Consider the following 57,671-nt stretch of genomic DNA (forward strand, 5'->3'; position numbering starts at 1 on the left):
CTTTGCAATCCCCCACTCTGCACAATAACTGATATGCAACTGCATCTCATCATTCAGCAACGCATTCATGGTGGCCGCAGCCTGACGCATATCATCCAGATTATCGCTCTTGAAAACGGCCAGTGCATAGGCGCGACCAAAGTTAATCAAAAAAAGATAATCCTGAATGAGGTAATGTCTAAAAGCATCTTCAGGTAAAGTGCCTTCGCCCATCCCCTGAACAAAGGGGTGATAAACATATGACGTCCAATCGTCAGGACACTCTGCTTTTAGATCTTCATAGAAAGACATGGTTTGGCGATTTCGATTGTTAGGTTTCAAACAAGAAAAAAGCGGTTTGAGGACCAAACCGCCAGATAGATATACCTACTTAGAGTGCGTCTGGTAGCTTAACCTTAAGGCCATCCAACTCTTCACTGATAATCAACTGACATCCCAAACGCGATGTCTCTGTCAGATTAAACGCAAGATCAAGCATATCTTCTTCGTCTTCGGATACTTCTTCCAGCTTGCCATACCAACTGGGGTCAATGACGACATGACAGGTTGCACATGCCAATGATCCTTCGCAAGCACCTTCAATATCAATATCATTACGTTGAGCAATTTCGAGAACGGAAAGCCCCAGTGGTGCATCCACTTCTTTTTCAGTTCCGTCATTTTCGACAAAAGTCATTTTTGGCATCAGCCAATTCTCCTAACATAACCTCGACCAAAAATTATTTGACCGATGAGCCATCACCTTAATACGGCAATTGCGGCGCCTTCCGAATATTTCAGCCTATATACGCTGCTTGTGGATAAAATGTGAAGCAGTTTTCATCTAGCCTCTATGATTTTTCCCATTTTGGCGACGGCATTACTCTCAAGAAAACGACATCTATATATATTTGCAGTGCCTTACTTTGATAAAACTCTCACTTTTTTTACGGTAGAAGCCAGAATATCAGCCGCCTCATCTACCTCTTCTTCTGTCGTGAAACGGCCAAAGCCGATGCGTAACGAAGCCAAGGCCTGATCATCATTATGCCCCAATGCTTTCAAGACATAAGATGGATCCAGATCAGCGGATGTGCAAGCCGACCCCATAGACAGCGCCAATTTAGGTGCTGCTTTCATAACATCAGCCCCGGATACGCCTTCGAAAGTTACATTAAGATTGCCGGGTATACGTTGATCTTCATTACCATTAAATCTCAAGCCATCTACCTTGGCTTCAAGAGCATCTTTAAACCGCGTACTCAACGAAGACAGGCGATCATATTCCGTAAACAAAGCTTCGTTTGCATATTGAGCCGCAGCCCCCAGACCGACACAAAGCGGCGTTGCCAACGTCCCTGAACGAAAACCTCGTTCTTGCCCACCGCCATCCATCAAGGGCTCTAAGCGTACTCGCGGACGTCTGCGCACATAAAGTGCGCCGATACCTTTTGGGCCATAAATTTTGTGACCGGAAATGCTCATCAGATCAATCTGCATCCGGTTCACATCTAGCGGGATTTTCCCAATTGCCTGTGCCGCGTCGCTATGGAACTTAGCCCCAACCTCTTTGCAGATTTCACCAATCCGGGTGAGGTTCTGAATAACACCGATCTCGTTATTTACCGCCATCAACGAAACAAGGGCCGTTTTTTCAGAGACGGTATCTTCCAACTGGTCCAGATCAATTAGACCGCCAGCATCAACAGGTAGCCGCACGACATCAAAGCCCTCACGCTCCAGACGCGCAACAGATTCCAGAACACACTTATGCTCTGTGACTGCCGTCACAACCTGATCACGTGGCGTTCCTTTGGGATTATCCCGAATAAAACGCGCCGTGCCTTTAATAGCCAGATTATTTGATTCCGTTGCACCGGACGTAAAGACAATTTCCCGCGGATCAGCCCCAATCGCATCTGCAATCTGTTCTCTGGCTTTATCAACAACCTCTTCAGCTTCCCAGCCATAGGCATGATCGACCGAATGTGGATTGCCAAAGCTCTCGGTGAAATAGGGCATCATGTCCTTCACAACCCGGGGGTCAGTTGGGGTTGTGGCCTGATAATCGAGATAGATCGGCTTTTCTGATCGGTTGGCTTTTAACTGTGGCATTGGTCTCGAACTATTGGTTTCGTGCATAAACAGAATAAAACATACAGCGACATTTTTCTTGTCAATTGAGAGTATTATTAATCGGAGCGCTCCCCTTTGCGTTTAAACAGCGCAATCCAGGCATCCGCAAACTGTTCCAGATCGGTGTCAGCGCTGGCCCAGCCCGTAGAAATACGGATCGCTTCGCCAGCCGTTTTTTCATCCGCCCCCATAGCCTGAAGCACATGAGATGTCTGGACCTTGCCTGAAGAACAGGCAGAACCGGACGAAACCGCATACCCTTCCAGATCCAGCACCATAAGCTGTGTGTCAGATGGTACTCCGGGCATTGTTATGGTTGTCGTATTTGGCACTCGTGCCACCTCAGCCCCAAAAACACGTGCCCTCGGGGCAGCAGCCAGCATTTTTTGTTCCATCGCATCGCGTAAATATGATTTTTCCTGAATTTCCGCCAAACCTTCACGAGATAATTGAGCCGCGACACCGAAGCCAGAAATCCCCGGTACATTTTCTGTACCGCCCCGACGACGGCGTTCCTGACCACCGCCAAGTTGTTGGGATTTTACCTCTAGCCCCTTACCAAGAATAAGAGCACCAACGCCTTGAGGTCCCCCCATCTTGTGTGAAGATATCGTCGTAAAATCGATATTCAGATCTTCACAATTAATGTCTGTCTTTCCTGCCGCCTGAACAGCGTCGCAATGAACCAGAGCTCCCTTCTCATGCGCAAGAGATACGATCTCTTTCACGGGTTGCAGAACACCCGTTTCATTGTTCGCCATCATCACCGAAACCAACGTGTTTTCAGGATCAACAGCTAACAATTCTTCAAGTGCATTCAAATCAATTCGACCATGCTGATCCACTGGAACCCTGATGGCATCTTCATGCACCTGCAAAACTGAATCATGTTCGATGGAAGAAATCAGAACGCGGGATTTTTCCGCCCCTCGTAACGCCAGATTATTGGCTTCGGTTCCACCAGACGTAAAAACGATCCGGGCAGGCTTTGTCCCCATAAGTGCTGCAATCTCGGCACGGGCATCTTCGACCAATCGACGTGCAGACCGACCATAGGCGTGAATAGAGGATGGATTACCCGTTTGTTTCATCGCTGCCATAACGGCGTCTATGGCTTCGGGGCGAACCGGTGCAGTTGCATTATAATCCAGATAAATCGGGCTGATCATAAAAGGGGATCACATTCTTAATAAGTAAACCGGGTTTCAAGCTATCTTGGATTTATACCATCAGCATCGAATAAACCCGTTAATTTCGCGATGTACAGACCCGGTTACAGGGTCACAACAATTTTACTGGGCAGCAACGCCATCATTTGGCTCAGGTGACATAAACATGTCCGATCCCGGGTCAACACGACGTTCGATTACATCAGCAATTGATACATCATGAAGGTAACGATAGATATGATTGGAAAGCCCTTGCCACAAATCATGTGTCACACACCTGCTTTTATCACTGCGACAGCCATGAGGTGACATCGGATTACAAACCGTTGCCTTTATAGGCTCTTCCACGGCTTTAAAGATCTCGGCAATATCAGTATCTTTTGCCTCTTTTGCCAAACGATAGCCCCCACCAGGGCCGCGAATGGACATTACCAGTTTCTCGCGCCGAAGCTTTGCGAACAACTGTTCGAGATAAGAAAGCGAGATTTCCTGTCGGTCCGCTATCTCTGCAAGGGACACAGGGCGCTCATTGGCATAAAGAGCCAGATCAACCATTGCCATAACGGCATAACGACCTTTTGTGCTCAGTTTCACGGCCTTACTCTCCTAACTTTATGAATGGTTTTGCTTCGCATCCGATAATATCTCTTTGATATTGATGCTACCATTCTCTTTACGAAGGAGTTTTATCTCCGACGTCATCATTTTTGTCATTCTCAGCCGACTTTGTCAGCAGATTTTTTTGATAATCGTCCTGACCTTCCAGCGCATTAAGCCTACTACGCAAAGACTGGACTTCATTCAACAGACCTTCCAGTGTTTTTGCCACAGGATCAGGAAGATCACCAGTAGGTGTTCCATAGGCAACAAAAGGTTGGTTCTCTACAACAGGTGATGTGGGTTCGGACTGTTCAGCACCTGCATTAGTAGCCTTACCCTGCGTATTCACAACTTTCCCCGGAATACCAACCACCGTTGCACACTTTGGAACATCTTTGGTCACCACAGCATTGGCACCAATACGTGCGCATTTGGATACCGTAATGGGCCCCAAAACCTGTGCGCCAGATCCAACGATCACACCGCATTCCAGTGTCGGATGTCTTTTTGTGCCCCGCTGACTATCAGAATCGACACTAGGGGCAACACCACCCAAAGTCACGCCATGATAAAGCGTCACATTGTCGCCAATGAGAGATGTCTCACCAATAACAACACCCATGCCATGATCAATAAAAAAGCCTTTACCAATTGTCGCGCCGGGATGAATTTCGATCCCGGTTATAACCCGCCCGATGTGGGACAGGCTACGCGCCAGCAAGCGCCAGTTACTGCGCCAGAGCTTGTTCGACAGACGATGGAGAGTGACGGCCTGAAAACCGGGATAACACAAAACCACTTCCATACGTGATCGCGCAGCCGGATCACGGGACATAGTTGCATCAATTTCGGCCTTAATTCTGTCGAACATGGGTTCGTTTCCTTGTGAACCTTTTTACTTTAATTGAAAAAGGTATTTGGCTCAGGGCAAGCACTGGCTTATATACAATGCATTGAAAACACATTGCACATTGTCTGCGATATAATTATCAAGATCGTCAGGGTCAAGTGTAACTATAGTGTTTAGACCAACCACCTCGGCTTATGGGCTTATGTTTTGGTCAGTCTAAACAGGTGCACGGCTGAAATAAAGCCTCGAAATTCGACGAAGGGGAACTGTGACTGCATGCCTGATATTATTTTGAACGGTCCGGAAGGACGTCTCGAAGGACGCTATTTTCACAATCCAACACCAAACGCGCCCATTGCCTTGATGCTTCACCCGCATCCACAGCACGGCGGTACAATGAACAACAAAATCGTATACACGATGTTCAATTCTTTCAAGGCACAGGGATTTTCTGTTCTGCGCTTTAACTTCCGTGGCGTTGGCCGTTCACAGGGAACTTTCGACGAAGGCGAAGGCGAACTGTCAGATGCAGCATCCGCACTGGACTGGCTGCAATCTGTCAATGCCAATGCAAGCCAGTGCTGGGTTTCCGGCTTCTCTTTTGGGGCTTGGATCAGCATGCAGCTTTTGATGCGTCGCCCGGAAATTGATGGCTTTATCTCTATTGCCCCGCCGGCAAATATGTTTGACTTCAGCTTTCTGGCTCCTTGCCCGTCATCCGGTCTGATTGTTCAGGGTGAACGCGATGACGTCGTCCCAGAATCTGCCACAGCCAAACTGGTTGATAAGCTAAACGCCCAAAAGGGCATCGCTATAGACTACCGCGTTGAGCCAACCGCCGGACACTATTTCGAAAACGAAATGGAAATCATCGACAGTCATATTCAAGACTATGTCAGCCAGCGTTTGGTTGCCCCGGTTGAAGAATAAGGGCTGAAGAAGAATAAGCGCTTGATATACTCTTCTTCGCGAAGACACAAAAAGGCCGCTGAGAGATTTGCTCTTTCAGCGGCCTTTATTTAAAGAAAACCTTCTCTTTAAGCGGCGTGTAACACACCACCGAGACAAGGTTCGGGAACCTTCGTCGTTGTCGGTAATGACAGCGGTAACTGCAACTGGCTGCGCTTGGCAAGGAAAGCAAAAGCTTGTGCTTCCAGAGCATCACCGTCCCATCCAACACTTTCCACAGGATCAACTGTAACGCCCAAGGCCGACCGTAATTCTTCCATCAGAACGGGGTTATGTCGTCCGCCACCAGTTACAACCCAGCGTTCAGCGATTTTAGGCAGGAAGCTAACAACCTTTGCATTCACCGCTGCCGTGAAAGCCGTCAGGGTCGCAGCTCCATCTTCTGGATTAAGGCTCTGAACTGCATCCATAGTAAAATCATATCGATCCAGTGATTTTGGTGGGGCCTGATCCAAAAAGCGATTATCGAGCATCGCATCTAACGCCGTTGCATTGACCTCTCCTTTGGCCGCGATTGCCCCGCCTTCGTCCATTGATTGGCCAAAATGCTTTTGGACCCAATCATCAATCAAACCGTTTCCAGGGCCAGTGTCACAGGCCAGCACAGTACCATCCGGGTCAAGGTAGGTAATATTGGAAACTCCACCCACATTGAGAACGACAAGCGGTTTTTCCAAATCCTGCGCTAAAGCCTGATGATAAAGCGGGGCAAAGGGAGCTCCTTCACCCCCGGCAGCCACATCGGCTTTACGAAAATCATTCACTACGGGGATACCGCAAAGGCTGGCGAGTAGGTCACCATCACCAATCTGAATTGTGATGCGTCGGGATGGATCATGAAAGGTCGTCTGTCCGTGAAAACCGATAAGCTCCACATCAGTAGGCGCTAGATTAGCTTTGTCCAATAACACGGTCACAGCCTCGTGGTGCCAACGGGTCATCTGCTCTTCGACGTCCCGGACATTCTTCCCCTCGCCCATGACATTTTGAAGTAAAGAACGCTGTTCTAGGGTATAGCTATAGCTTAGCGTAGCCCCGGTTTCAGTCACGCGGTGTCCATCGCTCTTAATAAGGGCAGCATCAATACCATCCATGGACGTTCCACTCATCAACCCTAGAAGCCACTTATCTGCACCCATTTGCCTCACCTTGTCTTTCAAATCTAATGGACCGTCAGCCCATTGTTTATACTCCCCTTGTCTCAGGGGCCATTGTTTCAGGGAAATGATTGTGGTAAATCCCAGCGGCTACGGCAAGAGGCACGTTGTCTCTAGCCACAATTTATATGACCTTTTTCGAAACAAGCGAGAGTTACAATGACTGCGCCACAAAAAACCGATTTCCGTTCAGAATTCCTTCGTGAACTGAGCGCACGCGGTTATATCCATCAATGTACGGATATGGACGCCCTGGATTCAAAACTCGAAAAAGGTCCTGTAGCAGCCTATATCGGCTTTGACTGCACAGCAGATTCTCTGCATGTCGGCAGTCTTGTTCAGATTATGTTGCTACGTTGGCTCCAGAAGACTGGCCATAAGCCAATCGTTCTGATGGGCGGCGGCACCAGTAAAGTCGGTGATCCGTCCTTTAAGGATGAAGCACGCAAGCTGATTACCGAAGAAGAAATCCAGCATAATATGGATGGCATCAAAAAGGTCTTTTCAAAATACCTGACCTTTGGTGACGGCCCGACTGATGCGGTTATGGTCAACAATGCTGATTGGCTCGACAATATTAACTACCTTGAGTTCCTGCGCGATTACGGCGTTCACTTTTCGGTTAATCGGATGTTGAGTTTTGATTCTGTCAAACTGCGACTGGATCGCGAACAATCACTATCGTTCCTCGAATTCAACTACATGATCTTGCAAGCCTATGATTTCATGGAACTTAACAAGCGTCGGGACTGTTTGCTACAAATGGGCGGATCAGATCAATGGGGCAATATTGTTAATGGTGTGGATTTAACCCGCCGCATCAGCCAGAACGAAGTTTATGGCCTGACCTCTCCGCTATTGACGACATCTTCCGGCGTCAAGATGGGTAAAACCGTTGGCGGTGCAGTATGGCTGAACGAAGAACGTCTGTCTGTTTATGATTTCTGGCAGTACTGGCGGAATACAGAAGATGCCGATGTGGGCCGTTTCCTGCGTCTTTTCACTGAACTGTCCGAAGCGGAAATTCAAAAGCTGGAAGCCATGCAGGGTGCAGATATCAACGAAGCAAAGAAGGTACTTGCGACAGAAGCAACGCGCCTGTGCCACGGTCTTGAAGCTGCTGAAGCGGCCGCTGAAACAGCACGTAAAGCCTTTGAAGAGCGCAGTATGAGCGCCGATCTGCCAAGCCATGAAATTGTAAAATCTCGATTGGAAGAAGGTATTCCGGCTTTCTTGCTATTTAAAGAAATTGGTTTGGCAAACAGTAATAGCGAAGCACGTAAGCTGATCAAAGGTGGTGGCGGCCGTCTGAATGATATCCAGATCAAAGATGACAGTCTTTCAATCAGTCTGTCCGACCTGAATGACGAAGGATCAATCAAAATCTCTGCAGGCAAGAAAAGGCATATTCTGGTAAAGCCAGCTTAAATACAATTCCTACTTACAGAATTAATAACTAATAATATCAAAGGGCTGCTAGTTTAGCAGCCCTTTGATTGTGAGTATAAAGAAATTTGTACACCATGCCCATGGGCAGGTTATTTTTCTGGCTTCGTTTCATCCAGAGGTTCTTCTTTCTTCTCTGGCTTCTTTTCTGTCGTTGGTGTCGCATTACCAAAGATATTCCGTAAAAAGCCGGGCGCCAGACCCGAGAGCGGATTGATAGAAACTTCTGGCTCTTCCAGATCGCCCTTCAAACTATAGTTAAAGGCAACAATCCCCTGCCCGTCACCCCCGGTCAAAATGTCTCCCAGGATCGGAATACCACCAATAATACGGTTAATAGTATAGGCAGGCACGATCGTACCATTCAGCGCAACAAGCTTTCTGTTCGTATCAACTTCACCCTTGGCCGTCAGACCAATCGAAGACGAATAGAGTTTAATCAGATCACTGCGCAGTAAACCGTTTTGAAGTGTGAAATCACCTTTGAGTTCATTAAAAGCAATACCTTCGGTGGTCAACGTTGTGACTGGCCCAGTCAAAGACGCAAAGGCCAGCATTTTTGCAAGCGTCGGCGCCTTAACCATTCGCAAACCACGCGCCTCAATATTTCCTTTTAACAGGCTTTCGCTGCGATAATTCTCGGCAATACCTGCAACCTGAAGCGAACCGCCCTGAACAGTATCCTGAACATCAAGTGCCCGTAACATCGCACCAAAATCATTTGCCGTAACGTTCAGCCCTTGGCGTCCATCTTCAAGCGGTTGATAGGTCATAGAGAAAGTGCGTTTGACGTTTTCAGTTTCCGGATTGGCTTTTGCCCCCTCTGCATACCAGAGATCTTTTGGTATTTCCCCCGAAAACTGCATACGTTTCCAGCCTTCGGGTTCCTTATCAAGCCACAGCGACGCATTGCGGAAGAAGCGATCTTCGGCCATGTATATCGCATCAAGATTTTCTGCAATTACACTAATGGGCGCTGTCTGTTTTTCCTCTTCATCAACATTGGCGTCCTTGATCTCAATCTCATCGCTCTCTGACTTAAGCGGATCGGCCTTGATATCTTCTTCCTTGCTATCATCACCGATAAACCACTCAGCATCCAAAACACCACCACCAATAACAATCGACGGTTTATCCGATGACAGATCAGCCTGAACATCCGTTAGCAAAGAGTTGCCCAGCTGAAATTGATCGAGATCAGCCTTCGAAATTTGACCATTAACAAGTGACAGTTCCCCCTCGGCAGCAAAATCATTTGCTTCAAGATTAAAACTGTCAATGTGTTGGGCTTCGCCATTATTCAACGAAACAATGGCTTGTATCTGCCCGGGATCGCCCGGTTGTTTGAAGTAATTCAAATCTTCAATTTTCAACAGAGCATCCTGTAAATTAGCAGCGATCTGAACAACGCCAGTATCATCAACCTTGTTTTCCAGTGCCAAAGAAAGAGAAACCGGACCATCCAGATAATCAGAAACAGGAATACCCAGCTTTGACAGACCATCTGGTTCAATACGCGGAATATCAGCTTTCAGGTTTGTTCTGATCGTAACTTCACTGCCAAATTGCTCTTTCCAATCCACGGTCAAGGGAATATCAGCCAGTAAAAGCGGCCCAGTAACGTGCATTCCTTCTCTGGTAACATTGAGCTGCAAATCACCATCTGTTGCATCATGCCCGTTATATATCTTGCCGATCCGTGCCTCTTTGATTTCAGCCGAGGCGTCTATAGACATGTCTTTGAACTTGAGGTCTTTTAACAGCAAAAACGCAAAATCAACGGCGACAGCGGCCTTACCGCTCGTCTCTTCCGGCTTGATACCGAGTTCATCAATGAGGCGCAGGTTCTCGCTATTCAGAATGGACAATGCCGTGTTTACAGGTCCTTCAACCGCGGTTTGAATGGCAATATGCTCTTCTTCGATATCCAGCCCGGTTATTTCAATGGTTGAAGGCAGCACAGACATGTCTTCCAGCTTGCCACCTTCTGTAAACAAAGAAAGTCCATCAGCACGTACTTTTGCTGTACCGGCAACATCTTTCACAGGTGGCAAGGGGCGAAGATAGTGAACATCAAGACCGCGGTATTTCATGCTACCGTCCAAAGACACCAGCTTGGCCTGTTCAAAATCACCAGCGGGAATATCCAAAACCGCTTTGACCACTGCTTCTTCGGCAATGCCCGTTTTAATATTATCTGTAACCCATTCCCGCGCATCCGTTGCCATGGGTTCCGGCCAATAGAGGGCCAGGTCATCAACGGGAACTTCAACAGCTTTTACGCCGGCGAGAACCTGCATATCCCCATCCAACCCGGAAACAGAACCCGCAACAGAAAGTTGCGGCCCCTTTTCGCCTTCCGGACCAAAATTAATGGCGGCATTATCCACCGTCAGCTTCTGATTGCTCCGGCTATAGCTTCCTTTCAGGAAAAGACCCTGAACAGGAAGCTTAGGCACTTTTAGATCCGGGATTTCTATTGTCCCACTACCGCCAGAGACTTCAAATCGACTTCGCCCAAATTCGCCCAGAACATTCACAGAGGTCGCAACAGAGGCCGCGAGTGGGATTTCAAAAGTTTCCAATACTGACAAAGCGGGGTCCAACTGTGCCAGTGTCGGTGGATTTATCCCGGTAAGTTGAAAGGCCAAGTCAACGACCTGTAATTCGCTATCATAGACAAAGGCACCGTTTAGGATTGCCTCTTCATCTGCGATATCAACGGTTAAATCAATATCCCCCTGCAAACCGAGTTTATCACGACGAATACTGATATCGGCATAGGGAACATCAAAAACCATCCCCAGCTTGCGATCATCAATCTGCATTTTTGCGCCAACAATTTGCAGTTGGTTAAAATAGGCAAGCGGGTGTCCGGCTTCGCGCTCGGCCATAAGATTGTCAAGAATTTCCGGCAGAGCCTCGCCGAAGCTTTGACCATTTTCATCGTCACCGCTTTCCAAGGCATCATCTATTTCAAAATGGCCATCTTCCGCCCGAACAAGCTTTAATTCCGGGCCAATAATATCGACACCGGTTGGAACAACGCTTCCGCGTACCAATGCACCTGCATCAAGATCCACCCCCATCAAGGGAATAGCTGCGATAACGCGATCTGTACCATCAAGAAGACGTACATTTGCAACCTGGATGGCAATGGCACGTTCTTTGGGTAGCCAAACAAGAACCGTCGTATCCACATCCAGCTGTATTTCTCGGTCAGGATCGGCAAAAGCCTCTTCCACATAGGGCGTCAGAAAATCAAGTTGAACGGGACCAGAAGAAAGACGCCAGATGGCAATACCAGCCAACACGGCAGACAGCACTAGCAGTGCTGCAATAACTTCCAGAATAACCACAGATGTTTTACGAATCATACGTCGAAAGAGCTCCGCACAAGCACAATAGTTGTCAGGCGATTAGAATAGGGCATATATTTACGAACGGTTACTTTTGACCATTTTCTACAGCCTTTGCACTGTACTCGAAACAAGCTAGCGGCGCTCATGATACTCTCATTTTCCTATTCCGAAGAAACATTACCCAAAATATCCAGCTCCAACAGGGCCGAACTCGGCTTCTCTAATTGGAACGAACGTATCGAGCGTATCGAAAATTCTGATTTAAAGCAGGATCTTATCCATTTCCAAGAGATTCCGAAAGTGAAATCGCTGCTTGCAGCCGTCTTCTCAAACAGCCCTTATCTTTCCGATTGCCTTTTGGGGGATATGGAATTCCTCTGCCAACTTTTAAAGCAGGGACCTGAAAAAAGTCTGACAACAATCCATCATCACCTTTTACAGGACGTCGCAATTTCGACGGATCGTCAAGGAGTTATGCGTGAACTCCGCCGGGCAAAAAAAAGAGCCTCACTTGCCATTGGATTTGCTGACATCACAGGTCAATGGACAGATCGCCGTGTTGTCGAAGAACTCACGGGCTTTGCCTCAACGGCTATATCAACAGCGATCTCTCATCTGTTACTTGAATTGCAAAAACGTGGGCAAATTGAATTAAAAAACCCTGAAATTCCAGAAGAAGATTGTGGCTATGTTGTCATGGCCATGGGGAAACTCGGTGCCTGGGAATTGAACTACTCTTCAGATATCGATCTTATCATTCTCTATGATCCTGAAAAAATCACCTACCTGCATGATCGTGGCGTACAGGAAGGCATGGTCAGACTGACACGGGATCTTGTCCGTTGTCTGGATGACAGAACAAGAGACGGTTATGTCTTTCGAACCGACCTTCGTCTTAGACCAGACCCCAGCGCCACCCCTCTTGCTCTCTCCTTCAATGCAGCAATGACCTATTATGAGACCACAGGCCTGAATTGGGAACGCTGCGCCATGATCAAAGCCAACCCCATTGCCGGGGATGACGAATTGGGTCAGCGTTTTATCAACGAAATCAAACCTTTTGTCTGGCGCAAGCATCTTGACTTTGCAGCTATCAACGATATTCACGGCATAAAGCGTCAGATCTATGCTCACAAAGGCGGTAGCAAAATTGCCATCAAAGGTCACAACATCAAGCTCGGTCGAGGGGGCATTCGTGAAATAGAGTTTTTCGCGCAAACCCAGCAGCTCATTTGGGGGGGACGTAATCAGGATTTGCGTAGCAATTCTACGATCTTTGCACTGGAACAGCTCCACAAAGCGCACCTGATATCTCCAAAGGCCCTTCACGATATGACTGAAGCGTACTGGTTTTTGCGTCGCGTCGAAAACAGATTGCAAATGGTAGATGACCAGCAGACGCAGTTTTTACCAGATACCGACGAAGGCCTTGCGGATATTGCAGCTTTCCTTGGTTACGATCATGTTGATGAGTTCAGCGAAGAGTTATCAAGCCATCTACATGCCGTTGAAAATCACTACGCGGCTCTTTTTGAAGAAGAACATACGCAACCGAGCACCACAAAGAACCTTGTTTTCACAGGGCATGAAGCAGCACCCGAACTTGTTGAAGAGCTGGAAAAAATAGGCTTTCAGGATGGCACCCGTGTTTTCCAAATCATAACAAAATGGAAACAGGGAAAGTATCGCGCTGTGCGGTCTGATCGTTCTCGCCGACTAATCAGCGAGATCGTCCCCGTCTTGCTCGAAGCATTCAGCAAATCCACCACGCCAGACACTGCCTTAAATAAATTTGACGATTTCCTCTCCGGCCTCCCAACAGGTGTGCAGCTATTTTCTATGTTGCAAACCAACCCTAATCTGCTGGATCTGTTGGCAGAGATCATGGGGTCTGCCCCAGCCTTGGCTGACCGTCTGAGCCAATCCCCCGGATTATTGGAAGCGGTTTTAAGTGATGATTTTTTCACCGCTTTGCCGGAACTGGATACTTTACAGGACCAACTAGAGCACATTCTTGAAGAGGCCAGAGACTTTCAGGATGTACTGGATGATACCAGACGATGGGCGAACGACCAGAAATTCCGTATCGGTCTGCAAATTCTGAGAACTACCTGTTCGATTGAACGTTCCAGCAAAGACCTTTCCAATGTTGCAGAGAGCAGTATCACCTCTTTGCTTCCTCATGTTCAAGACGAGTTGAAAAAAAGGCACGGTGAAATTTCTGAAAGTAATTTTGCTATTCTGGCGATGGGAAAGCTTGGGTCACAGGAAATGACCGTCACATCGGATCTCGATCTGATCAGCCTTTACGATATAAAGGAAACTGACGTTCATTCGGATGGCCCCCGACCACTAGATCCAACACAATATTTTGCCCGATTAACCCAGCGTTTCACCAATGCCTTGAACGTCATGACACCCGAAGGACGTCTCTACGAAATTGATATGCGCTTGCGCCCTTCCGGGGGATCAGGTCCCTTGGCTTTATCCCTTCAGGCTTTTGAAAAATATCAACGCAATGAAGCCTGGACTTGGGAACACATGGCTTTAACGCGCGCCAGAGCCATCGGGGACAATCAGGAATTTTGTAACCAGATCAACAGTGTTATTAAATCAGTGCTCTGCATAGAACGGGATCCACAGAGGCTTGTTGCTGATATCGCTGACATGAGACAACGCATTGCCCGGGAAAAACCAGCGCAAAGTAAATGGGATATCAAACTGATTGATGGTGGGCTAATAGATCTGGAATTTTTAAGCCAGTATTTGCAACTCAGACATGGGCACTCTGATCCATCAATCCTGCATTCAAATACAAAACAAGCCTTCAAAAATCTGGGAAATGCCGGACTTATTTCATCGGCTGATACATCTGATCTATGTGATGCTTTTGACCTGTTCCATCAATTACAAAATCTCTTTCGCTTAACGATCGGCGAAGCTCTTAACGAAGACCAAACCTCATCCGAAGTTTTAATCCGCTTAGCAAAAGCTTGTAATGAGACAGGATTCCCAGAATTAAAAGAACGATATTTCCAAACAAAAAATCACGTATCTAGAATTTATAAGCAATTCATAACAAAAGAATTACTTAGTTAAAATACTTCTACAGACAAAGATAACTGATTACTTTTAAATTTCAAAGTTAACATAATAGTAATATAAACCCAACATACTCCGCATACTTTAGTATGTAAAAATTCATTTTGGAGTGTGTTACAGTGACTGATACCCTACTTAGCCCCCCTATGAAAAAGAAAACTTTCTTAGGGGATATTGCCATATCATGGCGTATCAGCTTCCTGATCCTTTTAGGCCTTTTCACCCTGTTAGCTACCGAAGTTATTTCAGAGGTTGGCAGCAGCCATCTTGCTGTAAGTGTTGAAAAAGAAAAATCCTTTGCTGAAATAGAACGTGTCGTTTTAAAAGCCGATGCTGGCGCTCTTATGCTCCGCAGACGCGAGAAAGATTTTCTGATCCGTAAAGACATGAAATACTGGTTAAAGTACCAAGAAGACCATGCAAAAACGATATCTTTACTCCAAAATATCAAAGTTATTCCCGACGCTGTACCTGCAATAGGCAGCATCGACGCAATCATTGCCAAGCTCGAAGAACATAAAATCCAGTTCAAAAAAGCTGTCGATATTACCAATGAGCTTGGGTTGAATGAGAAAGAAGGTCTTCAAGGCAGCTTGCGTAAAGCAGTTCATGAAGTAGAAGTAAAACTAAAGGAAGCAAAACAAGACGACCTGATGGTCAAGATGCTCATGATGAGACGTCATGAAAAAGACTTTATGCTCCGCGGTGCAGATAAATACCTCACCCGCATAGAAACGCGTCGGTCAGAATTTGATCCTCTCCTCGCGAATTCTTCCGTTGATGTCAAAGATCAAACCCTTATTTCCTCTTTGATGGACACTTACCAGTCTGAAATGAAATCCTTTGGTTTGAAATCAATTGCTCTTGTGCCTGAAGTAAAGAGATTAAGCGCAATCTATAAGGAAATGGCGGAACCTCTGGCAGCACTGCACGAATTTTCCATCAATGGATTAGGAAATGCCAAATCAGAAGCTTTGATCGCGACAGAAACAACAGAACAGGTCCTTAGAATTACATCTATAATTGCCGGACTAACACTTTTACTTCTTGGCGTTTTAATTATGCGCTCTTTAACCCGCCCAATTCGCACCCTTACAGACGCCACTTCAAGCCTAGCTGCCGGCAACATGGATGTTGATGTCCCAGCAGTTGATAACAAAGATGAAGTCGGTTCAATGGCTCGGGCTCTCCTGATTTTCAAAGAGAATCTAATCGAAGCTGAAAAGCAACGCATTGAACAAAAAGAGTCCGAAGAGAAACTGAACCAACAGCGCCTGAGCGAAAGGCTTGGGATGGCAAATAAATTTGAAGCCAAAGTCGGATCTATTGTACAAACAGTATCTTCTGCTGCGGACAGTATGAAAACTAATGCCGAACATATGAACCAAAGCTCGGCAAAGACAACCGAGATGGCTGGGACTGTTGCAAGTGCAGCTGAACTTGCCTCATCAAATGTACAAACAGTGGCAACTGCCGCTGAAGAGTTATCAAATTCAATTTCAAAAATCTCCCAACAGGTGACACAATCGTCACAAGTGGCAAGCAGTGCTGTGAATGAAGCAGAAAAAACCACAGAACAGGTCAGGGGTCTTGCAGATGCCGCCGATAAAATCGGTGAAGTTATCAACTTAATTTCAGATATTGCCGAACAGACCAATTTGCTAGCTCTGAATGCGACCATTGAAGCAGCTCGAGCAGGGGAAGCTGGTAAAGGCTTTGCGGTTGTTGCATCTGAAGTCAAAAACCTTGCAAACCAGACAGCAACCGCTACAGAGCAAATATCAACTCAGATCTCAGGCATTCAATCTGCCACCCACGAAGCAGTCGGTGCGATTGGCAGTATATCTGGTACCATCGGACAAATTAACGAGATTGCAACAGCCATTTCAACTGCTGTAGAAGAGCAAAGCGCCGCAACCGGTGAAATTTCCAGTAATGTTCAACAAGCCCATACTGGCACCCAGAATGTTACATCCAACATTGGCGGTGTAACCGAAACGGCGAACAGTAACAGCCAAAGTGCGGCACAGTTCCTCACATCATCAAATGAACTGTCAAAACAGGCTGAACTCTTAAATGAAGAAGTAGAGTTATTTTTGGACGATATTCGGAAAGCCTGATCTCAGAAGTGCTGTGGCTATAATTACTAAAGATCTATAGCACTTACTTACATTTCATGTTTACGAGGAAGTAAGAACATATTTCTTTTGAGATAATCATCCTCGTTTATCACCAATTCTTGCTTCTAGAGATCTTGCATAATAGAACGTCTATAGAACTTTCAATAAGGACGTAAACTTATGACACTCGAAGTTGGTGATATTGCCCCGGATTTTACCGCACCTATCCAGGGTGACGGAGAACTGTCTCTTGGATCTCTTAAGGGGCAAGCTGTTGTACTTTATTTTTATCCAAAAGATTCCACGCCGGGCTGTACCACAGAGGCATGTGATTTTCGGGATGCACAACCGGATTTCACCAAACTTAATGCCAAAGTCATTGGCGTTTCAAAAGACAGTGTAAAGCGTCATGACAATTTCATTGCCAAGAATACGCTCAACTTTGATCTTGTAGCTGACTTGGACGGGAAGATTTGCGAAGCTTACGGCGTTTGGGTTCTAAAGAAGCTTTATGGTCGGGAATACATGGGTATTGAACGCGCAACTTTTTTGATTAATGCCCAAGGGGCCGTGCAGAAAATCTGGCGCAAAGTAAAAGTAAAGAACCACGTCGCTGACGTAAAAGCTGCTCTGGAAGAGCTGAGCTAATGGACCGCGATATTTCCCTCAAAAGAAGATACGGGCGTAAATAGATCGCCCATATCTTTTGGGGGAGAAAATTATGGATTACTTTAAAACACTATCTGGAGAGAACCCGCACCAAGAAGCCATTTTACGATAGGCCGCAGAAAACCCGCTCAGGGAACCAACGTACAAGTCACCACCGGAATAGTCATCCAACAAGACCACTTTATCCCCCTTGGCAAACCCGCGTAAAATATCCAGTTCCTGCCCGTTTCCACTGACATTCGCATAGGGTATTCCCTCATTATCGATACCGGTATAAGCCGTAGCTTCATAACTCCGGCTTGTATCAGCTCTATTAATTATCCATAAAACAGCCTGATTTTGTTGTAATTGCGTTGGATACCCCCGGGCCGTGGCTTCTTGATATTCCACATAAGGCATCGCATAAGGCGGTAAAGCATCACCGTCGGATATAGAAACAGTAATAGAATCATCTCCGTCCCCACCGGTACGGATCGAACAAATGGTTCTCAGTTCCCCATCTTCAGTGACAAATGTTTCCGCGTTTGCCTGCCAATCTTTGTATTGCTCATACAAAAAGCCTTCCTTGGTCGGGCGCTCATCTTTATAAGTAACAGAAGTTGCCTTTACGCTGATATCGGAATTGCCAACACCCTCTGCATTATCAGGCATCAAAGCAGGCATTGCATCAATAATTGCTTCAAATAACTTATGACTTAACAGCCCTTCAGCGGCGACAGGCATCGTCAGACTTGAAGCCCAAACAGGTAAACTCAATAAGACAGCAAGCCTTCTCAAAAACCTTATCATAAAAACTATCTCCCGTTAGAGCCGTCTAATAATTGCAAGCAGAGTGATACAAGTCTCTTACGATAGGGTTAAAACAGTGCCATCCCCTTCCCCAAATAATCAGCTCCGTTACCGTTGCAATAAATGAGAACATTGATTTACATTCACGTTCGTTTATATCAGAGAAATGATTTCCTGTATGGCAAAAGTAAATTCACCAGCGTCATCCTTTTGACATAATGGTTGTGCTAACTTGCGCCGTCGGTAAGCTTGCACGACTTTACCTGATACGCTGCTGTAGCAAAGACAATGTTCAAAGAATTAAAGAGAATTTACAAAACATTCAAAGCTGGGAAAAAGCTTAATAATAAACATGATTCCGACCATCTGGACGCGCCAGCATCTCCTTTGTCGTTGCCTGAAAAAAATAATCCGTCTGAAACACCAAAGCAGCAAGATAACAATCAAGAGAGAGACATTCATTCGCCACCAGCTATAGAGCAGGACAACGCTGCTCTTGCGGCAAATCATTTTTCCCGTGCCGCCAAAGAAAAAAACGAAAAGCCTGCAACTTTCTTCAAACGCTTATACAATGCCCTATATTTGGAAGCTCTTTTTCTGGTCCTGGTTCAAATGAATGCTGCAAATGCAGAAAATAAAGAACTAGGCCTTTCTTCCGATGCACTTTCATCCACAGCTGATACCAGCACTTCGAATGAGACACTTCTCTCGTCCACCCATGTATACTGGTCTCAGGAAACTGTTGCTTTAAATTCACTGACCTTAAAGATTGATGACTTCGTGGATGCCCAAAGCAATTTGGCGATGACATCAGAACTACAATCAGAAGACATACGGTTAGATCGTCTGTTGGAAGATGTCGCAACTCACAGTAATTTCAGCACGATCAAATTTAAAGAGCTGGATAAATCCCAAACTGTCAGCTTGCAAGAATTCAGTCAGGAAAACGAATTCGACATTATTGAAGAAGACAACCATATTCTTATTGAACTGGATGACGATGCACTTCTTTTTGCCACCGATGAGCTCGCTGTTTTTGGTGGAAACGGCTTCAACTTCTTTATTATGACCAACGAAGCCTTAAATATATTTGAAAACAATACATCAAATAATAGCTGGGAAAGCCTTCGTCCGGGTCAGGAGTACTTCATACTCAAAAAAGAAGATGTTCTGGAAGAAGATGTCGAGATTGTCTCTATCGAAGAAGAAGTATCTTTTGATGATGACAGTCAGGCTACAGAGATCATTACCGTGCATTATTTTATGTTTCAGGAAACGATCATCGGCATGTCCTTTGATTTACCTCCTGATTTTTATGAAAAACACGGCGACATTGATTTGGCTGCCCTTTTCGCCTAAACACAGAGAATAATCCCACTTCATACACCTTCTTCTTGCAGGCACCAAATGGCAAAAACACCTTCCACCCTGTCAGAAGCAGCCCGCATCGCACTGACCACTGCCAATTCCATAGAGAAAGCTGAACTCAGCAGGACCTTTGCCAAGGCATGGCAACAGGGCGAGATTAAAAGCGTGGGTACAGCAGAAATCCCGAAAGAACCTGCCCGAGAAAATAACCCCGTACTCGTCCCCCCCAGAGAAGTACCACGTAGAAAAATCACCCCGGAAGTCGAAGGACGGATCGCTCTTCTCCATGCGCTCACCCATATTGAACTTCATGCGATAAATCTTTGCTGGGATATCATCGTTCGCTTTGCCGCAACTGAAATGCCCAAAGGCTTCTATGACGATTGGGTTTCAGTTGCCGATGATGAAGCACGTCACCATTTGCTGCTCTGTGAAAGATTGGCGCAACTGGGTTCTCACTACGGGGCTCTACCTGCTCATGCAGGTTTGTGGCAAGGCGCAGAGGTCACAGAACATAATCTCAAAGCGCGGTTAGCGGTTGTTCCCATGGTGCTTGAAGCCCGTGGTATTGATGTAACACCGGGTATGATCGACAAACTCAAACTTGCCAAAGATTATGAAAGCGCGGAACGCCTACAAATCATATATGATGATGAGATTACACATGTTGCCAAGGGAAAGCGCTGGTTCGAGTACCTTTGTAAACAAGACAACGAAGATCCTGTGGAAAGCTGGCAAAACATTATCCTGACGCTTTTCAAAGGCAGGGTAAAATCACCCTTTAATGTTGATGGGCGTAATCAGGCGGATTTCCCGATCGATTTTTACGGTCCGATTGCTGATCTATAAAATAAACCTATTACTCTCTTAAACACAAAATCAGCGACCATCACCACATTATAGTTGCAGCCCACTTCAATTTAACTGTAAATAATAGGTATTAGGGCAATCCTGATCAAACTGGCTGCCCCTTGATAAGCTATTATTTCCTGCGCATTCCGATATCTCCTTCTCGCGCAAATCAGAATTTTTGACTTTTTATTAGAACTCAAAGGATCTCCTTGTGAGCAATACTTCCCAGCACCAAAAAAATTTCTTCCTCTTCGGATCGCTCCCGCTTTTATTCGTTAAAACAGCCACACCGATTATTCTGGTCATGCTGGTAAATGGTCTTTTCACACTTGTTGATGCCTATTTTCTTGGTGAATTTGTCGGTGCTGATGCCTTGACCGCTGTAACAATGATGTTCCCTGTCTTCATGCTCATTGTTGCGCTATCAACCTGGGTATCCGGAGGCTTTTCTTCGGTACTGGCCCGACTGCTTGGAGCCAGAGAATTCGGCAAAGCCAGCACAGCCTTCACCAGCGCCTTTGTCCTTTCCGGTGTCGTCTGCTTACTTCTGATCGCTATTTTCAGCTTTGGCGGCAATCAGATGATCAACTGGGTCACCAAGGAGTCCGAGACACTAAGCGCAATGGGATACACCTATATCTCTATCCTTGTTTATGGCTCTCCCCTCATTTTCTCCCTGACCATCAGTGTTGACGCGCTTAGATGCGAAGGTAAGCTCGGCTACATGACCTTTATCTCGGTTCTTTCGACCTTGTTAAATGTCGTGTTTAACTATCTGCTTATTGTCCAGTTAGACATGGGCGTCGCAGGCTCTGCCTACGGTACCCTGCTTGCGCAAACACTTTCATTAATCGCCGTCATTATTTATCGCTACAACACATCCTCGGCCATTTCCCTTATCTCATCGTCAGTAGAGAGAATTACATCCTTTTGGCGCGATTTTCTGGCTCTGGGGGCACCGCAAAGTCTTTCCTATCTCGGAATTTCTTTATCTTCCGGGGCAGTCTTTTATTCGCTTCAGAAATGGGGTGGTAGCAACTACGAGGCCACCGTTACAGCCTATGGCATAACAACGCGCATACTGACCTTTAGCTTCCTGCCGTTACTTGGACTGAACCTGGGCTTTCAGACCATTGCCGGTAACAACCAGGGCGCGCAAATTTTCCCGCGCGTTAACAACAGCCTGAAGATAGCGGCTCTCGCTGCTTTTATTTATTGTCTATCCCTACAGCTGATTTTTCACTTTATGGCTGATACCTTGGGATCAATCTTTGTTGACGACCCGAAAATCATCTCGGAAACAGCACGTATACTTCCTCTGATCACCTTTCTTTATTTCGCATTTGGCCCCAGTTTGATTTTATCCGGGTTCTTCCAAGCAATTGGAGATGCAAAAAGATCTGCCCTGATCAGTTTGACAAGAACTTACGTCTTCTCCATCCCCTTAACATTTATCCTACCTTTGTATTTTGGTGAGGTCGGGATCTGGTATGTCGGACCTCTAACCGAGCTTTTGATGATTGTCCTTACCCTGTTCATCCTGTCTCACAACGCAAACAGAACAGGGTACAAGCTGGGGTTATTCAAAACAGACCCGACAACCCCATGAGTTGAATTTTAGATTTAATCACTATTTAATCACACAGGGGGAACGCAATTATTTGCGTTCCCCCTGTCAGTTCTGTTAGTTTTTGTTTTCTTATTAAACCACAAGCTCGTTATTCCAAGTTTATGAAAAACAGAGCTTTGGTCTATAAAGTTTGTTTCTATAAGAGGACGAGAATTGCCTGCGCCGGAATCCTTATTAACAGACTTCGATCTCGATTCAGCTGAACTTCTAGAAGCTATTTTTGCCGCGTCTGGTACCTACTTTGTGATTACCGATCCAGCAACAGGACTGATCCATGCCATAAGCGACGCCTGGCTCAAGATTCTGCTATATAAAAGAGAAGAAGTTGTCGGCCATACGTCGCTGGAACTCAACATCTGGTTAAGCCCTGAAAAACGGGCTGATATGATCCAACGGATAAAGACCGACAAAGTGGTTAACCGTTTCCACACCTGCCTCCGAGGCAAAGATGGGTCTCTTCATGATTTTTCGATGACAATTCAATCAATTGTTCTCAAAAAGAAAAATTACCTTTTGTTTTGTGGGTATGACATCACAGAAGAGATAAAGGTTAAAAATTCAGCCGTATCTTCCCGAAAAATGCTGGTCGATGCCCTAGAGGCCATGAGTGAAGGATTTGTGCTCTACGATCCCGATGGACGATTGGTCATATGTAATAACAAGTTTAAACAGTTCTATGGCTATAGCGATGACGAAGCAAAACCGGGCGTTGTCGGCTATGAACTCGGCAAGCTCGATATCGAACGGGGAACAGTCCTTGTTCTCGACGGTGATAGCCAAAACTACATAAACCGACGTCAGGATCTGGCAAAAGGCCCACCAAAAGCAACCATTGTGCAGCTAAAAGATCGCCGATATCTTCTTCTCAGTGATCGCGTGACCGAAGACGGTTATACCGTCAGCATACAAAAAGACATCACCGATATAAAAGAAGCAGAGTTTGCCCTCATGCGGGCAAGAGACGAAGCTCATATTGCCAATAATACCAAGTCGGAATTTCTGGCGCATATGAGCCACGAACTGCGCACGCCGCTAAATTCCATCCTTGGTTTTACACAGGTTATGCGGGATGAATTGCTCGGGGATCTCGGGCACCCCAGATATCGGGAATACATCAACGACGTCCATCATTCTGGTGAACACCTTCTCAACCTAATCAACGATGTGTTGGATATATCCAAAGTCGAAGCCGGAAAGTTTGAGTTGAATGAAGATGTTCTGGATCTGAAAGATACCATTTCGGCCTGTATGCAAATTATACGCGGGCGCCCGGATGCTGCCGCCCTGGATATAGAAGTAAAAACATCAAAAGAGCGGGTCTATTTTCAAGGCGATGAACGGATCATGCGCCAGATTATCCTGAACCTGCTTTCAAATGCTGTGAAGTTCACCCCGACAGACGGCAAAGTTCTTCTCGAACTCAAAAAGAACAGCGATAACAGCATTCGCCTGACAATTAGCGATACGGGATGTGGCATTGAAAAAGATGATATCCCCGTTGTCCTTGCCCCATTTGGTCAGGCCCGCATCAACGCCCGCACAGCACATGAGGGAACAGGACTGGGACTATCCCTCAGCAAGATGCTGACAGAACTTCATGACGGCACTCTGGATCTGAGAAGTAAAGTGAATAACGGCACAAAGGTGTCGTTGGATTTCCCGGCAACAAGATACGTTGATCCCGCATCAATCTAGCCACGACATTGTCTATACTTTTTAAGTCCTGACTTTAAATAGCCCGACATAAAAGCCGATCTTGAACAGTACAGCTTTGTTTTATCTTGGAGGCTATCTATTTGAGAATAATAAAATTTCCAAATTGCGTATACGTTAAGGGATACTTAACTTATTGTGCACTATGTTCTTGATTGAACGTGAATGTTCTTTTGATACCCTATAAACTTAACAAGGCCCGTTGAACCTCCGAAACGGGCCTTTTTTTTATGCCAAAGCGTAAAAATTACAGCGTTTCTTTCTCATTATCACCGTGCCAAAAACACGATCAGTTTAAAAAGAAAACACTCCCTATTTTTCAAACATTCAAGAAAAAACCTAGGGTAAATGGCAAAGCGGCATATATAGTCCTCGTAGCAATAATTTTTGCACCAATTTTATGGATACCTGCGTTGCCAGTTTCAGATATTGTTCTCACCATTGCCGCGTTATTGATTGTCATTGCCTGCACCCAACCACTCGCCCGAAGGACAGGTCTCCCCTTCACTGTGGTATTGGGTTTTGTCGGCGTCATCATCGCGTCCGGTGCAAGCTGGCTTCTCCATACCCGGCTGACAGATCAGTTTAACGAAGCGGCGGCACTTGTCGTAAACATTCCCGTTTCATCTGCAACCTTTTTGGATGTCCTGCTGCCGATACTGCTCTTTCAAGGTGCCATAACCATTGACGTCAGGCGACTGGCTAAAGACACCGTCCCCGTTATATTTCTGGCCGTCCTGGGCGTTTTTGTTGCGATTGCATTAATTGGTGGTGCCGTATCATTGGTATCCACTGCCCCCCTTGTTGTTTGCCTTCTGTTTGGGGCCATTGTTGCCACCACCGATCCCAGTGCTGTCATTAGCCTGTTTAGGGATCTGGGCGCACCCGAACGCCTGACTCGCTTGGTCGAAGGCGAAAGCCTGCTCAATGATGCTACGGCCATTGCCGCCTTTGGCGCTTTTCTAACCCTTATTATCTCTGGTGGTGGTTACGAGCCCGGGCTTATCCTCCAACAATTGGGGTCAGCCTTTCTTGGCGGTATCATTACGGGGATTATCTGTGGACGCTTGGCAATTTCACTGATTTCATGGTTAGGTTCTTTCCGTTCCGCCCAGTTGACCATCACTGTTGCCTTCCCCTTTGTCATCTACATTCTCGCCAAAAACTATATTCAAATCTCTGGCGTTGTTGCTGTGGTGACAAGCGGTTTGGTCTTCAGTGCCATGGCACGGCCACGCTTTGAACCCGAAACCTTTAAGTTCTTTCAGGAAACGCTGGAACAACTCGCCTGGTGGGCAGGCGGCCTGGTCTTTATTCTCGCAGCCCTGGTTGTACCGGACTTGCTGTCTGACTTCGCCTTGTCGGACATTCTGATTATTCTAACCGCTGTCATTGCCGCTTTACTGGCAAGGGCCGTTATTCTGTTCGGCATTTTCCCCGTATTAACCGCCTTAAAGATTACCCAACGCGTTGATACCCCAACAAAGATTGTTATTGTCTGGGGCGGGTTACGCGGCGCTGTCACACTGGCACTTGCCCTGGCCGTCACAGAAAATCCGCTGATCGATAATGAAACCCAACGCTTTATTGCAATTCAGGCAACCGGCTTTGCGCTCTTTACTCTTTTGATACAGGGAACAACGCTGACCTCTTTGATGCAGTGGCTCAAACTGGATCAACTCTCGCCCATTGAACGCGCCTTTCGAACTCAGGTTCTCACGCAATCTCTCTCTAGTGTTAAGTCCGGATTGAGCAACTTCTCCAATCGTTTTCAGCTCGATCCCAAACTGACCGACTTAACGGCCAAACAGTACATCAATCGCTTGTCCCGCATTGCCGAAGACAAATCCTATGAAGAAGAGATCAATGACAAGGATCGGTTGATCATTGGTCTGGTCGCCCTGACAAATCAGGAAAAATCGCTTCTACTGGACCAAAGATTAAGCGGCATTCTGCGCCATGATTTGGTTGATAGGTATTTGCTCGTTATCGAAGATATGATCGACGCGGCCCGGCAAAGTGGTCGTGAGGGGTACATTTCAGCAGCAAAAAAACCCTACCGTCACAGCACACGATTCAAAGTCTTGAGTTGGGCTCACACCCATCTGGGATTTAACCGTCCCATTGCCTCGCATCTGGGCAAGCACTTTCACTTTTTGCTCATAAACCGCATTCTCGTGTTGGAACTAAAGGTCTTCCTCGATAACAAGCTCCATAGCTTACTGGGGCCGCGCCCTGTTGAAGTGCTCCAGGAAATCCTCAACCAGCGACTGGATAGCATAGAACGTCACTTGGCGGCGTTACGTCTTCAATACCCCAAGTTCGCCAGAACCCTTGATCGGCGAATTCTGGAACGTTTTGCCTATCGGGATGAGATAGAGCAGATTAAAAACCTGCGCGAAGCCGGTATTATCAGCACCGATTTGTCCCGCAGCCTGACAAATGAAGCCAACTCATTCCACGCCACCCGCAGATCAAAGATCCATGTGGATATCAAGGCGAAAACAGCCGAGCTTTTAACTGCTTTTCCTGTGTTCAAAGATCTGGAGATCGCTGAACTGGCCCAAATGACACAAGAACTGCAAACCCGTGTTCTTGCCGATGGCGCATATGTTTTCAGAAAGGGTGATAGCGCCGACGGCCTTTATTTCATTGAAAGCGGTGCCGTGGAAATTCGCATTGGCGATGAAGTTCATCGTCTGGGACATGGTGACTTCTTTGGTGAAATGGCCCTATTGGACGAAGCCCATAGAAGCGCATCAGTTAAATCCATCAGCTATTCGCATCTGTTGTTGCTTGAAAAAGATACCTTTCGCAAACTGGCTCGCACCCATCCGAACTGGCGCAGTGCCCTTGCCGAGATTGCCGCCAAACGAAAAACCATGAACAGAGAAAACAAAGAAGCATCCTGAAGCTATTGAATGCCTCTTTGCAGAGGAAGTTATCCATAGGAAAGTTGCCCTAGACAAAGTCCCCCATAGGAAAGTCATCCCGTGCCCCAAAACGACAAAACAAGAAAACCCAAAGCAGCAAAGGTCCGGGAAAGAGATCTTGTTCGCGGCAGTATTCCAGAGCATTTCAAAGCCCTGGCAATACCCGCTGGCATAGGGATGCTGTTTAATACACTCTACAATGTCGTTGATACCTTTTTTGCGGGCATGATCTCAACGGATGCACAGGCAGGACTTTCGGTTTCCTTTACTGTGTTTTTCATACTCATAGCCTTTGGTATCGGGCTGGGGCAGGGCATTTCCGCCCTTGTTGGCTCCGCCATTGGTGCCGGAAACCAAAAAGGAAACCAGCCCAAGGACCAAAACGAAAGCCAGCCCGAGAATAGTAAGAACCCGGATCATAGCTTTCTACCAAAAGATATATCTGCACAGGGCCTCAGCTTTGCCACTCTATTTTCTGGCATTCTCTGTGTGGCTGGCTATTACGCCATTCCTCATTTGCTGGATTTACTGGGGGTTTATAACGGCTATAGAACGTTAGCCCATAATTACCTGATGCTCATTCTCTTTGCCGCACCGGCATTTATGATCGCCTTTGCCGCCAACGGTATCCTAAGCGCCCAAGGGGACACGGTTACAAACCGTAATGCTTTGATTGGCGGTTTTGTCGCCAATTGTCTCTTGAACCCGCTGTTCATTTTTGGTGCTTTTGGCATTCCGGGGCTTGGCTTTGATGGCCTTGCCATATCGACCGTTATTATCGAATGGTTCGTTGCCCTCTATCTGCTGTCCCACGCCCTGAAATCACGGGCAATGGCACAGACAAAGCTGTCCTGCTTCACTCCCCATCTGAAAATCATAAAAGACATCGTCGCACAAGGGGCACCTGCAAGCCTGAACTTTCTCACCATCACCGTGGGCGTTTTTATGATCCAGTATTTCCTGCAACCCTTCGGCGCAACCGCCGTCGCCGCCTATGGCATTGCCCTGCGTATTGAGCAACTTATTCTCTTACCCGGTCTGGGTCTGACAATTGTTCTCTTGCCGATCATTGCGCAAAACCACGGGGCCAAAGAACTTGACAGAGTGCGCTATGCTTTTTGGTGGTGTGTGCTGACAGGCATCGGCATGATGCTGATCGGTGCGCTTCTTCTCCTGCTTGGTGGTAAGTTCTTGCTGGGCCTTTTCACTCAGGACCCAGATGTCATTTCCACCGGATTTGACTATCTGCTCTTGGCGGCCCCCATGCTGCCCGCCTACCTCACCCTCTTTGCCATGATGTCCTTTTTCCAAGGCATCAAACGCCCGATCTGGACCGTATGGATCGGAATTTACAGACAGATATTCGCCTCCGCAGGTTTCGCCGCCCTCTTCATCTATGTTTTAAACTGGGGCGCATGGGGCGTCTGGACTGCCGTCTTCACCGCCGTCTGGAGCGGCCTCCTTCTTTCCACAATTACCCTGATAATCGTTGCAAGAAAAAACATTCAAGGATTGGGTGGTCCGAGAATATTGAAGACGTGTAAGACTTAGATAAATCTAGAGTTTGATTTAGCTGCTTTGTGCCAGAAGCAGACATTAAATTATTTAACATTACTAACAAAAATTGCGAGCTTTTAACTGATATATGATGGCCTCAAGTCCTAGCCTGGATGATCTCCGAACATTTGATACTCAGGAATCTTCTTACTTACATCAATAGCATTTTAGCGAATACTTTAGATGGACCAGTAATAAGATAAAAAACCCTTAGGGACTTTAAAAATCTTCCGAAATATCGCTCATATCGATCTGAGGAGGCTTCTCGGGAAGCGGTAGCTCTTGTATTCCGACTACATTAATTCCAAATTTCTCCGCCAACTTTGATAATTCTTTGTCGCAGGTAAATATGCAATCGGCTTGTCGTGATAGGCCTATAGCAAGTATCTGCCGGTCAAATTTAATTTTCTGATAGGGGTATTCTTTGCTCGTGAGGCCTGAGCGCTTGCCAAACTTCTTTTGCATCTCCGCGCACTCTATTGCAGCCCTTAGATCGAAAGGTTCAATTCGAATTGTTTTCTGCTTTTGGATTTTTTCCAAAAATGAAAGGGTATCATCCCCTTGTTTAATAAGAATTTCCGATAAAACGGGAGTTGGTACAACTGCCTGTGTCCCGTTCTTGTTGAATTTTTCAAAAAGAAATTCAACCCGCTTTCCTGCCGCAAACTCTTCCTTAGGTACGCCTTCTGGAAGCGGTATGTCTGCGTCAGGTACAAGCAAAAGAATTAAAATGTTAGCGTCTAAAACTACTCTGCGCAAAGTTAACCCCTAATGTCTTTTAGTTGTTTTATTGGATCTTCTTCAGCAGACCACCCTAAGTCATAAGAGCGTAATTCTCTTGCAAGATCGCCTAGCGGCTTGTCTTCCAAAACACTAAAACTGGTAGCTTTAAGGCTAGCAAGTGTCCAGTTACCGTCAGGTTCTCTAAACCACTTGCCTTCACCAGATAATCTTATGGTGGCGTCAAACATAAATTCTCTTAATTCTAAAGCAAGCCCCTCATTGACCTCAATATTGGAAATAGACTCACCTTGATCTTCAAGAATGACATGTTTGGACTTGTCTTTCCCTCTCAAGCTAACAATAACTCCTTGTAATTCGCTGGGCTGCTTTATAGGGCCTATTCTTTGAGGTATCGGAGCTTTCACACCGGGAAATTCAATGATTTCAGCAGAAACTAGAGTATCTGTAGGAGAGAAGGTTGCACTTGTATTATCCTCACGCAACAGCTTGTTAAGGGCTTCGGAGGCATTTTTAACATCTATTGGTGTATCTGTTTTGTTTAGTGTTTTATATCGATCGCGAACTCGTATTTCTGCAATTTCATCAACCTGAATTTCGATAGCCACACTCCCTTCGTGGACATTGTCAAAATGTACACTATTAGGCTCGCCCAAAATTTTAGATATTTGGACAAGATACTCTCCAAGCCTTTCCATGGGGAAGGTGGCGGGTTTATGGTTCTTTATTCTAAAGGTATACGTGTTACGCATCTGAATTTACCGAGAATATATTGCTTAAGTTTGTTGTATATCTTTGTTATATTGAGTTTAAGTTATATTAATAATAAAGAAGTTAAACAAATCACAAAGCCTTTTTATCACTTTTATCCTGCCTCGAGTTAATTGCGATTATAAATCAGGCTATGGTTTATCTGAAATGTGCCATAGGTGCGTAGTGAATTGATTTGTTAATTGCTTATTGGTTGGCTCACTTTAAGACAGATAAGCACCTACTCAATACCTGCAGATTACCAATTATAATAAGTTTTAACTTCTTTCTAGTACGAGTAACATTCTGAAACAGCATTTTTACTGTGTCATAATATGTTCTTGAGTTGTATATAAGTCGCCCACTAGAGGCATAAGAAAAATACTCATCAATAACAACTGCAACATTATCGAATTCCTGGCCGATCACTCTATGAGAATTCTGGCTAGAAACCTGAGCATATGATTCGTGATGTTCGGTGTTATATCGAGATGGAGTTAGTCTAAGAACTTCCCATCCTTCACTTGCTATTAGAGTAAGATAATTTTTAACATTTGAAGAATCAGTGAAATAGTCGAAATCAATATTTGCACAATTTGAAACTGAAATATTATTTCTTTTATTGTTAAAGAGAACCTTTATGAAATTAGCAATTTCTTTGTTTGTTCTTATTTTTTCTGACAGCTTATATTTGGTTGTACTTCCAGTGGCATCGATTTTACCCTCCACATCCACACGCGATTCAGATGAATGTAATGTTTGTTGTTTATCATAGGAGAATACACAGTGGGTATTGGTTGAAGCCGCATCCCCAATTAGCTTATCAAGTTGATTGGCATAAATTCTTTGAGTTTCGTCAACGACAACTAAGTCAATAGTTGTGAAATCATAATCCTTAAAATCCCGTATAGATACTATATTCCAGCCAAGCTGCTTCAATCTCAAGTGGCCTTCATTGAGTTGCCCGCAATGGACTATTACAGTTCTTAATGAGCTTCTGACGGATTTGACTATATCGTATGTTAGCAATGTTTTTCCGGTGCCAGGCCCTCCAGTTAGTGATATGAAAGCTGATGTTCCAGTGCTCACGTCAGCTATAATTCTCCCTTTAATATTTTCTTGATTTCCCGTTAAAAAATATTGGTCATTAACAAATTTAGATGTGGAGTTAAAAGGGGAAACTAAATAGTCAGAAGGATTGAAAAGAGAATCTGGACTTTCTAATTTAACTAAATTTTGGCTCGTTAAAAGTTGCACTAAAGAATTTAGGTGAACAACATCCAAGCCTCCAGAATAATTTAATTGATATAATGTTTTCGTTTTAGTGACGAAGCAAAAATTGTGAATAACCTTATTAATATGGCTAAGATAGTACTGATTTCTAATTAGCTGTTTCTTTATTTTTTCTTCAGTACTTTCACTCTTAATTTCTACATTAATTATGTAATTATCGCCAAAGCGAAGAAGATCAAACTCTTTACTTATATGTTGTATTTTATAGCCAACATAAAAGTCGTTGAAAATATTTACAAACGACAATAAGGTGAGCATTTCGTTTATAAGTACTTTTAGGTCATCTATTTCGTGGTTATTAATACCAACACCATAGTAATCAGTAAATGAACTGAATTCGCTTAAACCCAAAGAATCATGCGCTTGAGCTAGCGATAATAAATTTATGCTTTTCATTGAATAAACTCTAAACCAAATTTTGTAATAAGAACTCACTAACCGCATTAACACGGAGCGGGTTAGCTTTTCCAGCAACTGACAGCTTTATAGATAGCTTTCCGGAAATAGACGGACGCCACTTATTCTCAAATGTCCGCTTAGGGTTGAAAGCGGAAGCTCCAATAACAAATCAAACATTATATAAAATAGCCAAATGCACAACCTTAAGTGTTATTGATACATCCTTTCAAACAATAATCTTCTTGTAACTAAACAGGTTGATTCAGCTATAGTGATTCCCAAAATTGGCTCAATCCAGCTTAAAACTATTATGCGAGCTGCTCGTTCCTCCTACCCCCTAAAAGCGCCTCGAATATATATCGCCAACTCTTCCGCTAAAACTTTGTTCGGGCCGTCTGCTAGGTACATGTTTATGCTACATCGGGGGAGAGTTGGTAACTCGCCGCGGTGGTCGATTTCTTCGATGCCGGGGTCGCTGAAGGTTGGTAGTTCGGGGCGCACGGCAAAGTCTGCGGCGACGGCGACCGAGGTGGAATCTTCGCTGTCTGTATCTACCGCGTCCAGCCAGGGAATGTTCGCCTGTTCCAAGGCATCAATCATGGATCGCCGAAAGGCACAGCCGCGCACCATTGCAACAGGTAGAGGACGTGCCATCCACGCGTGACCATTTACGGCCCCCGTCCATAACAGAGGCTGCACGACTAACAACTCACCATTGTCGGGCAATTTATGGTCTTTGTCATATACCTCAGTCGTCAGGATCAGATCTTGTTGGCCATGCTCGATTTCACTGGCCAGATCAATTGATCCCGCAGTTTTCAGCTTGACCTGTACCCGGGGGAAATCACGGTTGAACTGCTTGAGAACATTTGGAATATGAGGCCTGATCACATCGCCCGGCACACCAAGACAGATACTGCCCTCGTACTTGGGGGCTGTTAATCTTCCCCAGATTTCATCGTTCAGGTCCAGCATTGACCGTGCATAGCCAAGCAACTGGTCTCCCTCTGCCGTTGGTCGGATGCCCCGTCCACTATTACGGTCCAGCAAGGGCAGACCAACACTTTCTTCCAGCCGCTTGATTTGCATGCTGATTGTTGACTGGGTCATGTGAAGTTTGTTTGCCGCAGCGGTCATACCACCGGTTTCACTGACCGTGATAAAACTGCGTAATGTTCCAAGGTCAAAATTTCTCAATCTACTGCCTTTCCCGTGCTCGTCTGATATCAGAAAATCACATTATCAATTTTTGTGATGATATTCATCAACACTATTCACTTTCATAATACTAAATTCGTGACAATATATCAATAACATTGATTACAAACACCAAGACCATCACATTTTGTAATGGAGGATAAAATGCTAAAACAAACCGGTCATAGCTTGAGCACATGTCATACTGTGGGCACCAACGGCGCTTGCGGGACTTCTTTTTCTCAGGATCACACGATCTTCACATCCGCTCCAAAGGAAGCGACAACCTTATTAAATCGTCTGCTTGCCCGAACTCGTAACTGGTTTGCAACGGCTTTTGAAGTTCGGAAAGAGCGACGCGTTTTGGCAGACCTGACATCCGAGCAACGAGAAGATGTCGGCTTGAGTAAAGAACAGGTTCGTCAGGAAAGTAAGCGTGCTTATTGGGACCTACCAACGGATCGTGTGGAATAAACGCCTGACCATCAACGCACGATAAAAAAATTAGATCGCAATGCTTTCTTTGCGCTTAATGTCAGAGAGAGCAGAGTGATCTAATAGGAACAAGCGTTAAGTTTAACGGCAATACCTTGCCTTACCTTGCTTCACCTTGTTTCTGGGCTAAACAAACCTGCTGTTTGATTATGCTAGAACAAACCCCGATAGGATTAGTCCTATCGGGGTTTTATTAATCGTTATGTACAGGATCAAAGTATCAACTTTCATCCCTGTATTTTAATCATCAAAGAATTTGATTACAGAAGCTCTTCGTGATCCTCGTCTTCGGTCGTGCCGCCTTTGAGTTTGGACGCCAGTGATGCTTCGAGGAACATATCAATATCGCCGTTTAGCACAGCGCCAGAATTACTGGTTTCCGCCCCGGTTCGAAGGTCTTTCACCATCTGATACGGTTGCAGAACATAAGATCTGATCTGTCGTCCCCAACCAATTTCGGTTTTGGAATCCGCTTCGGCCTGTGCAACTTCTTCACGCTTTTGCATTTCATGTTCGAACAACCGGGATTTCAACATGTTCATCGCGGTCGCGCGGTTCTTGTGCTGAGAACGGTCATTCTGACACTGCACCACGATACCCGTTGGTTCGTGGACGATACGGATCGCTGAATCAGTGGTGTTCACGTGCTGCCCACCCGCACCGGAAGCACGAAAGGTATCAACGCGAATATCCTTGTCCAGAATTTCGATATCAAAGCTGTCATCAATAACAGGATAAACCCACGCAGAGCTAAAGGACGTATGGCGACGGGCCTGTGAATCATAAGGTGAAATACGCACAAGACGGTGCACACCAGCTTCGGTTTTTAGCCAGCCATAGGCGTTGTGCCCTTTGATCATAACTGTGGCGGACTTCAAGCCAGCTTCTTCACCGCTGCTTTCTTCCAACCATTCAACCTTATAGCCATGCTGTTCAGACCAGCGCGTGTACATGCGCAACAGCATTTCAGCCCAGTCCTGCGCCTCGGTACCGCCAGCACCCGCATTGACCTGTAAATAACAGTCATTGGCATCGGCTTCACCAGACAACAGGCTTTCCAGCTGCTTTTTATCTGCCAGTTCTTTCAGGGCAAAAATCTGGCTTTCGCCCTCATCAACTGAATCCTGATCGCCCTCGTCTTCACCCATCTCAATCAACAAGCTGGCTTCTTCCACCTCGCTTTCGATCTTGCGAACAGCCGCAATCGACTGCTCCAGATGCGTCCGCTCTTTCATCAGCGCTTGGGCAAGCTGTTGATCATTCCAGAGCTCAGGGTCTTCGGCACGAACGTTAAGTTCGTCTAATCGTCTAAGTGCGGCATCCCAGTCAAAGATGCCTCCTCAGCAGGATCAGCGACTGTTCAATATCGCTAATCGCCGCTTCGATCTCGGCGCGCATATTTATACGGCCTCCTCGTCAGCTAGATTTAAAATAAGTAATTCGGTTTCTTCTACCTGTTTCGGATGGGTTAATACAACCCCTCGGTTGTCAATCCATCGGTTACAGATAAAAGCGGATTGTCATTCTCTTCCCCGGCACCGGAAAAATTCGGTGATGGAACATTTTCCGGCTTGAAGGCCTCCACAATGACATTGCTGTCATTCACCCCAGCCAAACGGCCAGTTTCAGCATTGATTCTGACCAGCCTGATACCAGCAGGAACCCGGAAAGGTGTTGCTGGTGCACCCTTAAGGGCTTCTTCCATAAAGGACTTGAAGATCGGGGCAGCAGCACTTGCGCCCTGTTCTTTGGCTCCCAGTGTTTTGGGATTATCAAAGCCAACATAGGCGCCAACAGCCAGGTCCGGAGAGAAGCCAAGGAACCATGCATCAAAGCTTTTATTGGTTGTCCCCGTTTTCCCGCCAAGTGGCTTGCCGATAGATTTAATCCTGCGTCCAGTACCCCGCTGCACGACACCTTCGAGCATCGATACCATCTGATAGGCTGACGCGGGGTCAACAATCTGTTCGCGGGTATCTGGCAAGGTCGGTACGGACTGATTATTCCATTCACTATCACTCACACACGGTAAGCAGTTACGAGAATCATGCCTGAACACAGTTCGTCCACGCCGATCCTGAATACGGTCAATAAGCGACGGTTCAATGCGCTTGCCGCCATTTACCAGCATGGCATAGGCCGTTGTCATCTGTAGTAAGGATGTCTCCCCCGCCCCCAGCGACATCGACAACACGGGCTTCATGTTGTTATCAATACCAAAGCGTTTTACATACTCGACGACTTTATCCATACCCACATTCTGGGCAAGACGAACCGTCATCAGATTTCGGGACTTTTCCAAGCCAACCCGCATACGTGTCGGTCCATAGAATTTCTTCGTATAGTTTCCCGGTTTCCACTTACCAAGGCCCGCCCCTTGATCCAAGGCAAAGGGCGCATCCTGAATAAGTGTTGCAGGCGTATAGCCATTATCAAGACCGCTCAAATAAATGAAGGGTTTGATCGCGGAACCCGGCTGTCTAATCGCCTGTGTCGCACGGTTGAATGAACTGCGAGAGAAAGAGAACCCGCCGGACATGGCCAATACGCGGCCCGTATGGGGATCAATCGCAATAAGTCCGCCATTTACATCGGGTATCTGCCGCAAAGCAAAGGTATTTTCGGGGTAATCATTTCCCTTTGGCGTCTTTGTGACACCTTCGACAAGGACAACATCCCCCAGTGACAAAACATGACCCGGTGTACTTGGAACACCGCCAAAGCGCTGATTTTTGAGCCACTTACGCGCCCATTTCATTTCGCTCATCGGGATAGTGCCGCGTGTCCCGTCCGCGAGGCCGATAGAGACCGATTTCTTGCCCACTTCTAAAACAGCCGCCAGCTTCCATGGATCAGCCCCTTTGGGTGTGGGAATAGCCTCCAGCTGCTTTTTCCATCCGTCGGGTGAGTCCGGATCATAGGTGGTAACAGGACCACGCCATCCATGGCGACGATCATATGCGATCAAGCCATCGCGCAAGCTTTTCTGCGCAATTTTCTGTAACCGCGGCTGCAAGGTCGTACGAACAGACAATCCGCCTTCGTAAAGCCCGTCTTCCCCATAAAGGTCAATCAGCTCACGGCGCACTTCTTCTGAGAAATACGGGGCATCAACGACTTCGGTCTGGTCTCTCTTGATGACTTCCAAAGGTGATTGCCAGGCAGTTTCAGCTTCTGCTTCGGTAATTTTCCCGTTTTCAAGCATACGCCCGATAACCCAGTTACGACGAGCCAGTGCCGAAGCATGACGCCGAACGGGATGATAGTTGGACGGTGCTTTTGGCAAGGCAGCCAGATAAGCCGCTTCGGCAATTGTTAACTCATCAAGCGACTTGTTAAAGTAGTTCAATGACGCCGCAGCAACACCGTAGGATCGATAGCCCAGAAAGATTTCATTGAGATACAGATCCAGAATACGTTCTTTTTCAAAGGCGTTTTCAATACGGAACGTCAAAATGGCTTCTTTGATCTTACGCTCGTATGACACCTCGTTGGTCAGCAAAAAGTTTTTTGCGACCTGCTGGGTAATCGTAGATGCCCCGATCAAGCGTTTGCCTGATCCAATGTTTTTTATATTGGTCATCATCGCACGGGCAAGCGAGAGATAATTCAATCCGCCGTGGGTATAGAAATCTTTGTCTTCAGCAGAAAGGAATGCATCTTTTACACGGGTAGGGATCGCCGTAATTGGCACATAGATACGCTTTTCCTTGGCGTATTCTTCCATCAAACGTCCGTCGCCCGCATGCACACGAGTTACAGTCGGCGGATCGTAATCCTTAAGGTCAGTATGTTCCGGCAGGCCTTTGCCATATTCATAGAAAGCATAGAGAACCACGCCCCCGCCAGCAATTGCCATCACAATTCCCAGACCAAACAAATAGCCCAATATCTTAAGAAACTTCACGCCTTAAATCCTAACCAGCATCAATGCTATAATCGACAAATCTGCCTCAAAACTATGACAATCATATGGCAAAGTCGACACTCCGCCTGCTTTGCTCAACACCCTCATCATGCGACAGGCAACAGGTTTGAGAAAAATTGTTTCCCGTTATTATACCAGAAAGTCGTAAGAAACCAGTTATTGCGCGTTATAACTTTCCAGCTTCCCGAAATATTGATCGATAGCACGGCTTATGGCTGTCACAAGTTTCTCTCTGTGTTTATCGCTTCTGAGCAACCGTTCTTCCTGGCGGTTCGACATATAGCCCAACTCGACCAAAACAGAGGGGATCACCGGCGATTTCAACACGGCAAACCCGGCCGAACGATGCGGACGCCCCAACAGTTTTGCCTCACGTTTCATTTCTGTAACCAGCACATTTGCAAACTGCTTGCCCTGATTATTAGTTTCGCGCTGCGCAAGGTCGATCAGAATTTTACTGACATCTGCTGACTGTTCGCTCAAATCAAACCCGATAATAATATCGGCCTTGTTCTCCTTTGCAGCCAGTGCTTCGGCCTCTTTATCCGATCCGTTTTCGGACAGGCTATAGACTGAAAAGCCCCGAACCCTGCTGGACGGATGTTTGTTGGCATGGAGAGAAATAAACAGATCACCATCGGCTTTTTGGGCGATACCAACCCTTTGTCGAAGCGCCAGTGAAGTATCAGAGTTACGCGTCATCACCACTTTATAGCGCCCGGAACGTTCCAATACGGCCTTTAAGCTCTTTGCATAGCTAAGTGCCAGTTTCTTTTCCTGTATACCGGATACGCCAATTGCCCCGGGATCCACACCGCCATGTCCGGGATCAACCACAATGACCTTCTTACTTTTTTTCTTTGCTGTCTTCGGCGCTATTAAAGCAGGGGCAATAGGTGTGACAGCAACCTGCGTCTTTTCTTTCAAAGGTTTCGCCGACGTAAGTTGACGTTTTTGTTCCCCTGATGACTTATACCTTGTCGCAGAGATCCTTTTGATATCAACAACCAGACGATGCTTGTGACCTTCTTTCGGTGGCAGCAAAAAAGCCGATGTAATTGAAACGGGATATCGTGCATCCAGAACCACACGGCTAATGTTTGGTTCAAACAGCCCGAAACGAAGCGCCTGAACGGCCCCTGTTGCCCTTGGAACCTTGTTCTTAGGCACCTTCCAATTCAGTTTAGGCAGGTCGATAACGATGCGATAAGGATCGGGAAGCGTGAAGATTCGATAGGCCGGTTCTTCGGATAATTCCATGACAAAACGGGTTTTATCCGGGTGCTTTCCGATTCGAATAGCATCCAGATCAGAACTCTGTGCGCTCACTGTTCCTAAAAGAGCAACCAAGGTCAGGAAAAGTCCAACCAATCTGGTACAGCTAAAAAACCTAACGTTCATGCGCTCTTTATCTCAAATATCACTGTTTAATACCAAGCTATTTTCGGTTTAATCTAAGTACGTTACTCAAAAAACATACTCATGAAACAACCCTATTATCACGTATTTTTAAAATGAATCCAAAAAAGTGAAATTACCTTCTAGCACAGAGGGAACGCTCCTGTTAGTCTACAGGCAGAAAATTCTACGCTGATAGTGGAGTAATAATCCAACTTACAGCGTGTACTGATGCCTCAGGAGGCTCTGTTAGCCAGAAACTACAGATTTCGGTCTTTATAAAAGACGCCCTGAGAAGCAAGTACAACAAGCCAAACTGATGGGGCAAGGTTTCACAAAAACAACTACCCCCTCAACACTTTTTAACTTAAATGAATCGTCTCTAATTTTAGAACGATTCCCAAGCGAGAGCGTTCCCGTTCAAAACTACGGTTACGCAGGATAAAGAAACGGTAATGAACGCTCTTGATCATATAAATTCATCGACACTGATGTTCCGTGCGCCGCCTTTGTTATGGCTTACCAAAGGCGCAGGCCGCACGCTGGAGTTACTCACGTATGGCAAAACGTATGCTAATCGATGCCACCCACCCGGAAGAAGTCCGGGTTGTGGTGCACAACGAAAACAAACTTGAAGATTTCGATTTTGAAACCCAATCCAAGAAACAACTAAAAGGAAATATCTACCTCGCTCGTGTAACCCGTGTTGAACCTTCTCTACAAGCCGCATTCGTAGAATACGGCGGGAACAGACATGGTTTCCTTCCTTTCAGCGAAATCCACCCGGACTACTATCGTGTTCCGGTTGCTGACCGCGATAGTATTATGGAAGAAGAAGCCGTTGTTGAACCTCAGGAAGAGGAAGAAAATAACGCGCCACAAGCAGAGGAAGATACTGTAGATGTTTCTTCAGATTCCCTCGAAAGCGTAGAGAAGCAGCAAGACGATACCATTGAAGAAATCGCCGGGGAAACCTCTGTCGATAGCATCAATGAAGACGAGTCAGACTTTGAAACCAAAACAAAGTCGCGCGTAAACCTCATGAAGCGCTACAAAATTCAAGAGGTGATCAAACGTCGTCAGGTTATTCTTGTTCAGGTGGCAAAGGAAGAGCGCGGCAACAAAGGTGCTGCCTTAACGACATATCTGTCTCTTGCCGGTCGCTATTCCGTTCTGATGCCCAACACCAACAAAGGTGGCGGGATTAGTCGCAAAATCAGCAACCCGAATGACCGTAAGCGCCTCAAAGATATTCTTTCCGAACTGAAAATTCCCGAAGGGATCGCCGTGATCGTTCGTACTGCTGGTAGCCAGCGTACGAAAATGGAGATCAAGCGCGATTACGAATACCTTATTCGCCTTTGGAATGAAATTCGTGAAAATACGCTAAAATCAGAAGCACCTAATCTGATTTATGAAGAAGCGAACCTTATCAAACGGGCAATGCGTGATCTCTATACCAGTGATATGGAAGAGATCCTGGTTGAAGGTGAACGCGGGTACAAAATGGCTAAAAGCTGTATGCGTTCCTTGATGCCAAGCCATGCCAAGAAGGTTAAGCACTACAAAGGCATGCAAGTTCCATTGTATCATCGTTTCCAGGTAGAAACACAGATCGATGCAATGCACAACCCGATTGTCCAGCTTAAATCTGGCGGATACCTGGTCATCAACCCAACAGAAGCGTTGGTGGCCGTGGATGTGAACTCTGGCCGTGCGACCAAAGAACGTCATATTGAAGAGACCGCCTTCAAAACCAATCAGGAAGCCGCCGATGAAGTTGCGCGTCAAGTACGCCTGCGCGATTTGGCCGGACTGCTGGTTATTGATTTCATCGATATGGATGATCCCAAACATAACCGGGAAGTTGAACGCCGTCTGAAAGACGCGATGCAAGCGGACAGAGCTCGCATCCAACTGGGACGGATCAGTCCCTTTGGACTACTGGAAATGTCTCGCCAGCGTTTACGTCCTAGTATTGTCGAAAACTCAACGCTGACCTGCCCGCACTGTGACGGCATTGGAACGGTAAGAACAACAGAGTCTGCCGCGCTTCACGCTCTACGTGCCTTGGAAGAAGACGGTATTCGTAAAGGAAGCGGCAAAATTGCCCTCTTCGTTCCAACCGAAGTTGCCCTTTACATCCTGAACCAGAAACGTTCACGTCTCATAGAAATCGAACAGCGCTACAATTTTGCTGTTGATATCAATGCTGATGACAGCATCGTCATTCCTAACTTCCGTCTGGATAGGCTTGTTGCAAATAACGATGGCCCTGTCGAAGAAATCATGCCGCTTGAATCTGTGAAATCCACACAGGTGAAATCAACGCGAAATCTTAATGAAGAACGATCTGAGCGGACTGACCGTAACGATAGACAGGATGGTGACCTCAAGCGTCGCCGTCGCCGTCGCCGTCGGAAAGATCGTTCAGAGTTTCCTGATGCGGATAACGAGGAAAATGTAACCTCATCCCTTGATGAAGAGCAATCCAACGATAATGATCAGGAAGCTTCTCGTTCTGAGGACGGGTTTGATGAGGATGGCCGTCCCCGCAAGCGTCGTCGTCGCGGCAAACGCGGTGGCAGAAGAAGAACCAGACGCCCAGAGGGTGAAGAAGAGCAGCTAGACGGATCAGAAACTCAAACCGCATCTGAAGCGGACAGTAACGAAGCGTCTGAACAGAAAGCAGAAGTGACATCAGAAGTGCCGCAAGAAGCTTCGACGTCCACTGATGACAAGACTACTGAGGAAGAGAAGCCGAAACGTCGCCGTGGCCCTCGCCGCAGAAAGTCAGCTTCACCGGAAACATCCGCAGACGAAACACCTGCTCAGGAGACTGCAACAGCAGAAACCTTAGCCTCTGTGGAACCAGCGGCATCTGCTGCAGCAGTCTCGGATACAGATAGCACCAGCGAAAGCACCTCTTCAACAGAAGCCCAAGCTGCTGATGAAGAAGAAAAGCCGAAGAAGCCTCGTCGTGCACCGCGTAAACGGGCAACAACGACACGGCGTCCACGTAAAAAGGCTGGGGATGAAACCCTAGAAACGGCTGCGACTTCAACAACAGGCGATGCCTCTGAAGATACAGTAGAACAAAAAGCCGCAGAAGCATCCACGCCTGAATCTGAAACGTCATCCGATAGTGCACCTGCTAAGGCCAAGCCAAGAACCCGTACTCGGGCGAAAGCTACAACCAAAACAGGCCGTCCAGTCGGAAGACCCAGAAAAACGGCTGCATCTGCTGCTGAAAAGGCTTCAAAATCTTCTACCGAAGTGAAGAATATTCCAATTGAAACACCTGTTACCAAGACAGAAAGCAAACCAGAACCAAAACCCGTTGCTGCTGTCGCTGAAAGTGCACCAGCTCGAACAGAAGCGCCGAAACTGGCACAGCCTTCCGGGGCACAGTCTTCTGGACCTAAGAAAAAAGGTTGGTGGAGCCGAATAACCGGTAACTAATCATCTTTAAGACACCAAAAAAGCCCCGGACGTCATCGCCCGGGGCTTTTCTGTTGGTTTAACCTAACGTTATGCGTCTACCGCCAATCCTTGAGTCGTTTGACCGCTTCAAGCATTGTCTGTTCTGATCCTGCAAACGAAAATCGCATAAAATGATTACCCTGGAAGGGATCAAAATCAACACCTGGTGTCGCAGCAATACCTGTTTCGTTTAGAAGACGTGAACAGAACGATTGGCTATCATTGGTACGCTGACTAATATCCGCGTAAATGTAAAATCCGCCATCCGCAGGGGCAAGATTATTAAAACCAGCCTTAGGTAACTCGTTCAGCAGAATCTCTCTGTTACGCGCATACTGCGCAACATAGCCCTCAAGAACATCATAACAGTTAAAAACCGCTGCTCCTGCAATCTGAGATAAGGTTGGCGGGGAAATAAACAAATTCTGAGCAAGGCATTCCTCTGCCCGCAACATGTCTTCGGGCAAGATCATCCACCCCAATCTCCACCCTGTCATAGAGAAATACTTAGAGAAAGAATTTATGACGAAAGCATCTTCGGTATATTTCAACGCCGTTGGAGCCTCTGCCCCATAGGTAATACCGTGGTAAATCTCATCTGAAATTAATCTGATTTCGTGCAGGGCACAGTAATCAATAATCCCCTTGAAGGCCTCTTCGCTTAACATTGTTCCCGCCGGATTAGACGGGCTGGCAATAATAACGCCATCAAGTTTACCTTGAGCTGCCAACAACTCTGCTGTTGGTTGGAAGCGTTCTTCTGGTCCAACCTCAATCAATACAGGCTCAATATCCAACGCAACTAAAATGTTTCTGTATGCCGGATATCCGGGTGCCGCCAATGCAACCCGATCACCCGGATTAAACGCGGCAAGAAAAGACAACAAAAAACCCGCCGATGATCCCGTCGTGACCATGACGCGTTTGGGATCAACCTCTTGCTGGTACATGTACTTGTAGTGATCTGCAATTCCCTGTCGCAACTCAGGAATACCCATGGCATCGGTATATCCGATCATTTCAGTATCGAGGGCAGATTTAACCGTCTCCAAGACATAATCAGGCGCAGGTGTTGCAGGTTGACCAAGAGAAAGGTGGAGAATGTTTTCCCCAGCAGCAGCTCGCTCATTAGCCGCACGAAGAACATCCATTACAATGAAGGGGGGAATATCCCCCCTGTTTGAAAGCTTCAAAGCCATGCTTCTGTCCTATCGTGCCAAACGGCTCAAACCATACCCGCGTTTATCCGCGGCAGAACTACAGGTTTCTGGGTTAAACTTTAAACTTTTAGCACAATGGCTGGAATTAACACGACCAAATTCCGGAGCTGGCCTTGCATCGTGGCCTTTGCTTTTAAGGCTTTCAATGATGTCACTTGGGCTGCTTTGCTCATAAAACACAATATCTGGCTTACCGCTGTGATGTAATCGGGCCGATGATTCAGCTTCCTTAAGTACAACTTCCCCTAACAAGGTATCCGCCATGACTTTCCCCAACGCAGAGGCACTGACAGCCCCACCCGCGGATGTCCCGGCATATCGGGAAAAAGTGGTTGGATCGTTCGCAACAACAACACTGACAACGGTGTCTAGACCATCAGCAGCAGAACGAGGTGGTGCGGGCAAAACAACACCCATGTCTTGAAGCATCCGACCAGAACCGAACAGGCCGTTCAACGTAAAGCTACAGGCAATAGCATTGTTATATTTATCAATAACAGAAAAACCAGCAGCATAGGGATTTCCTGAAGCAACTATTGGCTGGAACGGTAATGCTGATACTGGTGTCGACTTACCAGGATTATAGCTTTCAAATACATTTTCCAGCGCTTCTTCACTCAGCGTTGCCTCTACAGGGATTTGCCCTGAGACCACGCCTGCACGAACAACGTGCGCTCTTTTTAATGCTTCGACAAACATGTGTGTTCGCTCGCTTTGAGAAGCCTCGGCATAGGTATCACTTACGTGTAATTGTCCCAACAGGTTTGCTGTCACAAGCGCACTACCGGAATAGTCTCCCGAGAAATGTGCAAGATCGTCTTTGACCATTACGGTAAGAGGCTCTTCGAAAGTAGGTAGATAGTTTCTAATTTCATCACTGGTTAAGGGCTGACCTGCATTTGAAGAAGCCTCAGCATAGCGTCTGGTCAACGCCCCGGCATACAGATAGCCCGCCCCTTGCGCTCTCAATCCACCAAGAAGTCCTGACAATTCGGCCTGGACCAGTTTATCGCCTTCGCGAGGTAGCTTGCCGTCTTCGCGTGCAAACTTGTTCAGAAGTTCTGCATTTACCCCCAGTCGTTGATTAGCAAGGGCCAAATCATAGGCAAAGGAACGGCTAACCGGATTTCCAAAGCGTGCCAGATTCTCCCCATATGCAACAAGCTGCTGCCAACGAACAGAACCATATTTAGCATGCAGCGCAGCCATTACACGGGGCGCCTTTGGAATGACACCACCGGAAGCAGACGATTTCGGAAGAAAATTCAAGGCAACAGCTTTATTTTCTTCCTTGTCATAATAAGAACACGCTCCGCCCGCGGCGATACCAACACGCGATGGCATAGTAACAGCCATGGTAAAATACATTGCCACAGCTGTATCAGCAGCAGTTGCACCATTGCCCAACAGCTCACGTCCAACCTGTGCAGCCCTTGGCTCATCAGCTGATACAACGCCAGCAAAACCTTCGACGACTTGAAGATTCCCTTTTGCAGTTTCATCCGCAGTTTCACAAGCTGAGAGTAGCATTCCCCCCAAACATGCTGTTAAGATAGCGGAATGAAGTTTTGTTTTACCGAAAAAGGTGTCTTGCATTACTGACGCTTTGCCCCCAATTGACTATACGAAATCTTATAAACTTGTGAGAACTGCCCGTTGAATGAACGACCAGCCCGCCTGATTTTACGCATCATTGCTCTTATTGCCACCGTTACTTTTACCTTTCCAGTAAAAGCTCAGGGATTAAACTTAATTCGCGATGCAGAAACAGAACATGCTCTAAGAGTTTATTCCACCCCAATCTTTCAGGCAGCTGGCATCAGCCCCCAAAGTATAAATATTTTCATCGTAAATGACAAAAACCTCAATGCCTTTGTGACATCAGGCAACAGAATGTTTATCAACACAGGCCTCTTAATCAAAGCGAAAACGCCTTCTGAAGTAATTGGTGTTATTGCACACGAAACCGGACACCTTGCCGGCGGACATATAGCGTTCCGCGGAGACAATGTGGACAAAGCTTTAGTCACGACATTTGCTAGCTATTTGCTAGGAGTAGGTGCAGCATTGGCGACAGGCAAAGGTGAGGCCGCTGGCGTTATTATTGGTGCAGGACAATCATTAGCTCTGAGGAACTTCCTGAGCTACACTCGCCAACAAGAATCCGCCGCAGATCAGGCAGCAGTTAAATATTTACGAGCAACAGAGCAGTCGGCTGTTGGTCTTCGTAATTTTATGGGGGTTTTAAGAGGGCAAGAGGTGCTTCTTAGCCAAAATCAAGACCCTTATCTCCGTAGTCACCCATTATCGCAACAAAGATACAATTTCCTAGATAATGAAGTTCTAAAATCACCATATTCCGATAAAGCCGATTCGCCGGAAATCATACAGCTCCATAAACGTATTGTTGCCAAACTTGTAGGCTTTTTGGAATCTTCTACAAAAGTCCTCAGAAAGTATCCTCCAGAAGATATGACCCAAGAAGGCAGATACGCCCGCGCGATCTCTTATTACCGCTCAACAGATATAGATAATGCCCTTCGTGAACTGGATAGTCTTCTCGCTGATTATCCCGACGATCCTTATTTTCTAGAACTCAAAGGGCAGATATTTTTTGAATTTGCTCGAGGGAAAGAAGCTGCTCCATACTTAGAGAAAGCGGTCGCCTTAGCACCGAATGCAGCGCCAATCAAAGCACTGTATGTACGCGTTCTTGTCGAAGAAAATAATCCCGAAAAAGATTCCATCGCGCTAGAGCACATTCAAAGTACCTTAGCACAAGAACCAAACAATCCCGGAGTCTGGCGACAAGCTGCGATCGTCTATGGACGTCGAGGCGACAAGGGTATGACATCACTGGCTCTAGCAGAATCGGCCTATGGCAGGGGAAAATATGCCGAAGCCGTCATTCAATCAGAACGCGCGCGTGAACTCTTACCAAAGGGATCCCCTGCATGGTTACGTGCCTCAGACCTAAACGGTGCCGCGGATCGCAAAGAGAAAAAACGCAAAAATAACTAATTCCCCAAAAGATTTGTTCCAGGAATCAAAGAGCAGCTTCAAAGAACTTTACGCTTCACGGTAAAGTTCTTTGCATGTTCGAAAGGATTTCATCATTATCTCTTTAATTATTTGTCACTTAAGAAAAGTTTATACCAATGTTCCTTAGCAAACAGAATTATGCCTCCCAAAACTGGAAGACACTCCGCAAGTCATTTTTCGCAGGTACAATTGCTCTTTCAACAACAATCGCCTTGGGAACAGTAGGCCACACACAAGACAAGAAAGATAATCCTGCAACATTTCCTCTGAAAACAGCAGAACAGACAAAAGCTTTCGAAGAAGCAGTTAAAGAGTATCTTCTGAAAAATCCTGAAGTGATTATTGATTCTCTCACAAGATATCAGGAACTCCAAGCGCAGCGCGAAGAAGAGCAAAAGCAACTCGCCATTGTCAGCAACATTGATGAACTTCATAACTCACCAACATCCCCCTATTTAGGGAATCCTGACGGCGACGTCGTTCTTGTTGAATTCTTTGACTATCGCTGTCCCTATTGTCACAAAGCTGCCTCTGTCGTGAAACAGCTTGTTAAAGACGACCCCAACCTCAAAGTTGTCATGAAAGAGTTTCCTATCCTCAGCCCTGAATCCATGATTGCAGCCCGCGCAGCTTTGGCAGCAATGAAACAGGGCAAGTACAACGAATACCACTTCGCATTAATGGATAATGCTTCCGACCTTTCCCAAGACAGACTTTTTGATTTGGCAGAAGAGCTAGATCTCGACATTGATCAATTCAAAGAAGACATGAAATCGCCAGAAACTGGACAGGAAATTCTCAACACCCGCACACTGGCTCAAAAAATTGGCGCCAATGGCACCCCTGCCTTTATAGTAGGAACAACACGTGTGCCTCCGAACACAACTTACGAGCAATTCAAGACAGTCATCCAGAATATTCGAGCCGAAAAAGCCAGTTAAGTCAGACGCATTTCATTCTTGTATTCTTTACTGAGACATTAATTGTTTCCAACGAGCTACAGATGGAAAAAAGCAATTACTTTCGTCGCAATTGATTGCACGATCAGCACTGCTATGTTACGCCTAATCAATTCATTTAACTGAAATGAATGGTGCATACCTTTGCCGTCAGTGTTGCTTTTAAACGGGCCCAATTTAAATTTACTGGGTAGCCGTGAACCAGAAATTTATGGTTCAGAAACTTTAGAAGACCTAAATACGCTTTGTCACAAACGTGCCAAAGCTCTTGGGCTTTCTTTGGTGTGCCAGCAATCCAACTGGGAAGGTCAGCTTATTGACTGGATCCACGGCGCACGCGATGTGCACGAAGGTATCATCATCAATCCGGGTGCACTTACCCATACATCAATCGGGTTACTTGATGCTCTAAAAGGCGTTGGTTTACCTGTTATTGAAGTACATATCTCCAACATTCATCGCCGTGAAAGCTTTCGACATCAATCCTATGTCTCACAAGCAGCCCTTGGGGTTATTTGTGGTTTGGGACGTCAGGGCTATCTCTTGGCTATGGATGCGATGGCTAACGTTTTAAACAGCGAACAAGATTTATAATGTCTAAACTTGAAGTAAATGAGAAGGTTATCCGTACCCTCGCCGGCTTGCTGGATGAAACGGACCTGAGCGAAATCGAATACGAAGCAGATGGTCACCGTATCCGCCTCGTCCGAGGCGGAACCGTTGTCCACGCTGCAGCACCCGCAGCCGTTGCACCAACTGCGGCTCCTGTCGCAGCACCCGTAGCAAGCGACTCTGGTGGCGTTCCTGCCAATGCCATTACCTCGCCGATGGTGGGAACCGCTTATCTCTCCGGTGAACCGGGTGCCCCGACCTTTGTGAAGGTAGGTGACAGCGTAACTGAGGGACAGACGCTTCTTATTCTTGAAGCAATGAAAGTCATGAACCCGCTGCCTAGCCCGAAATCAGGCGTCGTAAAACAGATCCTCGTCAGTGACGGTCAGCCAATCGAATTTGGCGAACCACTGATGGTCATTGAATAATAGCTGACACAAGAAGGCTTCATGTTCAAAAAGATCCTCATTGCCAATCGCGGCGAAATTGCTCTTAGAATTCTTCGGGCTTGTCGCGATATGGGCATCGAAACTGTTGCAGTCCATTCCACAATAGATTCTGACGCAATGCACGTTCGTCTTGCTGATGAATCCGTCTGTATTGGTCCTGCACCGAGTAAAGACAGTTACCTCAACATCCCGGCCATTCTCTCGGCTGCGACAATGACGGGCGCGGATGCAATTCACCCCGGCGTTGGCTTTCTTTCAGAGAATGCTGACTTCGCGGAAATGGTTGAAGAACACGGCTTTACCTTTATTGGCCCCTCCCCCGAACACATTCGGATTATGGGCGATAAAGTTGCTGCGAAAGATACCGCTATCAAGCTGGGCATCCCTGTTGTTCCCGGATCTGATGGCGCACTGGAAAGTGCCGAAGACGGCATCAGGATTGCCAAGGAAATTGGCTACCCTGTCCTGATCAAGGCCCGATCCGGCGGCGGTGGTCGCGGTATGAAAGTTGCCAACAACGATGACGAACTTCGTCAAGGTTTCCGATTGGCGCGTACTGAAGCAAAGTCTGCATTCGGCGATGATGTCGTCTATATGGAAAAATATCTGGGTACACCCCGGCATATTGAGATCCAACTATTAGGCGACGGGCAAGGCGGCGCAATCCACGTAGGGGAGCGCGATTGTTCCCTGCAACGACGCCACCAAAAAGTGCTGGAAGAAGCACCATCGCCCATGCTGACCGACGAAGAACGCGACCGTATTGGTAAAATCTCTGCTGATGCAATGTTGGGCTTCGGCTATAAAAGCGCTGGTACCATTGAATACCTCTATGAAAATGGCGAGTTCTATTTCATCGAGATGAATACCCGTATTCAGGTAGAGCATACAATTTCAGAAGCAATCAGCGGCATTGACCTTATGCGGGAAATGATCCGTGTTGCTGCTGGCGAAAAGCTGAGCCACACTCAAGAAGAAGTTGTCCTGAAAGGGCACGCTATTGAGTGTCGGATCAACGCTGAACACCCCTTCAACTTTATGCCATCTCCCGGCCTTATCAAAGGTTACCATGCACCTGGCGGCCTTGGTATTCGTGTTGATGCAGCGATCTATGCCGGATACAAGATTCCACCAACGTATGACAGCATGATTGCAAAGCTGATTGTCCATGGGGATGATCGCGCTGATTGCATCATGAAAACAAGACGTGCCCTGCAAGAGTACGTCATTGATGGTGTTAACACGTCAATTCCATTGCATATGGAGTTGGTAAATAACGAAGAATTTCAATCCGGTGTTTATGATATTCACTGGCTGGAAAAGTTTGTTGATAGCTTGAATAAAGGGTAAAAAAACTGGACAAGCATTCCCCGAATTAAGTGTTAAAGCATAATTTTTCAGGGCATAGGTGTTCATGGAGATCACGGCAGATCTACTCTTAAAAGCATATACCATTGGCGTTTTTCCAATGGCTGAAAGTCATGATTCTCTGGACCTACATTGGATAGATCCAGAGAACCGTGGCATACTCCCCCTAGACAAGATCCACATCTCCCGATCTTTACGCAAAACCCTCAAAAAAAAACCTTTCCAGGTTCGTTGCAACACTGCCTTTCCAGATGTTCTGGAAATGTGTGCAGCAACAACATCACAGCGTCCGGATACCTGGATTAACCCTCTCATCAAAAAAATATACACCCAACTTCATGAAAGAGGCTTTGCGCACTCTGTAGAATGCTGGCTTGATGGCAAGCTTGTTGGTGGCCTCTATGGTGTCTCTCTGGGTGGCGCTTTTTTTGGTGAAAGCATGTTCTCGCGCCGTAGTGATGCAAGTAAGGTTGCGCTAATCCATTTGGCGGCGCGCCTTGTTAAAGGGAACTATAGCTTATTGGACACACAATTCACCACCGAACATCTAAGCCAGTTTGGTACAATTGAAATAGATCGTGAGATTTACAAAAAATGCCTGTTCGAAGCGATGCAAGCCCCCGCCCGCTTCCCGCTGGAACTTTCAGAAGACGAACTATCAGATTTTATTGAAAGCTGTAAAGGCAATCGCCCAAGCCTATATACAGGAGACTGACTTCATTATCACAACTGAAAGTGTATCTCCCTCTCAGGCAAAAAGCCTGAAAGCACCTGCTATTCTTCTGTTACCTGTGTTTCTTCTTCAGCCTTTTCGGATGCAGCCTGTGCCTCATCCAAAGACATACAATTCACCACCCAGATATCATAAACTGGATGTTCCATCGCCGACACAGCAGGGGAAGATGCAAACATCCAACCGGTAAACATCCGTGTTGTCTCTATATTTTCTTTGTGATCGTCAATTTCAAGAAAAGAGACCGATTCAGGCATTTCTTCCGGTCGGCTTTTACGGCATTCTCTTGCTGTAATTTCAAGCGATCCAAAACGAACAGGCTGATTTACGGGCACACGTAGCTCAGATACACGCGCAGTTATCTTGTTCAGCCCTTGTAGAACAGCAACTTCATAGGAAATCATCTCTGCCTTGGCTGGCAGAAAAGCCATTCCAATAAAGCCAGTTGCGAAAATCCCGGCACTTAAGACTCTTCTTCCCGTTAATACGCTTTGCTTTAGAGAAAATTTATTCACGACCTGTAACAAGTTACCAATATCCCTTTGTCTGAACTTATCAGTGTTTCTTTGAGGCATAGGGATTAATCAGATCATCAACAATGGTTTTTAAAACTTCTCGTAACTGATCTTCATCTCCGCCCATAAGGACGGCATCTTCCAATGCGTCTTGTGAAAGCTCTCTTATTTCTTCGAGATTTTCATTCAAGACTTTGATCTTTTCAAGGCAGGAAAGTGGCTCACCATCAGGTTGGTGCCAGACAACTGATGATTTATTCTTGTCTGCCATATCAACACCAGCCCTAAATTTTCAACTTATGATCAATTACTATCAGCAGAAGAGAAAACAAAACGACCAAGAAGGTCCATGAGGTTCACTGAGCCTTGGGTATCATCAATTGATCCACCAGCTTCGATATATTCATCTTCGCCGCCGGGCTCAAGACTGACAAAATTCCCCCCCAGTAAACTATCGGAAAGAATACGTGCAGAGGTTCCTTTAGGGAGTCTAATATCATCATCAATCAAAAGCGTGACAACGGCAAAATAGGTATCTTTATCCAATTCCTGGCGGAGAACTGTACCAACCTTCACTCCCGCGATCTCAACATCCGTACCCGACACCAGACCACTGGCGTTATCAAACTCTGCAACGACTTCGTACCCCGTGGAAGATCCGCCCGAATTACTGCTAAAAGCAAAGAAGCCAAAGGAAACAGCAACAAGCAAAACAAGCCCGCCAATAATCGTTTCAACAATACTTCTATTCATCGAGTTCACCTACGAGGGAAAATTGAGTTTGTAAGATACAGGCAGAAGCGAAAAAATGCCTTAGCCCTAAATTGCTAAAATTTATTCCGGTTGCCAAGCATCATAATCGCCAGAAACACGCGGACGATCCCCTGCCTTCAACATACTTCCCTGCGGGCGATATGCTTCGGCTGTACCAGTTTTATTTGGTTGATGCTCTTGCTGCCAATCATGTTTGGCGTATCCACCTTCAGGGGGTAATTCATCAGTTGTATGATGGATCCAGGCGTGCCAGTCAGCTGAGACACGACTTGCTTCCGGTTCACCATTGTAAATGACCCAGCGACGTTCAGATCGCAGGCTATTTTTATGTACTTCACTGCCACCCTTGGTGCGATAGAACTTGTTGCCGTCCTGATCTTGTCCAACCAACTCACCTTTGAGCCATGTGAACAGACGAGTTCCAAGAGGAGTTCCAGCCATATCTCTTCCTTAATTGAATTGGGTTCTGACCCTATTCTTATATATCTGTCTTATGAACAGCTACTTAAGGTAACTGCTCTTTTTGGTAAATAATAAGCACCGTTCTCAAAACGCCATTTATCGTTCAGCGCTGAATATTACACTGCAACCTCGTTCAGTCCAGCCTAAAGGGCGCAAAAATGACGTAAATTTTACCCAGCTACGTCTCCGCATCCGCTTTTGAAACGGTCGTCAGCCCTTCTTGTGCACAAATCACGTTCCAATCCCCCTCTTCCACTTGATATCCTTCTTCTGCGATATCCTGATTTCGAGCGATCTGATCTGCAGGATTAAATAAACGTGCAGGCGCAGTGGAAACGCCAGCTTCGAGACCCTTGATCATATCTGGATAGAGTTGAGGAAGATCCAGAACCAACAGCGTACAGCCGGGCACTTGCTTATCCGATTTTTCCGGGTCTGATTTAGTCAGGGCACTTACGACCAATTCCCCAATGTTCCCCGGTGTAATCCCCTGCATAAAAACATCGTGACTGACTGGCAAACCATACAGTTCAATATAAAGATCTTCTTCATCACCCGGTACACCGATGATACCGCGACTGTTGCCATAAAGCTCTGTCAGAATTTGTCCTTCTTCGGAAACAGGATCAACGACAAAGGTAGCAAAGCAAGCCAAACCATCTTCCATGGTTTCCTCTACCAGTTGCCCTAAACCAACCAAATCACAAACATTGGAAATAACGGCAAGCCCCATACCTTGTTCTTTTGCGTGAACACTGGCCTTGTCCATTGCCTGAATACCGGCGACAGCAAGCGATTGCCCATTTGCATCCAGGAAAACAGTATTTCCCTTTTCGGATAGCGCCTCAATCCTTGTCATATCCGTTCGGCTATACGCAGCCTTATTCTTCGCCAGAAAACGAATGCCGCAACGGTGAATACGTTCAGCCCATTGTATCATGGACGAAGCACGATCAAGGGTAATTTCCTGTGCACCTCTGGCCTCGAGGCAATCCTCCAGCCTATCGCGGAAATCTAGTAGGGAAACTCTCATTCAGCCGTTTTCACTCCGGTCTTTTGATCCATTAAGAAGCAATTTCTATTGTGGACCTTAAATATCATAGCTAGCCGGATGATACACGTCCTGATGTCCTTTTAACTCCGGACCAAGCGCCACACCATACCAACCTAAAACCTCTCGCACACACCTCGCCAGCGCTTTTCCTTGCGGCTCTCAACAAAAAGAGCTTAAGTCATCATAGATAATCGCGGCTGATAATAATCCGTTACAAAATAACAAAACCCAGAGTGTCTATCATTCAAAAGAGTACGATCGTTGAGCAATGCAAAAACAAAGAAGCTCCCACTCGCTGGCATAGCCACAGGCATTGCTGGCGGTACAGCCTTTGGGCTGATCACACCAATCTTTCCCTTTGCTCATACTCTTGGGGTTACTGCCAGTAGTGCAACGATCATACGCTTTATCATTGGTAGCCTAATTATGGCGACCGTCGTCTTAGTTACTAAAAGCGCATTAGCTATACCTAAAAATAAAATACTTCCCCTCTTTAGCATGGGGTTGCTTATTTTCAGCGTGACCGTCTGTTATCTTTCTGCCGTTACATATATTCCTGTTAGTCTCGGCGCCATCTTGTTTTATACCTATCCGGTTATTGTCACCGTAATCGATCCGTTACTGCAAAGACGTTTGCCAAGTTTCATCCAACTCGGACTTTCCATCCTTGCCTTCACCGGCATCACAATCGCTTTGGGCACAAATATAAAAGAACTGGACTGGCGGGGCGTACTGTTTGTTATGGGGGCCGCTTTTTCCATATCTGGTACGCTAATTATCAGTAGATCGGTGGTCAGCCACATTCCCAATCTGACAATTGTGTTTTATGTAAACATCGTCGCGACCGTTTTAACCTGCCTGTATCTTTTCCTGGATGGCAATATCAGCCTGCCGGACCAATGGTCTGATCAATGGATTGGCTGGTCTCTCTCTATCGCAATTGCCCTACTTTATCTGTTGGCAACTTTGGGACAAATCGCAACAGTCAATTTTGTTGGTCCATCCAGAACAGCCATGCTCTTTAACATAGAGCCCGTTGTTACCATTATGACTGCCATCATTGTTTTGAACGAGACCTTAAATCAAGCTCAGATAATTGGATCACTTTTTGTTTTAAGCGCGGTTGTTATTTCCTGTTATCGCCCCGTTCGTATACCCGTATCTTAAACATAAAGAATCAGCTTTTGCGTCTTCTCAATCTACCTTACGCATCAAAGTGAATTATTTCACGAATATTTTCTGTTATTACAACCTATTGGTTAGACCTATATATTTCAGCGATTTACGATAACACAGCCGCATAATCAGAGCTTGGTGTTACAATGTAACCGTTTGATTTTCTTTTTACTGACACGAATCGGTAATGAAAACCTGACACTATTCATACTGGAATATTCCAACTAGATTCGAAATTGCCCCAGATATTTTTTTCACGTTTTTAAATAAATAAAATCGCATTTTATATATCCGTGAAAGAGTTTGATTTTTCCGCCACTTTTCAGACACAATAGATTTCATCCTCTTCTCATCAACAGATTTATCCACAGGCTTATTCAAGCACGGGGACAAAAAAAATTGTGTGTCAATACGCAAAATAGTGATGACGACAACCAAATATTGTGGTTAAATCACTTCAGATCAACAAAATGTGCTTCTACTTGCAGAAATCCGCAGAGTCCTAGACTTGTGGACCAAGTGATATGAGTGAGCTCTGGAATAGGATATCAACACCCTTGTTTCCGGAGCTTTATTAACGAGTCTTGTTATATTTAAAGGGGATACGGCATGCGCATCGCACGTCGCTTTACGGAAACCGGGAAAGACGTCTACGACGCAATTGAATTTCGCTTTACAACCAGTGAAATCAAAAATCCGGATGGCTCTATAGTCTTCCAGGCTAAAGACATTGAAGTTCCAACAAGTTGGAGCCAGGTGGCTTGCGATATTATCGCGCAGAAGTACTTCCGCAAACGCGGTATCCCCCAAAAACTTAAACGTGTAGAAGAAAACTCTGTCCCGTCATGGTTGTGGCGCTCAGAACCAGATCACGATGCAATGTCTGACATCCCCGAAGATGAGCGCATCATTGGTGAGACTTCTGCCAAACAGGTTTTTGACCGCCTGGCAGGTACCTGGACGTACTGGGGCTGGAAAGGCGGCTACTTCGATAGCGAAGAAGACGCTCGTACCTATTTTGATGAAATGCGCTATATGCTCACCAATCAGATGACAGCGCCAAATTCTCCACAGTGGTTCAACACTGGCCTACATTGGGCCTATGGTATCGATGGTCCCGGCCAAGGTCACCACTATGTAGATTACAAATCTGGCAAGCTCACCAAATCAAAATCATCATATGAGCATCCACAGCCACATGCCTGCTTCATTCAATCCGTTGACGATGATCTCGTAAACGAGAACGGCATCATGGACCTTTGGGTTCGTGAAGCACGTCTGTTTAAATATGGCTCTGGAACTGGCACGAACTTCTCCCGCGTTCGTGGAGCTGCAGAACCTCTTTCAGGCGGCGGAAAATCTTCCGGTCTGATGAGCTTCCTCAAAATTGGTGATCGTGCTGCCGGAGCAATCAAATCAGGTGGTACCACACGTCGTGCTGCAAAAATGGTAACCGTAGATCTGGACCACCCGGATATCGAGGAATACATCAACTGGAAAGTAGTTGAAGAGCAGAAAGTTGCCGCACTGGTTGCTGGCTCCAAAATTTGTCAGACACATCTGACCAAAATCATGGCAGCCTGTAATACAGATCAGCTTTCTGGCAAAGATCGGGTTGATCCGCGCAAGAACACCACGCTAAAGGCAGCTATCAAAGCGGCCCGCAGTCACGAAGTTCCCATGAGCTACGTTCAGCGTGTACTTCAGTTCGCGGGACAAGGCTTCACAAACATTGAATTTGAAACCTACAACACCGACTGGGATTCAGATGCCTATCTGACAGTATCCGGCCAGAACTCCAATAACTCTGTGCGTGTTGCCAACGGTTTCTTCCAAACTCTAGAAGAAGATGGCGATTGGGATTTGATCCGTCGCTCAGATGGAAAAGTTCAAAAGACGGTTAAAGCGCGTGACCTCTGGGATCAGATCTCACACGCGGCTTGGGCTTGTGCAGATCCCGGCATCCAGTATGATACCACGATTAACGAGTGGCACACCTGCCCCAAGTCTGGTCGCATTAACGGCTCCAACCCTTGTTCTGAGTACATGTTCCTGGACGATACAGCTTGTAATCTGGCATCCATGAACCTGATGACCTTCCTGCGCGAAGACGGTAGCTTTGACATCGAAGCTTACACTCACACAACACGACTGTGGACCATCGCGCTGGAAATTTCCGTTTTGATGGCGCAATTCCCGTCAAAATCAATCGCTCAATACTCTTATGAGTTCCGTACACTCGGTCTGGGTTTTGCCAACATCGGCGGCATGTTGATGTCCACGGGCGTCTCCTATGATTCAGATGAAGGTCGCGCCATCTGTGCGACACTCAGCGCGATTATGACCGGTACAGCCTATGCCACATCGGCTGAAATGGCGGGTGAGCTCGGCGCGTTCAAACGCTATGATCTCAACAAAAAAGACATGCTGCGCGTAATGCGCAACCACCGTCGCGCTGCTTATGGTGAAGAAGCTGGCTATGAAGAACTAGAAGTTCTGCCTGTGCCAATCGTTGCCAAAGACTGCCCTGATCAAAACATGGTTGAAGCAGCCAAAGCCGCTTGGGATCAGGCATTAGAGCTTGGTGAAAAGCACGGGTATCGTAACGCACAAACCACTGTGATTGCTCCAACAGGAACAATCGGTCTTGTTATGGATTGCGATACCACCGGTATTGAGCCTGATTTCGCCCTCGTGAAGTTCAAAAAGCTTGCTGGCGGTGGTTATTTCAAAATCATCAACCGCACAGTACCTGGTGCATTGAGCAACTTGGGCTACAGCGAAGAACAAATCGATGAAATCATCAAGTTCGCTGTTGGTCATGGCACGCTGAAAGATGCGCCTGGTATCAACCATGACAGCCTGAAAGCCAAAGGCTTCACAGACGAAGCAATCGCAACGGTTGAAGCTGGTCTTGGTAGTGCCTTTGACATCAAGTTCATTTTCAACAAATGGACCCTTGGTGACGATCTTTGCAAAAATGTATTGGGCTTCAAGGACGAACAGCTCAACGACATGAACTTTGACATGCTTGTTGAACTAGGTTTCAACCGCAAAGACATTGATGCTGCAAACATCTATTGCACAGGCTCCATGACCCTAGAAGGTGCACCTCACCTTAAGGACGAGCACCTACCTATTTTCGACTGTGCGAACCCATGCGGTAAAACCGGTAAGCGTTTCCTCTCTGCCGAAAGCCACATTCGTATGATGGCGGCATCC

General features: G+C 46.3%; 44 protein-coding genes (2 of these 44 only partly in view). 21 read left to right on the forward strand and 23 right to left on the reverse strand.

From position 1 onward, the window contains the following. From tenA to cysE, 6 genes are all read right to left on the reverse strand, one after another. Positions 1–291 carry the 5' end (the start) of a thiaminase II gene (gene tenA, locus BKB51_RS04160; protein WP_085899816.1) on the reverse strand. It extends 390 nt beyond the left edge of the window, so 291 of the gene's 681 nt are visible here — the first part of the coding sequence; it begins with the start codon at positions 289–291; the stop codon falls past the left edge of the window. A 79-nt stretch (positions 292–370) separates the two neighbouring features. Further along, positions 371–685, reverse strand: a complete 315-nt coding sequence (locus BKB51_RS04165) for a ferredoxin family 2Fe-2S iron-sulfur cluster binding protein (protein ID WP_085899817.1) — start codon at positions 683–685, stop codon at positions 371–373. Positions 686–900: 215 nt separating this feature from the next. Next, positions 901–2,094 carry an aminotransferase class V-fold PLP-dependent enzyme gene (locus BKB51_RS04170; RefSeq protein ID WP_198946622.1) on the reverse strand — a complete coding sequence of 398 codons (1,194 nt, stop codon included), beginning with the start codon at positions 2,092–2,094 and terminating at the stop codon, positions 901–903. Positions 2,095–2,171: 77 nt separating this feature from the next. Next, complete coding sequence (locus BKB51_RS04175; protein ID WP_085899819.1) at positions 2,172–3,284, reverse strand: cysteine desulfurase family protein; 1,113 nt, start codon at positions 3,282–3,284, stop codon at positions 2,172–2,174. A 123-nt stretch (positions 3,285–3,407) separates the two neighbouring features. Continuing rightward, on the reverse strand, positions 3,408–3,878 hold the full coding sequence (locus tag BKB51_RS04180) for an Rrf2 family transcriptional regulator (RefSeq protein WP_085899820.1): 471 nt from the start codon (positions 3,876–3,878) through the stop codon (positions 3,408–3,410). A 79-nt stretch (positions 3,879–3,957) separates the two neighbouring features. After that, positions 3,958–4,755 carry a serine O-acetyltransferase gene (cysE, locus tag BKB51_RS04185; RefSeq protein ID WP_085899821.1) on the reverse strand — a complete coding sequence of 266 codons (798 nt, stop codon included), beginning with the start codon at positions 4,753–4,755 and terminating at the stop codon, positions 3,958–3,960. A 255-nt stretch (positions 4,756–5,010) separates the two neighbouring features. Between cysE and BKB51_RS04190 the strand changes: the two genes are divergently transcribed. Beyond that, positions 5,011–5,664 (forward strand): alpha/beta hydrolase, encoded by a 654-nt coding sequence (locus BKB51_RS04190; RefSeq protein ID WP_046502762.1) that lies wholly within the window; start codon positions 5,011–5,013, stop codon positions 5,662–5,664. Positions 5,665–5,771: 107 nt separating this feature from the next. On the opposite strand, the gene BKB51_RS04195 is transcribed toward BKB51_RS04190, so the two are convergent. After that, positions 5,772–6,842, reverse strand: coding sequence for an anhydro-N-acetylmuramic acid kinase (locus tag BKB51_RS04195; RefSeq protein WP_085899822.1), 1,071 nt, complete (start codon positions 6,840–6,842; stop codon positions 5,772–5,774). Between the two features lie 177 nt (positions 6,843–7,019). Here BKB51_RS04195 and tyrS point away from each other — a divergent pair, with 177 nt between their 5' ends. Beyond that, positions 7,020–8,288: a tyrosine--tRNA ligase gene (tyrS, locus tag BKB51_RS04200; protein ID WP_085899823.1), complete on the forward strand. Its 1,269-nt coding sequence runs from the start codon at positions 7,020–7,022 to the stop codon at positions 8,286–8,288. 110 nt (positions 8,289–8,398) lie between these two features. Here tyrS and BKB51_RS04205 read toward each other — a convergent pair whose 3' ends face one another. After that, positions 8,399–11,683, reverse strand: coding sequence for a YhdP family protein (locus tag BKB51_RS04205; RefSeq protein WP_085899824.1), 3,285 nt, complete (start codon positions 11,681–11,683; stop codon positions 8,399–8,401). A 129-nt stretch (positions 11,684–11,812) separates the two neighbouring features. On the opposite strand from BKB51_RS04205, the gene BKB51_RS04210 reads away from it, so the two are divergent. The 3 genes from BKB51_RS04210 (at position 11,813) to bcp (ending at position 17,538) form a co-directional block, all read left to right on the forward strand. Continuing rightward, on the forward strand, positions 11,813–14,767 hold the full coding sequence (locus tag BKB51_RS04210) for a bifunctional [glutamine synthetase] adenylyltransferase/[glutamine synthetase]-adenylyl-L-tyrosine phosphorylase (RefSeq protein ID WP_085899825.1): 2,955 nt from the start codon (positions 11,813–11,815) through the stop codon (positions 14,765–14,767). 122 nt (positions 14,768–14,889) lie between these two features. Continuing rightward, positions 14,890–16,890 carry a methyl-accepting chemotaxis protein gene (locus tag BKB51_RS20945; protein WP_085899826.1) on the forward strand — a complete coding sequence of 667 codons (2,001 nt, stop codon included), beginning with the start codon at positions 14,890–14,892 and terminating at the stop codon, positions 16,888–16,890. Positions 16,891–17,070: 180 nt separating this feature from the next. Then, positions 17,071–17,538: a thioredoxin-dependent thiol peroxidase gene (gene bcp / locus BKB51_RS04220; protein WP_085899827.1), complete on the forward strand. Its 468-nt coding sequence runs from the start codon at positions 17,071–17,073 to the stop codon at positions 17,536–17,538. A 78-nt stretch (positions 17,539–17,616) separates the two neighbouring features. Here the strand turns inward: bcp and BKB51_RS04225 are convergent, their stop codons facing one another. Then, positions 17,617–18,348: a hypothetical protein gene (locus BKB51_RS04225; RefSeq protein WP_085899828.1), complete on the reverse strand. Its 732-nt coding sequence runs from the start codon at positions 18,346–18,348 to the stop codon at positions 17,617–17,619. 288 nt (positions 18,349–18,636) lie between these two features. Here BKB51_RS04225 and BKB51_RS04230 point away from each other — a divergent pair, with 288 nt between their 5' ends. The 6 genes from BKB51_RS04230 to BKB51_RS04255 all read left to right on the forward strand — a co-directional run bounded on the left by BKB51_RS04230 (position 18,637) and on the right by BKB51_RS04255 (position 28,395). Beyond that, entirely contained in the window at positions 18,637–19,707 is a 1,071-nt protein-coding gene (locus BKB51_RS04230) for a hypothetical protein (protein ID WP_085899829.1), read from the forward strand. 48 nt (positions 19,708–19,755) lie between these two features. Next, a complete protein-coding gene (locus tag BKB51_RS04235) occupies positions 19,756–20,565 on the forward strand; it encodes a ferritin-like domain-containing protein (protein WP_085899830.1) in 810 nt (269 codons plus the stop codon). Between the two features lie 214 nt (positions 20,566–20,779). Next, on the forward strand, positions 20,780–22,177 hold the full coding sequence (locus BKB51_RS04240; protein WP_218043946.1) for an MATE family efflux transporter: 1,398 nt from the start codon (positions 20,780–20,782) through the stop codon (positions 22,175–22,177). A 174-nt stretch (positions 22,178–22,351) separates the two neighbouring features. After that, a complete protein-coding gene (locus BKB51_RS04245; RefSeq protein ID WP_085899831.1) occupies positions 22,352–23,893 on the forward strand; it encodes a PAS domain-containing sensor histidine kinase in 1,542 nt (513 codons plus the stop codon). A 431-nt stretch (positions 23,894–24,324) separates the two neighbouring features. Further along, the gene (locus BKB51_RS04250; protein ID WP_158090145.1) at positions 24,325–26,823 is read left to right on the forward strand and encodes a cation:proton antiporter; all 2,499 of its coding nucleotides are present in this window, start codon (positions 24,325–24,327) and stop codon (positions 26,821–26,823) included. Between the two features lie 81 nt (positions 26,824–26,904). Then, entirely contained in the window at positions 26,905–28,395 is a 1,491-nt protein-coding gene (locus tag BKB51_RS04255; RefSeq protein WP_085899833.1) for an MATE family efflux transporter, read from the forward strand. 225 nt (positions 28,396–28,620) lie between these two features. Here BKB51_RS04255 and BKB51_RS04260 read toward each other — a convergent pair whose 3' ends face one another. The 4 genes from BKB51_RS04260 to BKB51_RS04275 form a co-directional block, all read right to left on the reverse strand. Continuing rightward, positions 28,621–29,160: a type II toxin-antitoxin system VapC family toxin gene (locus tag BKB51_RS04260; protein WP_085899834.1), complete on the reverse strand. Its 540-nt coding sequence runs from the start codon at positions 29,158–29,160 to the stop codon at positions 28,621–28,623. 2 nt (positions 29,161–29,162) lie between these two features. Beyond that, positions 29,163–29,894 (reverse strand): hypothetical protein, encoded by a 732-nt coding sequence (locus BKB51_RS04265; RefSeq protein WP_125911781.1) that lies wholly within the window; start codon positions 29,892–29,894, stop codon positions 29,163–29,165. Positions 29,895–30,111: 217 nt separating this feature from the next. Next, on the reverse strand, positions 30,112–31,581 hold the full coding sequence (locus BKB51_RS04270; RefSeq protein WP_085899836.1) for a DNA/RNA helicase domain-containing protein: 1,470 nt from the start codon (positions 31,579–31,581) through the stop codon (positions 30,112–30,114). A 333-nt stretch (positions 31,582–31,914) separates the two neighbouring features. Then, positions 31,915–32,781, reverse strand: a complete 867-nt coding sequence (locus BKB51_RS04275) for a LysR family transcriptional regulator (protein ID WP_085899837.1) — start codon at positions 32,779–32,781, stop codon at positions 31,915–31,917. Between the two features lie 165 nt (positions 32,782–32,946). Here BKB51_RS04275 and BKB51_RS04280 point away from each other — a divergent pair, with 165 nt between their 5' ends. Beyond that, positions 32,947–33,255 (forward strand): hypothetical protein, encoded by a 309-nt coding sequence (locus BKB51_RS04280; RefSeq protein WP_085899838.1) that lies wholly within the window; start codon positions 32,947–32,949, stop codon positions 33,253–33,255. Positions 33,256–33,536: 281 nt separating this feature from the next. Here BKB51_RS04280 and prfB read toward each other — a convergent pair. From prfB to BKB51_RS04295, 3 genes are all read right to left on the reverse strand, one after another. Then, positions 33,537–34,674, reverse strand: a protein-coding gene (gene prfB / locus BKB51_RS04285) for a peptide chain release factor 2 (protein ID WP_125911783.1) whose coding sequence is annotated in 2 segments (ribosomal slippage) — positions 33,537–34,604 and positions 34,606–34,674 — 1,137 coding nt in all. Because the reading frame shifts where the segments join, the coding sequence is not laid out codon by codon here. 70 nt (positions 34,675–34,744) lie between these two features. Continuing rightward, positions 34,745–37,183, reverse strand: a complete 2,439-nt coding sequence (locus BKB51_RS04290) for a penicillin-binding protein 1A (RefSeq protein ID WP_085899839.1) — start codon at positions 37,181–37,183, stop codon at positions 34,745–34,747. 177 nt (positions 37,184–37,360) lie between these two features. Continuing rightward, entirely contained in the window at positions 37,361–38,605 is a 1,245-nt protein-coding gene (locus tag BKB51_RS04295) for an N-acetylmuramoyl-L-alanine amidase (protein WP_085899840.1), read from the reverse strand. A 555-nt stretch (positions 38,606–39,160) separates the two neighbouring features. Between BKB51_RS04295 and BKB51_RS04300 the strand changes: the two genes are divergently transcribed. Then, entirely contained in the window at positions 39,161–42,064 is a 2,904-nt protein-coding gene (locus BKB51_RS04300; RefSeq protein ID WP_085899841.1) for an Rne/Rng family ribonuclease, read from the forward strand. A 77-nt stretch (positions 42,065–42,141) separates the two neighbouring features. Here BKB51_RS04300 and BKB51_RS04305 read toward each other — a convergent pair whose 3' ends face one another. Together BKB51_RS04305 and BKB51_RS04310 are read right to left on the reverse strand one after the other, a co-directional pair. Further along, entirely contained in the window at positions 42,142–43,284 is a 1,143-nt protein-coding gene (locus BKB51_RS04305; RefSeq protein ID WP_085899842.1) for a pyridoxal phosphate-dependent aminotransferase, read from the reverse strand. Between the two features lie 9 nt (positions 43,285–43,293). After that, on the reverse strand, positions 43,294–44,901 hold the full coding sequence (locus BKB51_RS04310; RefSeq protein ID WP_085899843.1) for a gamma-glutamyltransferase: 1,608 nt from the start codon (positions 44,899–44,901) through the stop codon (positions 43,294–43,296). Between the two features lie 60 nt (positions 44,902–44,961). Here BKB51_RS04310 and BKB51_RS04315 point away from each other — a divergent pair, with 60 nt between their 5' ends. The 6 genes from BKB51_RS04315 (at position 44,962) to aat (ending at position 50,450) form a co-directional block, all read left to right on the forward strand. After that, a complete protein-coding gene (locus tag BKB51_RS04315) occupies positions 44,962–46,326 on the forward strand; it encodes a M48 family metalloprotease (protein ID WP_085899844.1) in 1,365 nt (454 codons plus the stop codon). A 137-nt stretch (positions 46,327–46,463) separates the two neighbouring features. After that, on the forward strand, positions 46,464–47,288 hold the full coding sequence (locus BKB51_RS04320) for a DsbA family protein (RefSeq protein WP_085899845.1): 825 nt from the start codon (positions 46,464–46,466) through the stop codon (positions 47,286–47,288). A 156-nt stretch (positions 47,289–47,444) separates the two neighbouring features. Then, entirely contained in the window at positions 47,445–47,900 is a 456-nt protein-coding gene (aroQ, locus tag BKB51_RS04325; protein ID WP_085899846.1) for a type II 3-dehydroquinate dehydratase, read from the forward strand. Beyond that, positions 47,900–48,346 (forward strand): acetyl-CoA carboxylase biotin carboxyl carrier protein, encoded by a 447-nt coding sequence (gene accB, locus BKB51_RS04330; RefSeq protein WP_085899847.1) that lies wholly within the window; start codon positions 47,900–47,902, stop codon positions 48,344–48,346. Before aroQ ends, accB begins: the two co-directional genes overlap by 1 nt. Positions 48,347–48,367: 21 nt before the next feature. Then, on the forward strand, positions 48,368–49,717 hold the full coding sequence (accC, locus tag BKB51_RS04335; protein ID WP_085899848.1) for an acetyl-CoA carboxylase biotin carboxylase subunit: 1,350 nt from the start codon (positions 48,368–48,370) through the stop codon (positions 49,715–49,717). A 64-nt stretch (positions 49,718–49,781) separates the two neighbouring features. Next, complete coding sequence (aat, locus tag BKB51_RS04340; protein ID WP_085899849.1) at positions 49,782–50,450, forward strand: leucyl/phenylalanyl-tRNA--protein transferase; 669 nt, start codon at positions 49,782–49,784, stop codon at positions 50,448–50,450. Positions 50,451–50,509: 59 nt separating this feature from the next. Here aat and BKB51_RS04345 read toward each other — a convergent pair whose 3' ends face one another. The 5 genes from BKB51_RS04345 to BKB51_RS04365 form a co-directional block, all read right to left on the reverse strand. Next, positions 50,510–50,899 carry a DUF2155 domain-containing protein gene (locus BKB51_RS04345; RefSeq protein WP_085900213.1) on the reverse strand — a complete coding sequence of 130 codons (390 nt, stop codon included), beginning with the start codon at positions 50,897–50,899 and terminating at the stop codon, positions 50,510–50,512. Positions 50,900–51,023: 124 nt separating this feature from the next. After that, positions 51,024–51,254, reverse strand: a complete 231-nt coding sequence (locus BKB51_RS04350) for a hypothetical protein (RefSeq protein WP_085899850.1) — start codon at positions 51,252–51,254, stop codon at positions 51,024–51,026. Between the two features lie 32 nt (positions 51,255–51,286). Next, the gene (mlaD, locus tag BKB51_RS04355; protein WP_085899851.1) at positions 51,287–51,736 is read right to left on the reverse strand and encodes an outer membrane lipid asymmetry maintenance protein MlaD; all 450 of its coding nucleotides are present in this window, start codon (positions 51,734–51,736) and stop codon (positions 51,287–51,289) included. 81 nt (positions 51,737–51,817) lie between these two features. Then, positions 51,818–52,198 (reverse strand): NADH:ubiquinone oxidoreductase subunit NDUFA12, encoded by a 381-nt coding sequence (locus BKB51_RS04360; protein ID WP_046502828.1) that lies wholly within the window; start codon positions 52,196–52,198, stop codon positions 51,818–51,820. A gap of 199 nt (positions 52,199–52,397) precedes the next feature. Beyond that, positions 52,398–53,252, reverse strand: coding sequence for a hypothetical protein (locus BKB51_RS04365; RefSeq protein WP_125911784.1), 855 nt, complete (start codon positions 53,250–53,252; stop codon positions 52,398–52,400). 282 nt (positions 53,253–53,534) lie between these two features. Here BKB51_RS04365 and BKB51_RS04370 point away from each other — a divergent pair, with 282 nt between their 5' ends. Next, positions 53,535–54,440: a DMT family transporter gene (locus BKB51_RS04370; RefSeq protein ID WP_085899853.1), complete on the forward strand. Its 906-nt coding sequence runs from the start codon at positions 53,535–53,537 to the stop codon at positions 54,438–54,440. 618 nt (positions 54,441–55,058) lie between these two features. Further along, on the forward strand, positions 55,059–57,671 hold the 5' portion of the coding sequence (locus tag BKB51_RS04375; protein ID WP_085899854.1) for a vitamin B12-dependent ribonucleotide reductase. Its footprint extends 1,044 nt past the window's final position; the window shows 2,613 of its 3,657 coding nt (coding positions 1–2,613); its start codon is at positions 55,059–55,061; its stop codon lies beyond the right edge, outside the window.

The organism is Kiloniella majae (assembly GCF_002118315.1).
GTDB lineage: Bacteria > Pseudomonadota > Alphaproteobacteria > Kiloniellales > Kiloniellaceae > Kiloniella > Kiloniella majae.

Excerpts from the sequence above, each read along its gene's own strand:
- BKB51_RS04165 (WP_085899817.1), bottom strand. The coding sequence starts at position 685 with ATGCCAAAAATGACTTTTGTCGAAAATGACGGAACTGAAAAAGAAGTG.
- BKB51_RS04170 (WP_198946622.1), bottom strand. The coding sequence starts at position 2,094 with ATGCCACAGTTAAAAGCCAACCGATCAGAAAAGCCGATCTATCTCGAT.
- BKB51_RS04175 (WP_085899819.1), bottom strand. The coding sequence starts at position 3,284 with ATGATCAGCCCGATTTATCTGGATTATAATGCAACTGCACCGGTTCGC.
- cysE (WP_085899821.1), bottom strand. The coding sequence starts at position 4,755 with ATGTTCGACAGAATTAAGGCCGAAATTGATGCAACTATGTCCCGTGAT.
- BKB51_RS04190 (WP_046502762.1), top strand. The coding sequence starts at position 5,011 with ATGCCTGATATTATTTTGAACGGTCCGGAAGGACGTCTCGAAGGACGC.
- BKB51_RS04195 (WP_085899822.1), bottom strand. The coding sequence starts at position 6,842 with ATGGGTGCAGATAAGTGGCTTCTAGGGTTGATGAGTGGAACGTCCATG.
- tyrS (WP_085899823.1), top strand. The coding sequence starts at position 7,020 with ATGACTGCGCCACAAAAAACCGATTTCCGTTCAGAATTCCTTCGTGAA.
- BKB51_RS04205 (WP_085899824.1), bottom strand. The coding sequence starts at position 11,683 with ATGATTCGTAAAACATCTGTGGTTATTCTGGAAGTTATTGCAGCACTG.
- BKB51_RS04210 (WP_085899825.1), top strand. The coding sequence starts at position 11,813 with ATGATACTCTCATTTTCCTATTCCGAAGAAACATTACCCAAAATATCC.
- bcp (WP_085899827.1), top strand. The coding sequence starts at position 17,071 with ATGACACTCGAAGTTGGTGATATTGCCCCGGATTTTACCGCACCTATC.
- BKB51_RS04225 (WP_085899828.1), bottom strand. The coding sequence starts at position 18,348 with ATGATAAGGTTTTTGAGAAGGCTTGCTGTCTTATTGAGTTTACCTGTT.
- BKB51_RS04230 (WP_085899829.1), top strand. The coding sequence starts at position 18,637 with ATGTTCAAAGAATTAAAGAGAATTTACAAAACATTCAAAGCTGGGAAA.
- BKB51_RS04235 (WP_085899830.1), top strand. The coding sequence starts at position 19,756 with ATGGCAAAAACACCTTCCACCCTGTCAGAAGCAGCCCGCATCGCACTG.
- BKB51_RS04265 (WP_125911781.1), bottom strand. The coding sequence starts at position 29,894 with ATGCGTAACACGTATACCTTTAGAATAAAGAACCATAAACCCGCCACC.
- BKB51_RS04270 (WP_085899836.1), bottom strand. The coding sequence starts at position 31,581 with ATGAAAAGCATAAATTTATTATCGCTAGCTCAAGCGCATGATTCTTTG.
- BKB51_RS04280 (WP_085899838.1), top strand. The coding sequence starts at position 32,947 with ATGCTAAAACAAACCGGTCATAGCTTGAGCACATGTCATACTGTGGGC.
- BKB51_RS04295 (WP_085899840.1), bottom strand. The coding sequence starts at position 38,605 with ATGAACGTTAGGTTTTTTAGCTGTACCAGATTGGTTGGACTTTTCCTG.
- BKB51_RS04300 (WP_085899841.1), top strand. The coding sequence starts at position 39,161 with ATGGCAAAACGTATGCTAATCGATGCCACCCACCCGGAAGAAGTCCGG.
- BKB51_RS04305 (WP_085899842.1), bottom strand. The coding sequence starts at position 43,284 with ATGGCTTTGAAGCTTTCAAACAGGGGGGATATTCCCCCCTTCATTGTA.
- BKB51_RS04310 (WP_085899843.1), bottom strand. The coding sequence starts at position 44,901 with ATGCAAGACACCTTTTTCGGTAAAACAAAACTTCATTCCGCTATCTTA.
- BKB51_RS04320 (WP_085899845.1), top strand. The coding sequence starts at position 46,464 with ATGTTCCTTAGCAAACAGAATTATGCCTCCCAAAACTGGAAGACACTC.
- accB (WP_085899847.1), top strand. The coding sequence starts at position 47,900 with ATGTCTAAACTTGAAGTAAATGAGAAGGTTATCCGTACCCTCGCCGGC.
- accC (WP_085899848.1), top strand. The coding sequence starts at position 48,368 with ATGTTCAAAAAGATCCTCATTGCCAATCGCGGCGAAATTGCTCTTAGA.
- aat (WP_085899849.1), top strand. The coding sequence starts at position 49,782 with ATGGAGATCACGGCAGATCTACTCTTAAAAGCATATACCATTGGCGTT.
- BKB51_RS04345 (WP_085900213.1), bottom strand. The coding sequence starts at position 50,899 with ATGGCTTTTCTGCCAGCCAAGGCAGAGATGATTTCCTATGAAGTTGCT.
- BKB51_RS04350 (WP_085899850.1), bottom strand. The coding sequence starts at position 51,254 with ATGGCAGACAAGAATAAATCATCAGTTGTCTGGCACCAACCTGATGGT.
- mlaD (WP_085899851.1), bottom strand. The coding sequence starts at position 51,736 with ATGAATAGAAGTATTGTTGAAACGATTATTGGCGGGCTTGTTTTGCTT.
- BKB51_RS04360 (WP_046502828.1), bottom strand. The coding sequence starts at position 52,198 with ATGGCTGGAACTCCTCTTGGAACTCGTCTGTTCACATGGCTCAAAGGT.
- BKB51_RS04365 (WP_125911784.1), bottom strand. The coding sequence starts at position 53,252 with ATGAGAGTTTCCCTACTAGATTTCCGCGATAGGCTGGAGGATTGCCTC.